Annotated in this window: 49 protein-coding genes (1 of these 49 only partly in view); 30 read left to right on the top strand and 19 right to left on the bottom strand. The window is 71.3% G+C overall.

From position 1 onward, the window contains the following. Both ACYQ1K_RS17995 and ACYQ1K_RS17990 read left to right on the top strand, forming a co-directional pair. Positions 1-361 carry the 3' portion of a DUF3017 domain-containing protein gene (locus ACYQ1K_RS17995; protein ID WP_459984672.1) on the top strand. 32 nt of this gene lie to the left of the window's left edge, so the window shows 361 of its 393 coding nt (coding positions 33-393); its start codon lies beyond the left edge, outside the window; the stop codon is at positions 359-361. A gap of 86 nt (positions 362-447) precedes the next feature. Beyond that, positions 448-1,260: an alpha/beta fold hydrolase gene (locus tag ACYQ1K_RS17990; protein WP_459984588.1), complete on the top strand. Its 813-nt coding sequence runs from the start codon at positions 448-450 to the stop codon at positions 1,258-1,260. A gap of 16 nt (positions 1,261-1,276) precedes the next feature. Here the strand turns inward: ACYQ1K_RS17990 and ACYQ1K_RS17985 are convergent, their stop codons facing one another. Further along, the gene (locus ACYQ1K_RS17985; RefSeq protein WP_459984586.1) at positions 1,277-2,257 is read right to left on the bottom strand and encodes a malate dehydrogenase; all 981 of its coding nucleotides are present in this window, start codon (positions 2,255-2,257) and stop codon (positions 1,277-1,279) included. Positions 2,258-2,322: 65 nt separating this feature from the next. Between ACYQ1K_RS17985 and ACYQ1K_RS17980 the strand changes: the two genes are divergently transcribed. Further along, positions 2,323-3,090 carry a hypothetical protein gene (locus ACYQ1K_RS17980; RefSeq protein WP_459984584.1) on the top strand — a complete coding sequence of 256 codons (768 nt, stop codon included), beginning with the start codon at positions 2,323-2,325 and terminating at the stop codon, positions 3,088-3,090. Positions 3,091-3,103: 13 nt separating this feature from the next. On the opposite strand, the gene ACYQ1K_RS17975 is transcribed toward ACYQ1K_RS17980, so the two are convergent. Next, positions 3,104-4,132, bottom strand: a complete 1,029-nt coding sequence (locus ACYQ1K_RS17975) for an MIP/aquaporin family protein (RefSeq protein WP_459984582.1) — start codon at positions 4,130-4,132, stop codon at positions 3,104-3,106. A gap of 152 nt (positions 4,133-4,284) precedes the next feature. On the opposite strand from ACYQ1K_RS17975, the gene ACYQ1K_RS17970 reads away from it, so the two are divergent. The 3 genes from ACYQ1K_RS17970 to ACYQ1K_RS17960 all read left to right on the top strand — a co-directional run bounded on the left by ACYQ1K_RS17970 (position 4,285) and on the right by ACYQ1K_RS17960 (position 10,851). Next, positions 4,285-6,483: an NADP-dependent isocitrate dehydrogenase gene (locus ACYQ1K_RS17970; RefSeq protein ID WP_459984579.1), complete on the top strand. Its 2,199-nt coding sequence runs from the start codon at positions 4,285-4,287 to the stop codon at positions 6,481-6,483. Positions 6,484-6,546: 63 nt separating this feature from the next. Continuing rightward, positions 6,547-7,248 carry a DNA alkylation repair protein gene (locus ACYQ1K_RS17965; protein WP_459984577.1) on the top strand — a complete coding sequence of 234 codons (702 nt, stop codon included), beginning with the start codon at positions 6,547-6,549 and terminating at the stop codon, positions 7,246-7,248. 63 nt (positions 7,249-7,311) lie between these two features. Further along, positions 7,312-10,851 carry an ATP-binding cassette domain-containing protein gene (locus tag ACYQ1K_RS17960; RefSeq protein WP_459984575.1) on the top strand — a complete coding sequence of 1,180 codons (3,540 nt, stop codon included), beginning with the start codon at positions 7,312-7,314 and terminating at the stop codon, positions 10,849-10,851. Between the two features lie 649 nt (positions 10,852-11,500). On the opposite strand, the gene ACYQ1K_RS17955 is transcribed toward ACYQ1K_RS17960, so the two are convergent. Both ACYQ1K_RS17955 and ACYQ1K_RS17950 read right to left on the bottom strand, forming a co-directional pair. Then, positions 11,501-12,454 carry a glycosyltransferase family 2 protein gene (locus tag ACYQ1K_RS17955; protein ID WP_459984572.1) on the bottom strand — a complete coding sequence of 318 codons (954 nt, stop codon included), beginning with the start codon at positions 12,452-12,454 and terminating at the stop codon, positions 11,501-11,503. After that, a complete protein-coding gene (locus tag ACYQ1K_RS17950) occupies positions 12,451-14,070 on the bottom strand; it encodes a glycosyltransferase family 39 protein (RefSeq protein ID WP_459984569.1) in 1,620 nt (539 codons plus the stop codon). The genes ACYQ1K_RS17955 and ACYQ1K_RS17950 overlap by 4 nt, the downstream gene beginning before the upstream one ends. 175 nt (positions 14,071-14,245) lie before the next feature. Here ACYQ1K_RS17950 and ACYQ1K_RS17945 point away from each other — a divergent pair, with 175 nt between their 5' ends. Beyond that, positions 14,246-15,472, top strand: a complete 1,227-nt coding sequence (locus tag ACYQ1K_RS17945; RefSeq protein WP_459984567.1) for an MFS transporter — start codon at positions 14,246-14,248, stop codon at positions 15,470-15,472. 7 nt (positions 15,473-15,479) lie between these two features. Here ACYQ1K_RS17945 and ACYQ1K_RS17940 read toward each other — a convergent pair whose 3' ends face one another. Next, positions 15,480-16,055 (bottom strand): GNAT family N-acetyltransferase, encoded by a 576-nt coding sequence (locus ACYQ1K_RS17940; RefSeq protein ID WP_459984564.1) that lies wholly within the window; start codon positions 16,053-16,055, stop codon positions 15,480-15,482. Between the two features lie 81 nt (positions 16,056-16,136). Between ACYQ1K_RS17940 and trpS the strand changes: the two genes are divergently transcribed. The 4 genes from trpS (at position 16,137) to ACYQ1K_RS17920 (ending at position 19,090) form a co-directional block, all read left to right on the top strand. Beyond that, positions 16,137-17,162 carry a tryptophan--tRNA ligase gene (trpS, locus tag ACYQ1K_RS17935; protein WP_459984562.1) on the top strand — a complete coding sequence of 342 codons (1,026 nt, stop codon included), beginning with the start codon at positions 16,137-16,139 and terminating at the stop codon, positions 17,160-17,162. Between the two features lie 24 nt (positions 17,163-17,186). After that, positions 17,187-17,711 (top strand): 2'-5' RNA ligase family protein, encoded by a 525-nt coding sequence (locus ACYQ1K_RS17930; protein ID WP_459984560.1) that lies wholly within the window; start codon positions 17,187-17,189, stop codon positions 17,709-17,711. 99 nt (positions 17,712-17,810) lie between these two features. Beyond that, on the top strand, positions 17,811-18,869 hold the full coding sequence (locus tag ACYQ1K_RS17925) for a YihY/virulence factor BrkB family protein (RefSeq protein ID WP_459984558.1): 1,059 nt from the start codon (positions 17,811-17,813) through the stop codon (positions 18,867-18,869). Beyond that, entirely contained in the window at positions 18,866-19,090 is a 225-nt protein-coding gene (locus ACYQ1K_RS17920) for an SCO4848 family membrane protein (RefSeq protein ID WP_459984556.1), read from the top strand. Before ACYQ1K_RS17925 ends, ACYQ1K_RS17920 begins: the two co-directional genes overlap by 4 nt. 84 nt (positions 19,091-19,174) lie before the next feature. On the opposite strand, the gene ACYQ1K_RS17915 is transcribed toward ACYQ1K_RS17920, so the two are convergent. The 4 genes from ACYQ1K_RS17915 to ACYQ1K_RS17900 all read right to left on the bottom strand — a co-directional run bounded on the left by ACYQ1K_RS17915 (position 19,175) and on the right by ACYQ1K_RS17900 (position 23,808). Next, positions 19,175-19,918: a succinate dehydrogenase/fumarate reductase iron-sulfur subunit gene (locus tag ACYQ1K_RS17915; protein ID WP_459984554.1), complete on the bottom strand. Its 744-nt coding sequence runs from the start codon at positions 19,916-19,918 to the stop codon at positions 19,175-19,177. Continuing rightward, positions 19,918-21,972 carry a fumarate reductase/succinate dehydrogenase flavoprotein subunit gene (locus ACYQ1K_RS17910; protein WP_459984552.1) on the bottom strand — a complete coding sequence of 685 codons (2,055 nt, stop codon included), beginning with the start codon at positions 21,970-21,972 and terminating at the stop codon, positions 19,918-19,920. Before ACYQ1K_RS17910 ends, ACYQ1K_RS17915 begins: the two co-directional genes overlap by 1 nt. A gap of 12 nt (positions 21,973-21,984) precedes the next feature. Further along, entirely contained in the window at positions 21,985-22,686 is a 702-nt protein-coding gene (locus ACYQ1K_RS17905) for a succinate dehydrogenase cytochrome b subunit (protein ID WP_459984551.1), read from the bottom strand. Between the two features lie 75 nt (positions 22,687-22,761). Next, on the bottom strand, positions 22,762-23,808 hold the full coding sequence (locus ACYQ1K_RS17900; RefSeq protein WP_459984549.1) for a glycosyltransferase: 1,047 nt from the start codon (positions 23,806-23,808) through the stop codon (positions 22,762-22,764). 145 nt (positions 23,809-23,953) lie between these two features. On the opposite strand from ACYQ1K_RS17900, the gene ACYQ1K_RS17895 reads away from it, so the two are divergent. From ACYQ1K_RS17895 to ACYQ1K_RS17835, 13 genes are all read left to right on the top strand, one after another. Further along, the gene (locus ACYQ1K_RS17895) at positions 23,954-24,685 is read left to right on the top strand and encodes an HAD family hydrolase (protein WP_459984547.1); all 732 of its coding nucleotides are present in this window, start codon (positions 23,954-23,956) and stop codon (positions 24,683-24,685) included. 100 nt (positions 24,686-24,785) lie between these two features. Next, a complete protein-coding gene (locus ACYQ1K_RS17890; RefSeq protein ID WP_459984545.1) occupies positions 24,786-26,540 on the top strand; it encodes a methylmalonyl-CoA mutase family protein in 1,755 nt (584 codons plus the stop codon). Then, positions 26,537-28,744: a methylmalonyl-CoA mutase gene (scpA, locus tag ACYQ1K_RS17885; protein ID WP_459984542.1), complete on the top strand. Its 2,208-nt coding sequence runs from the start codon at positions 26,537-26,539 to the stop codon at positions 28,742-28,744. Before ACYQ1K_RS17890 ends, scpA begins: the two co-directional genes overlap by 4 nt. Positions 28,745-28,868: 124 nt before the next feature. After that, complete coding sequence (gene meaB / locus ACYQ1K_RS17880) at positions 28,869-29,837, top strand: methylmalonyl Co-A mutase-associated GTPase MeaB (RefSeq protein WP_459984539.1); 969 nt, start codon at positions 28,869-28,871, stop codon at positions 29,835-29,837. Further along, positions 29,827-31,038: an amidohydrolase gene (locus ACYQ1K_RS17875; RefSeq protein ID WP_459984536.1), complete on the top strand. Its 1,212-nt coding sequence runs from the start codon at positions 29,827-29,829 to the stop codon at positions 31,036-31,038. The genes meaB and ACYQ1K_RS17875 overlap by 11 nt, the downstream gene beginning before the upstream one ends. Before the next feature lie 106 nt (positions 31,039-31,144). Beyond that, on the top strand, positions 31,145-32,206 hold the full coding sequence (locus ACYQ1K_RS17870; RefSeq protein ID WP_459984533.1) for a BMP family lipoprotein: 1,062 nt from the start codon (positions 31,145-31,147) through the stop codon (positions 32,204-32,206). A gap of 111 nt (positions 32,207-32,317) precedes the next feature. After that, on the top strand, positions 32,318-33,844 hold the full coding sequence (locus ACYQ1K_RS17865; protein WP_459984530.1) for an ABC transporter ATP-binding protein: 1,527 nt from the start codon (positions 32,318-32,320) through the stop codon (positions 33,842-33,844). Then, a complete protein-coding gene (locus ACYQ1K_RS17860) occupies positions 33,841-34,938 on the top strand; it encodes an ABC transporter permease (protein WP_459984528.1) in 1,098 nt (365 codons plus the stop codon). The genes ACYQ1K_RS17865 and ACYQ1K_RS17860 overlap by 4 nt, the downstream gene beginning before the upstream one ends. Further along, positions 34,935-36,191 (top strand): ABC transporter permease, encoded by a 1,257-nt coding sequence (locus ACYQ1K_RS17855; protein ID WP_459984526.1) that lies wholly within the window; start codon positions 34,935-34,937, stop codon positions 36,189-36,191. Before ACYQ1K_RS17860 ends, ACYQ1K_RS17855 begins: the two co-directional genes overlap by 4 nt. Next, positions 36,191-36,592 (top strand): cytidine deaminase, encoded by a 402-nt coding sequence (locus ACYQ1K_RS17850; protein WP_459984523.1) that lies wholly within the window; start codon positions 36,191-36,193, stop codon positions 36,590-36,592. Before ACYQ1K_RS17855 ends, ACYQ1K_RS17850 begins: the two co-directional genes overlap by 1 nt. Then, the gene (locus tag ACYQ1K_RS17845) at positions 36,564-37,751 is read left to right on the top strand and encodes a cytochrome P450 (RefSeq protein WP_459984521.1); all 1,188 of its coding nucleotides are present in this window, start codon (positions 36,564-36,566) and stop codon (positions 37,749-37,751) included. Before ACYQ1K_RS17850 ends, ACYQ1K_RS17845 begins: the two co-directional genes overlap by 29 nt. Beyond that, on the top strand, positions 37,748-39,031 hold the full coding sequence (locus tag ACYQ1K_RS17840; protein WP_459984519.1) for a thymidine phosphorylase: 1,284 nt from the start codon (positions 37,748-37,750) through the stop codon (positions 39,029-39,031). The genes ACYQ1K_RS17845 and ACYQ1K_RS17840 overlap by 4 nt, the downstream gene beginning before the upstream one ends. Next, the gene (locus ACYQ1K_RS17835; protein ID WP_459984518.1) at positions 39,031-40,101 is read left to right on the top strand and encodes an adenosine deaminase; all 1,071 of its coding nucleotides are present in this window, start codon (positions 39,031-39,033) and stop codon (positions 40,099-40,101) included. The genes ACYQ1K_RS17840 and ACYQ1K_RS17835 overlap by 1 nt, the downstream gene beginning before the upstream one ends. Positions 40,102-40,711: 610 nt before the next feature. Here the strand turns inward: ACYQ1K_RS17835 and ACYQ1K_RS17830 are convergent. Genes ACYQ1K_RS17830 through deoC form a run of 3 tightly spaced genes read right to left on the bottom strand, consistent with a single transcriptional unit; the run spans position 40,712 to position 42,520 of the window. After that, entirely contained in the window at positions 40,712-41,239 is a 528-nt protein-coding gene (locus ACYQ1K_RS17830; RefSeq protein WP_459984515.1) for a hypothetical protein, read from the bottom strand. Position 41,240: 1 nt separating this feature from the next. Next, complete coding sequence (locus tag ACYQ1K_RS17825) at positions 41,241-41,843, bottom strand: ATP-binding protein (protein ID WP_459984513.1); 603 nt, start codon at positions 41,841-41,843, stop codon at positions 41,241-41,243. A gap of 41 nt (positions 41,844-41,884) precedes the next feature. Next, on the bottom strand, positions 41,885-42,520 hold the full coding sequence (gene deoC, locus ACYQ1K_RS17820) for a deoxyribose-phosphate aldolase (protein WP_459984671.1): 636 nt from the start codon (positions 42,518-42,520) through the stop codon (positions 41,885-41,887). A 67-nt stretch (positions 42,521-42,587) separates the two neighbouring features. Here deoC and ACYQ1K_RS17815 point away from each other — a divergent pair, with 67 nt between their 5' ends. Further along, positions 42,588-43,154, top strand: a complete 567-nt coding sequence (locus tag ACYQ1K_RS17815) for a hypothetical protein (RefSeq protein WP_459984511.1) — start codon at positions 42,588-42,590, stop codon at positions 43,152-43,154. 5 nt (positions 43,155-43,159) lie between these two features. Here the strand turns inward: ACYQ1K_RS17815 and ACYQ1K_RS17810 are convergent, their stop codons facing one another. Further along, positions 43,160-44,836, bottom strand: a complete 1,677-nt coding sequence (locus tag ACYQ1K_RS17810) for a phospho-sugar mutase (RefSeq protein WP_459984508.1) — start codon at positions 44,834-44,836, stop codon at positions 43,160-43,162. 127 nt (positions 44,837-44,963) lie between these two features. On the opposite strand from ACYQ1K_RS17810, the gene ACYQ1K_RS17805 reads away from it, so the two are divergent. Next, positions 44,964-45,386 (top strand): SRPBCC family protein, encoded by a 423-nt coding sequence (locus ACYQ1K_RS17805; protein ID WP_459984506.1) that lies wholly within the window; start codon positions 44,964-44,966, stop codon positions 45,384-45,386. A 43-nt stretch (positions 45,387-45,429) separates the two neighbouring features. Here ACYQ1K_RS17805 and ACYQ1K_RS17800 read toward each other — a convergent pair whose 3' ends face one another. The 3 genes from ACYQ1K_RS17800 to ACYQ1K_RS17790 form a co-directional block, all read right to left on the bottom strand. Continuing rightward, complete coding sequence (locus ACYQ1K_RS17800; protein WP_459984504.1) at positions 45,430-45,831, bottom strand: MerR family transcriptional regulator; 402 nt, start codon at positions 45,829-45,831, stop codon at positions 45,430-45,432. 75 nt (positions 45,832-45,906) lie between these two features. After that, entirely contained in the window at positions 45,907-46,731 is an 825-nt protein-coding gene (locus ACYQ1K_RS17795) for a purine-nucleoside phosphorylase (RefSeq protein WP_459984502.1), read from the bottom strand. A gap of 34 nt (positions 46,732-46,765) precedes the next feature. After that, positions 46,766-47,218 (bottom strand): gamma-glutamylcyclotransferase family protein, encoded by a 453-nt coding sequence (locus ACYQ1K_RS17790; RefSeq protein ID WP_459984501.1) that lies wholly within the window; start codon positions 47,216-47,218, stop codon positions 46,766-46,768. A 71-nt stretch (positions 47,219-47,289) separates the two neighbouring features. On the opposite strand from ACYQ1K_RS17790, the gene lpdA reads away from it, so the two are divergent. Next, positions 47,290-48,690, top strand: a complete 1,401-nt coding sequence (gene lpdA / locus ACYQ1K_RS17785; protein WP_459984499.1) for a dihydrolipoyl dehydrogenase — start codon at positions 47,290-47,292, stop codon at positions 48,688-48,690. 64 nt (positions 48,691-48,754) lie between these two features. On the opposite strand, the gene ACYQ1K_RS17780 is transcribed toward lpdA, so the two are convergent. Further along, positions 48,755-49,108, bottom strand: coding sequence for a hypothetical protein (locus tag ACYQ1K_RS17780; protein ID WP_459984498.1), 354 nt, complete (start codon positions 49,106-49,108; stop codon positions 48,755-48,757). Positions 49,109-49,239: 131 nt separating this feature from the next. Between ACYQ1K_RS17780 and ACYQ1K_RS17775 the strand changes: the two genes are divergently transcribed. Together ACYQ1K_RS17775 and ACYQ1K_RS17770 are read left to right on the top strand one after the other, a co-directional pair. Beyond that, entirely contained in the window at positions 49,240-50,673 is a 1,434-nt protein-coding gene (locus tag ACYQ1K_RS17775; RefSeq protein ID WP_459984670.1) for an NAD(P)H-quinone dehydrogenase, read from the top strand. A gap of 97 nt (positions 50,674-50,770) precedes the next feature. Then, a complete protein-coding gene (locus ACYQ1K_RS17770) occupies positions 50,771-51,988 on the top strand; it encodes a SpoIID/LytB domain-containing protein (RefSeq protein ID WP_459984496.1) in 1,218 nt (405 codons plus the stop codon). A 96-nt stretch (positions 51,989-52,084) separates the two neighbouring features. Here ACYQ1K_RS17770 and ACYQ1K_RS17765 read toward each other — a convergent pair whose 3' ends face one another. Next, positions 52,085-55,486: a pyruvate carboxylase gene (locus ACYQ1K_RS17765; protein WP_459984494.1), complete on the bottom strand. Its 3,402-nt coding sequence runs from the start codon at positions 55,484-55,486 to the stop codon at positions 52,085-52,087. Positions 55,487-55,564: 78 nt separating this feature from the next. Next, positions 55,565-56,605: a DNA polymerase IV gene (locus tag ACYQ1K_RS17760; RefSeq protein WP_459984493.1), complete on the bottom strand. Its 1,041-nt coding sequence runs from the start codon at positions 56,603-56,605 to the stop codon at positions 55,565-55,567. Positions 56,606-56,635: 30 nt separating this feature from the next. Between ACYQ1K_RS17760 and ACYQ1K_RS17755 the strand changes: the two genes are divergently transcribed. Further along, positions 56,636-57,175 (top strand): hypothetical protein, encoded by a 540-nt coding sequence (locus tag ACYQ1K_RS17755; RefSeq protein ID WP_459984492.1) that lies wholly within the window; start codon positions 56,636-56,638, stop codon positions 57,173-57,175. Positions 57,176-57,237: the final 62 nt, after the last annotated feature.

Below are 57,237 nucleotides of genomic sequence, written 5' to 3'. Positions count from 1 at the left end.
GGGTGGCGTCCCCTCCCCGGAGGAGGTCGAGGCCGAGCTCGTCGCTGCCGGTGTGCAGGAGCCGTCGGGCACCGCGGGAGCCGAGCGTCGCTACCCCTCGACCATCGGCGGGGCCTGCTACCTGGCGGTGCTGGCGGTCGTCGTGCTCGGCCTGGTCGTCACGGCGACCGGTCACTGGCGCGGCGGGGTGCACCTCATCGCGGGGGCGCTCGTCGCCGCAGCGGCGTTCCGGCTGGTGCTGCCCTCGCGCGACGCAGGGATGCTCGCCGTCCGAAGCCGCGCGCTGGACTGCGTGTTGCTGGCGGTCATGGGGATCGCTCTCTGGATCCTCGCGGGCACGATCCCCGATCAGCCATCCTGACACGGGTCCTGCTGCCGCCAAAGTGTCTGTGACGCCGTGTACCGTGTAAATCAGGCCGTCTCGAGGTCTGGGTCCAGGAGGACGACATGGTGCTGGCATACGAGCGGACCGGCAGCGGAGAGCCGCTGGTCCTCATCCACGGGATCGGCCACCGCCGTCAGGCGTGGTATCCGGTCCTCGACCGGCTGGCGGAGGAGTACGACGTCGTCGCGCTCGATCTGCCGGGCCACGGCGAGAGCCGCGACGAGCTCGACCCGTCCCTCCCGGTCCGTGACGCGCTGAGCCAGTCCCTCGAGGAGACCTTCGCCGAGCTCCGCATCGAGCAGCCGCACGTCGTCGGCAACTCACTCGGTGGCCTGATCGCGCTGGAGGCGGGACAGGACGGGCTTGCCCGGAGCGTCACCGCGCTCTCGCCAGCCGGCTTCTGGGGCGGGCCGGTCGACTTCCTCTACGTCCGCGCGCTCTTCGGCGCCGTGCTCACCACCGCTCGCGTCACCGAGCCCGCCGCCCGCCGGCTCCTGGCGACGCGGGCCGGGCGCACGCTGATGTTCGGCTGGCTTCACACGCGGCCATGGGCCGTCGATCCCGAGCTCGCCAGCGGGGACTTCGCGAACATGCTGGCGGCGGCGCCCACGATCGCACGGCTCTTCGCCGCCGCCTATCCGTACGCCGTCTCCGAGGACGCCGTCAACGTGCCGACGACCATCGCGTGGAGCGAGCGCGACCTGGTGCTGCTGCCCTACCAGGCTCGACGGGCGCGGCAGCTGCTGCCGCACGCGCAGCACCTCACGTTGCACGGTGTCGGGCATGTGCCCATGCCCGACGATCCGGCCCTCGTCGTCAGGACCATCCAGCAGGGCACTCAGGCGGCCGAGTCGGTGCTGCGCTCCATCGCCTGAGTGCCTCGCCGCTTTGTCAGATCAGGCCGAGCGACCGGACGGCGTCGGCCTCCTCCTGGAGCTCGCCGACGGAGGCGTCGATGCGGCTGCGGGAGAAGTCGCCGATCTCGAGGTCGGGGACGATCCGCCAGCTGCCGCTCTCGGCCGTCACGGGGAAGGACGAGACCAGCCCCTCCGGGACGCCGTAGGAGCCGTCGGAGACGACCGCCATGGACTGCCAGTCGTCGGCGGGCGTGCCGAACAGCCAGCTGCGTGCCGAGTCGATCGTCGCCGAGGCCGCCGAGGCGGCCGAGGAGAGCCCGCGAGCCTCGATGATGGCCGTGCCGCGCTTGGCCACGGTCGGGATGAAGTCGTTCTCGATCCACTCCTGGTCGACGAGCTCGGAGGCGGGCCGGCCGTCCACCAGGGCGTGGAAGAGGTCGGGATACTGCGTCGCGGAGTGGTTGCCCCAGATGGTCATCCGGCTGATGTCGTGGGGCGCCGCGCCCGTCTTGCGGGCGAGCTGGGCGATCGCGCGGTTGTGGTCCAGACGGGTCAGGGCGGCGAAGCGGTCGCGCGGGATGTCGGGTGCGTTCGCGGCGGTGATGAGGGCGTTGGTGTTCGCCGGGTTGCCGGTGACCTGGATGCGGACGTTGTCGGCGGCCGACTCGTTCAGCGCGCGACCCTGCGCGGTGAAGATCGCGCCGTTGGCCTCGAGCAGGTCCTTGCGCTCCATCCCGGCGCTGCGCGGACGCGCGCCGACGAGGAGCGCGAGCTCGACACCGTCGAAGACCTGCTTGGGGTCGTCGCCGATCTCGATGCCCGCCAAGTGGGGGAAGGCGCAGTCGTCGAGCTCCATGACGACGCCTTCGAGGGCCTTGAGCGCGGGAGTGATCTCGAGGAGCCGCAGCTCGATCTCGCGATCACCGCCCAGCGCCCCTGCGGCGATGCGGAAGAGCAGGCTGTAGCCGATCTGACCGGCGGCACCGGTGACCGCCACCTTGAGAGGAGTGCTCACGCCCTGCACCGTAGCGGAGGAGTGAGCCACGCAACAGGGAGCCGCGCACAGGGCATGCTTACGGCGTGCTCGTACGTCGGACGCTGACCGCCCTCCTGCTCGCGACGGGGCTGGCGACACTGGCCGGCGGTTGCGGGACGTTCGCGCAGTCGTACGCGCCCGCAGGCGTCGACGAGCTGACGATCCCCACGCCGAGCCCGGACCCCGCGGACTTCGTCAGCCGCGTCGACAACCCGTGGCTCGCCTTCTCGTCCGGCGAGACCCGCACCTATGACGTGACCGGCGTCGGGTCGCTCGGGGCGATCAGGACCGTCGTGGTCCTGCCCGGGCACGTCGCCGTCGCCGGCGTGGCGACGACCGCCGTCCGGACGACCCTGACCGGCATGCCTCCCGGGAGCCTGGCCGGGCAGGCCGCCACGCCGGCCCCCACCCCGACCCCGGCCCCGACGCCGGCCCCGACGCAGGCCTCCACGCCGGCCCCCACGTCGGCGCAGGCGTGGACCGACTACTACGCGCAGGACGCCGACGGCAACGTCTGGTGGTTCGGTCACGAGGCGGCGACCGGGAGCTGGCGTGCCGGTATGGGCGGCGCTGAGGCCGGCCTGGCGATGGCGGCGCGCCCGCGGACCGCGGACGGCTACCGGACGGCGTACCTCCCCGGGGTCGTCGAGGACGTCGCCACGGTCGTGCAGGCTGACCGCAACACGGTGCAGGCCGATGTGACCTCCCGGCTGGAGCCCGGTGGCGTGGTGCGCGAGATCTTCCAGCGCGGCTCCGGGCTGGTCACCCGGATCGACGCGGTGACCGGCGAGCTCGACCGGCTACGACACTGACTCGGGAGCCGAGTCAGGACTGGGGGTCGCCGGGGTGTGGCTCCTGCAGGGGCTTCCACTGCTGGGCGGCGTAGTCCCACTCCCAGCCGTCCTGGATGATCCGCGGCTGCGCGGCCGGGTCGGCGATCATGGTCTGCTCGGCGGCCGTCGGCTCCTCGGCGGCCGCGGACTGTGGGGGGATCGCCGCGCTGGTCGCATCGAGATCCTCCTGGTTCCACTGCTGCTGGAACGAGTCGGGGGCGCCATAGCCGGGGACGGCGCCGGGCGCGACCTCCGGGGTCCCCTGCACGGGGCCGGGCACCGGAGTGGCCGCCCGGGCCCCGAACCGCCATCCGGAGCCCAGCACCGGCTCGGTGGCGTGACCGAAGAGCAGCGGGTAGACCACGCCCGCCGCGGCGCCACCCACGAGCGGCGCGAGGATGAAGAGCCAGAGCTGCACGACGTTGGCGCCGCCGGCGAACAGCGCCGGGCCGATCGAGCGGGCCGGGTTGACCGACGTGCCGGTCAGCGGGATGGCGACGAAGTGGATCGCAGCGAGCGTGAAGCCGATCGCGAGAGGGGCGAGCGCCGGGTGCTCGTTGCGCTCGTCGGTGACGCCCAGGATGATCGTGACGAAGATGGCGGTGATGATGAGCTCGACCAGGAACGCCGCCCACCAGTGCAGGTGGACCGCGGAGTAGTCGCCGTACCCGTTCTGCCCCATGTGGTGGCTCGTGTCATAGCCCGGCACGCCCTGCACGATGATGAACAGCACGAGCGCCGCAACGATCGCCGCCGCGACCTGGGTGATCACGTAGGCCGGGACCTGCTTCCAGGCGAAGCGGCCGCCGACGGCCGCGCCGACGGTCACGGCGGGGTTGAAGTGGCCACCGGAGATGCGCCCGAACGCATAGACCCCGATCACGACGGTGATGCCGAAGGTGAAACCGGTGGCGACGACGTCGGCGTTGGTGGCGATCGCCGCCCCGCAGCCGAGCATCACGAGGATGAAGGTGCCGAGGGCCTCGGCAGCGAGCTTCTGAACCTGCTCCGACTTCTGCATGCTCGGGACTCTAGTCCCAGACGGTCACTTTCCGTGGGAGCCGTGCAGTGCGAAGGTGAGCGTGGGGACGACGTCAGGTATCTTGACGTCAAGCGATCTTCGCAACGTTGTCAGAGTCCCACCGCCCACCAGGCTCAGGAGTGACGCCGCACATGGCTGGAAACGCACGGATCATCTACACCCACACCGACGAGGCGCCCCTGCTGGCGACGTACTCGTTCCTGCCGATCGTGCAGGCGTACGCCGCGAAGGCCGGCGTGGAGGTGGAGACCCGCGACATCTCGGTGGCTGCGCGTATCCTCAGCGCCTTCGGCCTCGCCGACGACGCGCTGACCGAGCTGGGCGAGCTGGCCAAGACGCCGGACGCCAACATCATCAAGCTCCCCAACATCTCCGCCTCCATCCCGCAGCTCAAGGCCGCGATCAAGGAGCTCCAGGCCCAGGGGCACGCGGTCCCGGACTACCCGGACGACCCGCAGACGGCCGAGGAGAGGGAGATCCGGGCGAAGTTCGACAAGGTCAAGGGCTCGGCCGTCAACCCGGTCCTGCGCGAGGGCAACTCCGACCGCCGCGCACCGCTGTCGGTGAAGAACTACGCCAAGGCGCACCCGCACCGCAACAAGCCCTTCGCCGACGGCTCGAAGACGGCCGTCGCCACCATGGGCGAGCATGACTTCCGGTCCAACGAGAAGTCGGTCACCGTCGCGGCCGACGACACGCTGTCGATCGTCCTCGAGACGGCCGGTGGCGACACCATCGTCCTCAAGGACGGCCTCGAGGTGCTGGCCGGTGAGATCGTCGACGCCACCAAGATGGACGTCGCCCACCTCCAGGCCTTCCTCCGCAACGCCCTCGCCACGGCCAAGGCCGAGGACGTGCTCTTCTCGGTCCACCTCAAGGCGACGATGATGAAGGTCTCCGACCCGATCATCTTCGGGCACGTGGTCAAGGCCTACTTCCACGACGTCTTCGAGAAGTACGGCGCCGACCTGGCCGCCGCCGGCCTCTCCGCCAACGACGGGCTCGGCGCGATCCTGGCCGGTCTGTCGTCCCTGCCCAACGGGGACGAGATCAAGGCCGCCTTCGACGCCGCGCTGGCCGACGGCCCGCGGCTCTCCTACGTCAACTCCGACAAGGGCATCACCAACCTGCACGTGCCCTCCGACGTGATCGTCGACGCCTCGATGCCGGCCCTCGTGCGCAACGGCGGTCGGCTCTGGGGCGCGGACGGCGGCGAGGACGACACCCTCGCCGTCATCCCGGACTCCTCCTACGCCGGCGTCTACCAGACGGTCATCGAGGACACCATCGAGCACGGCCCGCTCGACCCGGCCACGATCGGCACCGTCCCCAACGTCGGCCTCATGGCGCAGGCGGCCGAGGAGTACGGCTCGCACGACAAGACCTTCGAGATCCAGGCCGCCGGCACCGTCCGGGTCCTGGCCTCCAACGGTGACGTCCTCCTCGAGCACGACGTCGAGGCCGGCGACATCTGGCGCGCCTGCCAGACCAAGGACGTGCCGGTCCGCGACTGGGTGAAGCTGGCCGTGAGCCGCGCCCGTGCCTCGCAGACGCCCGCCGTCTTCTGGCTGGACGAGACCCGCGCGCACGACGCCCAGCTGATCAAGAAGGTCGCCGCCTACCTGCCCGAGCACGACACCGAGGGCCTCGAGATCAAGATCCTCGCGCCCACCCTCGCGACGGCGTACTCGCTGGAGCGCATGCGCCGCGGCGAGGACACCATCTCGGTGACCGGCAACGTGCTGCGCGACTACAACACCGACCTCTTCCCGATCCTCGAGGTCGGCACGTCGGCCAAGATGCTCTCGATCGTCCCGCTGATCGCCGGCGGCGGCCTCTTCGAGACGGGAGCGGGCGGCTCGGCCCCCAAGCATGTGCAGCAGCTGGTCGAGGAGAACTACCTGCGCTGGGACAGCCTCGGCGAGTTCTTCGCGCTCGCACCGTCGCTGGAGCTCTACGCCGACCAGGCCGACGCTCCCGCAGCCAAGGTGCTCGCCGCGACCCTCGACCGGGCGACCGGCACGTTCCTGGAGAACGACCGCTCCCCGGGTCGCAAGATCGGCACCATCGACAACCGCGGCTCGCACTTCTACCTCGCGCTCTACTGGGCGCAGGAGCTGGCCGCCCAGACCGAGGACGCCGACCTGGCCGCGGCGTTCAAGCCGCTCGCGGAGAAGCTCGCCGCCGAGGAGAAGACGATCGTCGAGGAGCTGATCGCGGTCCAGGGCAAGCCCGCCGACATCGGCGGCTACTACTTCCCCGACCCCGAGAAGACCGCCGCCGTCATGCGCCCGAGCGCGACGCTGAACGGGGCGATCGCCTCGTTCTGACGCCGTGCCTCGTTGGTCGAGGAGGCCGCGAGGAACGAGCGGGCGTATCGAGACCGTGGTTTCATGAGCGCCGACGCCGACGCCGACGCCGACGACCTGGTGGCCGCGGTCCGCAGCACGCTGCGGGCCGCGGCTGACCCGTCTCGGGCGCCGGGTCAGCAGGCGTACATGAAGTCGACGATGCCCTTCCTCGGTGTGCGCGTGCCCGAGGTGCGCCGACTTGTTCGTCGCGAGGTGGCCGAGCGGGCCGAGAAGCGGCCCGAGATGCTGTTGGGCGCGGCCGAGCGCCTCTGGGAGGAGGCCGAGCATCGCGAGGAGCGGTACGCCGCCCTCGCGCTGCTGGCGCTGCCGCCGCTGCGCGGGGACTGGTCGCTCGTGCCCTTTCTCGAGCGCGTCGCGCGGACGGGGGCGTGGTGGGACTACGTCGACGAGGCCGCCCATCGGGTGGCCGACCTGCACGACGCCCATCCAGTGGGGACGGCTGCCATCGTGCGAGCCTGGTCGCGTGACGACTTCCTGTGGGTGCGTCGGCTTGCCATCCTGAGCCAGCTCGGGCGGCGCGGCCGCATCGACGTCGATCTCCTGGCCGAGGTCGTCGAGCCCAACCGCGCCGACACCTCGTTCTTCATCCGGAAGGCCATCGGCTGGGCGCTGCGGGAGGCCTCGTCGGTCGACCCCGACTGGGTGCGCGCCTACGTCGAGGACCATCCGCTCAGCGGCCTCAGCCGGCGGGAGGCGTTGAAGCGTCTGGGCCGCCGCCGCTGAGCGTCGGCGGAGGTGGAAAACCAGGAGAGAACTGTCGGTCCGGACACGTAGCGTCGGTCCTTGATGACCGACACCCTCACCCCGTCCTCCTCGACCGACCGGACCGCGCCGGCGGCGCTGCCGGATGACCCGTCCCGGCGGGTCGACTGGCGCCGCCTGCGGGGACCGGTGACGGTCGCCGCGCTCACGGCAGCCGCTGTGGCGGCCGTGAGCGCGACGCTGGGCACGGTGGTCGCCGGTCGGCTCGCCGAGGACCCGAGCCGTCACCTCGTCGCGCTGCTTGCGCTCTGTGCGATCGGCGCTGCGGTTGTGGACACGGCCGGCAAGGTGACGTGGGTCGGCGTCTCGGACCGCGTCGAGGGCAGGCTTCGCGAGGACGTCCTCCGCGCGGCGATGCGCCAGCCGCTCGCGGCACTCAACGAGCAGGCGGTCGGCGAGATCCTCGACCGGGTCGACGACGACTCGCACGAGGTCGGCAACCTGATGCGCTGGCAGCTGTGGATGCTCTTCCGCGCCCTGTTCGCGACGCTCCCCATGTGGATCGTCGCGGGGGTCACCTGGTGGCCCGCCTTCGTCCTGTTCCCCGTCCTCGGCGCGGTGACGTGGCTCGCGATCCGTCGGCTGCTCCAGGAGATCGCCAGGCGCAAGGTCGTCGAGGAGATGGCGTGGACCGACCACGCCGCCGTGCTCGAGGAGGGGATCGCCGGGCGCGACGACCTGCGGACCAGCCTCGGTCAAGCACACGTCGTCGGCCGGGTCGCCGCCCTGTCGGCCACCGTGCACGCGAGGTTCCGTGCCGTCGTCGACATCGAGGCCAAGGTGGCCAGGCGCGCCGGTGTGCTCCTCCACGCATTGCTGGCCGGGGTCGGGCTCGCCGGTGTCGCCCTCGCCATGGACGACCAGCTCTCGGTCGCGCGGCTGGTGACCCTGTTCCTCGTCACCTCGACCTTCGTCGGCCAGATCGCGATGCTCGCCAACCACCTCCCGGACCTCCAGGCCGGGCTGGGCGCGGTCATCCGGCTGCGCCAGATGCTCGCCGTCGAGCCGGAGCCGGAGGGCGGCCGGGCGGTGCCTCCCGGCTCGGCCGTGGGGATCGCCGTTCGCGACCTCGACTTCTCCTACGCCGAAGGCCCGTTCGCCCTGCAGGGCGTCGACCTGACGGTCCCCGCGGGGCAGACGATGGCCCTCGTGGGGCGGACCGGCTCGGGCAAGTCGACCCTGGCCTCGCTGGTCTCGCGAGCGGTCGAGCCGCCCCGCGGCGCCGTCTTCGTCGGTGGCGTCGACGTGCGGGAGCTCGACCTGCAGCGGCTGCGTGCGGCGGTCGGGGTCGTCACCCAGCGCACCGAGATCCTCGCCGGCACCCTCGCCGAGAACATCGCCCTCTTCGACGACGACCTGCCCCGCGACGCCATCGAGTCGGCCGTCGCCACGCTCGGGCTCGCCGGATGGGTCGCCGGCCTGCCGGACGGCCTCGACACCCTGCTCGGCCCCGGCGGCACCTCGCTGTCGGCGGGGGAGGAGCAGCTGGTCGCCTTCGCGCGTCTGTTGGTCCGAGACGTGCGCATCGTCATCCTGGACGAGGCCACCGCCCGGATGGATCCGCTCACCGAGCGGCGTGTCGTCGCGGCCGCCGACCGGTTGCTCGCAGGGCGCACGGGTGTGCTGATCGCCCACCGGCTGACGACGATCGAGCGTGCACCGCTGGTCGCCGTGCTCGACCACGGTCGAGTCGTCCAGCAGGGACCGCGCATCGAGCTCGCTGCCGTCCCCGGACCCTTCCGGGACCTGCTCGAGGCGAGCCGGGACCGCCAGGAGCTGGCGGTCGACGTGTCGCCGGCCGCTCACCCGAGCCTCGACGACGTGGCCGGGGTCGGCGGTCGGCGGAGGTCGGGCCCGGCACCCACGCCGCCCGACGTCGGTGCCGGACCGTCTCTGGCCCGCGGCATCGCTCACGCGCTGCTGCTGCGGCCCGAGTGGGGCGTGGCTGGCGCGGTGCTGTTCCTCCTGGCCTCGTTGAGCGGCGCTCAGGGCGCCTTCACCGGCCTCATCTGGGGCCACGTCGTCGAGTCGCTCGAGCAGGGCGGGTCGCCCCGCTGGCTTATGCTCGCCCTCGTTGTCAGCCTCATCGCGGCGCCCCTCATGCTGGCCGATGCCTTCTGGCGCTACCCGCGCTGGTGGGTCGAGGTCATGCTCCGCGCTCGCATGGCGGTGCTGTTCGGGCAGACCCAACAGCACCGGCTCGTGCGCACGCCGGCGGGCGAGGTGGTCGCCCGGTCGATGGACGCGGACCGGTACGCACGGTACGCCGACCGCTGGGTCGACTTCGTCAACGGACTGCTGATCGCCGGCGTCACCGCACTGATCGGCGGCACGTGGCTGGCGGGCGCTGTCCTCCTCGCGGTCATGGTCAGCTCCGCGCTCGCCTCCAGCTTGGGGCGTCCCATCGCCGGTCGCTCGGCAGCGGCCTCCTCCGCGGCGCGAGCCCGGTTCGGACGGGCCCTGGTCTCGGCGCTGGAGTCCGCTCGCACCGTGAAGCTGGCGGCTGCGACGCCGCAGGTGCACGCCCACCTCCGCAGGGTCGACGCCGGGCGCGTCTCGGCTGCCGTCAAGGAGCACCGCGTCCAGGCGGTGCTCGACGGTGTGCCGATCGTGATGGTGCAGTGCGGCGTCGTGACCGCCTGGGCCGTCTACGTCTGGGGCGGCTGGCCGCTCGCCACAGCGCTGCTCGTCGCCAACGCGGTGGCCGGATTCGACTGGTTCGGCCGCGTGGCGGGGATGGTCGTCACCGAGGCGCCCGGCACGAGGGCGTGGCAGAAGGAGACGAGTAGGTTCGCTGGCGGTGTCGACCTGATGGACCTGCCACCCGGCGTCGACCTGGTCTCCGGGTCGGCGCCTGAGCCGCTCGTCGTCGAGCGGGTGCCGCTGCGGACCCTCGAGCTGACAGGCTTCTCGGCGATCCACGAGGACGGCACCATCGGCGCCTCCGGCGTCGATCTCGACGTCGCGGCGGGCGAGCTCGTGCTGCTCGTCGGCCAGGTCGGTGCGGGCAAGTCGAGTCTGCTCTCGGCGCTGGCGGGCCTCATCGATCACCGTGGCACCATCCGGTGGAACGACCGCGTCGTCGACGATGCCGAGGTCTTCCTCCGTCCCGGTCAGGTCGCCCACGTCGCGCAGGTCCCGCGGGTGCTCTCCGGCACGTTCGCCGACAACGTGCGACTCGGTCACCAGCGCTCGTTCGACGGCCCCGTCGCCGACGCGCGTCTCGAGCCCGACATCGTCGAGGCCGGCGGCAAGGAGGCGCTCGTCGGACACCGTGGCGTGCGGCTGTCCGGTGGTCAGGTCCAGCGTCTGGCGCTGGCCCGAGCGCTGGCGACCGACGCCGAGCTGTTGCTCGCCGATGACGTCTCCAGCGCGTTGGACGCCGCGACCGAGATCGAGCTGTGGCGAGCGCTCCGGCACCGGCGAGCGACCGTCATCGGTGCGACGTCGAAGCGCGCCGCCCTCGCGCAGGCGGACCGGGTCGTCGTCCTCGTCGACGGTGAGGTCGCCGCCTCCGGGCCATGGAGCGACCTGGCTGAGGAGTGGGGACACCTCGCCGGCTGATCCCCCGAGCGGGCGCAGATGGTCGGTTGATCCGCCGTGAGTGGGCGCAGATGGTCGCCTGATGCTCGGCGAGCGGTCGCAGATGGTCGCCTGATGCTCGGCGAGCGGTCGCAGATGGTCGCCTGATGCTCGGCGAGCGGTCGCAGATGGTCGGTTGAGTTGTCCGCACATGGTGGGCCGATCCCCTGCGAACGGTCGCAGATGGTCGCGGGAGGTGGCCCGCCGATCGCCGGCGAGCAGTCGCAGATGGCCGTATGACGGGTGCGAGCGGTCGATGGTGCGCGGGCCGCTGAAGGGGCGCTGCCACATTGTGAAGAGATTCACGAGGTGGCAGCGTCCTTTCAGTCGCTCTGCGCTACGCCGGTTGCGCAGCGTCGTACGGCCGCCCCGCCGCTTCGCCCAGCGCGTTGGGCGAGTCGTCTCCCTTGGCCGACGCACGCGGGCGCCGCCTGAGCATCGAGGAAGGGCGCCCGCGTCTGGTCACCGCGGAAGGCGCGGGCATCTGCGTCCGGTGGCAGCGTCGGATGCGGCCATCTGCGTCCGCTCGCCGGGGGAGGTGCGGGCATCTGCGTCTGGTCACCGCGGAAGGCGCGGGCATCTGCGTCTGCTCGCGGGTGGGAGGTGCGGGCATCTCCGTCCGCTCGCGGAGTCAGATCTCGTGCTCGACGATGAACCGCGGCCGCCGCTTGGTCTCGGAGTAGATCTTGCCGACGTACTCCCCGACGACGCCTAGCGCAAGCATCTGCACACCGCCGATGAACCAGACCGAGACGACGGTGAACGTCCAGCCGGCGACGGCGTGACCGGTCACCTTGGCGAGGATCGCGTAGACCATCACGAGCAGCGCGATCGTCGACACGGCGGCGCCGAGCACGCCGACCGCGCGCAGGGGCCGCGTGCTGAAGGAGGTGATGCCGTCGATGGCGAAGCCGAGCATCTTGCGCAGGGGATACTTCGACTGGCCGGCGAGCCGGCTCGAGCGCTCGTAGTGCACCGTCGCCGTGCGGAAGCCGAGCAGCGGGACGAGCCCGCGGAGGAAGAGGTTGACCTCCTCGAAGCCGGCCAGCTCCCGAAGGGCGCGGCTGCTCATCAGCCGGTAGTCGGCGTGGTGCTCGACCGTGTGCGCACCGAGCTGCGTCATCAGCGCGTAGAAGCCGTGGGCCGTGCGCCGCTTGAACGCGGTGTCGCTGGAGCGGTCGTCGCGGACGCCGTACACGATCTCGGCACCCTCGCGGTGGGCCGCCAGCATCCGATCGATGGCGTGGACGTCGTCCTGCAGGTCGGCGTCGAGCGTGATCGTCACGTCCACTCGGTCGCGCAGGGTCATCAAGCCGGCGAGGAGAGCGTTCTGGTGGCCCCGGTTGCGGGAGAGCTTGATGCCGCCGAGATGAGGGTTCGCGGCGTGGAGCTTCTCGATGACCTCCCAGGTGGCGTCGGTGGACCCGTCGTCGACGAAGACGACGCGGCTGCGTCCGTCGACCTGGCCGCCGTCGACGAGGAAGGCGAGCTTGTCGGCGAGCACCTGTGCGGTGCTGGGCAGCACCTCCTCCTCGTTGTAGCAGGGGACGACGACAGCGAGCAGCGGTGGGGCGAGGTCCGTCACGCTGGTTGGTCCTTCCCGACGAGGCTCCCGGGTGCGCGTCTCGTGGTCCAGGCCGCACTCACGGCCGCGCGCAGCTGGCACGCTCCTCCGGTCATGAGGACCAGGAGGACCGGCACGTAGAGGTAAAGGTAGCGGGCCCGCGTCTCGAACAGCATGTGGAAGGCCACGAGCATGATGATCGACAGTGCGATGGGCCCGAAGAGGTCGACCCGCTCCAGCCAGCCCCGGCGCAGGATGAGCGGCACGCACACGAGCAGCAGACCGGCGAGCCAGATCGCGTCCCACATGTCGAGGGCGATGCCGTGGCGGGAGCCGTCACCGTCGTAGAAGGAGCGTGCGAAGCGGCTGATCCCGTCGCTGTTGAGCGGCGGCTTGGTCATGTGCCCCTCACCCCACTGCCCGAAGGTCCCGTATCCGACGGTCCACACCAGCTTGGAGTCGAGGAGATGCGCGTATCCGGCGGGCCCCAGCTCCGAGACGCGCTGCCGCCACAGCCGCAGGCCGAGCGCGAAGCGCTGGTCGGGCGGCGTGTTCTCCATGCGCCCGACGTCGGCGGCGTTGTAGGCCCCGACGCCGGTGGTGCCCATGGCGAGGAAGTGAGTGATCGGGAACTTCTGTGCGGGGTCGGCCTGCTCCACCGGGGTCACGCCGCCATGGTCGACGGCGTGGGGCAGCAGCGTGTGCACCGCCAGGAACGCGACCGCAGCCGCAGCAAGCGCCGTGACGTGCCGGCGACCCTGGCGCGGGCGCAGCAGGAGCGGAACGGCCACGACGGCGACGAGCGCGAACACCACGGTCGGCTTCACGGCCATGCCCACCGCGCCCACCAGCCCGATGGCCGCCCACAGGGCGATGCGCCCCCGACGGCCTGCGGTCCGGGCGAACGACGCCAGCGTCAGCAGCGCGATCGGGAAGGCCATGCCGGCGGTATCGGAGTAGAGGATGTGCAGCCAGGGGGAGAAGAAGAGGAACACGACGACGAGACCGGAGCAGAACACGGCGGCGGTGGCTCCGAGCTCGCGGCGGACCAGGACGACGGTCAGCACGGCGGGGACCGTCAGCACGATCGCGTTCACCAGCGGGAGGGCGATCGCGTACTGGTGGTCGCCGCCTCCGGCCGCATGGACCGTCGACAAGATGGCGTAGTAGACGTCCGCCAGCAACCCGTTGTTGGGGTAGATCGAGAAGTACCTGACGAAGAACTGCCCACCGTTCACGCCGAGCACCTGGTCGCGGGCCGCCGCGAAGAGGGCCCCGGGGTCGGAGGCCGGCAGCCGCGCCGTCGCGTAGGCGAGACGCAGCTCGAGGGCGACGTACAGCAGACCTGCGAACCCGACGAGAGCCAGGCGGGTGCGAGACGGCAGTCGACCGAGGAGGGCCGCGATCCGGGCGGAGACGAACAGCCAGCCGGCGAGCGCGACCACACCCACGAGGAGCAGGACGGCGGGGGAGAGGAGGTACGCCGGCCTCAGTGCGGTCTCGGCCGCGCCCTGCTGCTCGGACCGCGGGATGACACCGGGCACGAGCCGACCCGCCAGCGCGTTCACCGCGATCAGCCCGACGACGATGAACGGGACCCACCACAGCCACGACGGTCGCCGCCCGGTCTCACGCACGCGCCGCTCACCCCCATGATCGATCGGCTCGCGAAGTGTACGTGCGTCGGCATCGCTGAGCCTCATCTGCCACACACCTCCCTTCCGACGTCCGGTCGGCGGCCCGTCGGCGGGAATACCGGTGGCGCGCAGGTGGTTGCTCGCACCGTCCCCTCGGATCGACCGAAAGCGACGGATGACCGCCACCACCGAGCTCGCCCCGGCCGAGCGGACCTCCCCGTATGCCTCCCAGCATGCCGTGCTCGCCATCCTGGCGCTGGCCGTCGGCGGCTTTGCGATCGGCACCACCGAGTTCGTCACCATGGGGGTGCTGCCCCAGATCGCCGACGGCCTCGACATCTCGGTGCCGACCGCGGGACACGTCATCTCGGCGTACGCGCTCGGTGTGGTGGTCGGCGTGCCGATCCTCTCCCTCTTCGTGGCCCACCTGCCGCGCAAGGGGCTCCTGCTCGCGTTCATGGGCACGTATGCCGCCTTCAACATCCTCTCCGCGCTGGCTCCCAGCTACCCCGTCCTGATGGTGGCGCGCTTCCTCGCCGGCCTCCCGCACGGGGCCTACTTCGGCGTCGCCTCACTCGTCGCGGCGGGGCTGGTGCCGCCCGCCCGGCGCGGCCGCGCGGTGGCCAGCGTGATGCTCGGCCTCTCGGTCGCCAACGTCCTCGGCGTTCCCGCCGCGACGTGGCTCGGTCAGCACGCCGGCTGGAGGGCGACCTACCTCGCCGCCTCGGCGCTCGCGGTGCTGACCGTCGCCCTCGTCGCCGCAGCCGTCCCGCGCTCACCCGGCAACCCGGCGGCCACCGGTCGCTCGGAGGCACGCGGCTTCTTCACCAACAAGCAGGTGTGGCTGACGATGGTCGCCGGTGCGATCGGCTTCGGCGGGCTGTTCGCGATCTACTCCTACATCGGCAAGATCGCCCCCGACGTGGCCGGCCTCTCCGCGGACACGGTCCCGATCTTCGTGCTGGCCCTCGGGCTCGGCATGGTCGTCGGCACGATGCTCGCCGGGGAGCTGGCCCGCTGGTCGGTCTTCAAGAGCCTGCTGATCGGCACGATCTCCTCGGTCGCCGCCCTGCTCGTGCTGTGGCTCGTCGCACCGCACGGGTGGCTGCTGCTGCCGGCGGTCTTCCTCGTCACCACGACGGGCTCGGTCGTGGCGGTCAACATGCAGATCCGGCTGATGGACGTCTCCGGGGACTCGGTGACGCTCGGCGCCGCGATGAACCACGCCGCGCTCAACGTCGCGAACGCCCTCGGCGCCTACCTCGGCGGTCTGGCGATCGCGTGGGGCTACGGCTACCGCTCGACGGCCGTCGTCGGGGCCGGCCTGGGCGTGCTCGGCCTGGCCATCCTGCTGGTCAGCGCCCGCCTCCACCGGCGCGACGCCGTCGGCGTCTTCGACTGACCAGGTCTCAGCGCGCCGAGGCCGCGGACCACTCCTCGCGCGGCTGAAGGGGCTCGCCGGCGAGCAAGGTGCCGACCCAGGCGTCGGTGAGCTCGCCCCGGTGCTCGAGCCAGGCCCGCACGCAGCCGTCGTAGGAGAACCCCACCTTCCACGCCAGGCGGCGCGAGGCCCAGTTGCCCTCGTTGGCCAGCCAGATCACCGTGTGCAGGTCGCGGGCGGCGAACCCCCAGCCGAGCAGCATCCGGACGGCCCGCTCCATCGCGCCCGTCCCGCGCACGTCGGGGTGGGCGCCGTAGGCGACCTCGGCGCGCCGCGGCCCCCGGTTGCGCAGGGAGACCGTCCCCCCGAAGCGCCCGTCGACCTCCACGGCCAGCGCCCACTCGCTGTCGTCGAGCCACGCCCGCGCCCGCGAGCCGATGAACTCGTGGGCGTCCTCCAGCGAGTACGGCGTGGGCACCGTCGTCCACCTCACCGACTCGGCGTCCACCGACTGCTCGACGCACCGTAGGGCATCGCTCGGCCGGTGCGCCCGCAGCACCACGGAGCCGTCGGTCAGGGTCGGGATCTCGCCGGGGAAGGTCACCCCGCCACCCTGCCAGGTGACGCCCGCTCGAGGTGAGGGCCGGTTGGGGCGAGGGCCGGTCCATCGGTGACAATGGCTCTCATGCCCGACACCACTTCTGAGGTCCGGCCCCGGGTGCTCTCCGGCATCCAGCCGACCGCCGACAGCTACCACCTCGGCAACTACCTCGGTGCGGTGCGTCAGTGGGAGGCCCTGCAGGCCGACTACGAGCCGTTCTTCTTCATCGCCGACCAGCATGCGATCACGGTCGAGCAGGACCCCAAGGTGCTGCGGCGGCGGACCCTGGTCGCCGCCGCGCAGCTGCTCGCCGCGGGCGTCGACCCGGACCGGAGCGCGATCTTCATCCAGTCGCACCTGCCCGAGCACGCCCAGCTCGCCTGGGTGCTGGAGTGCCTGACCGGCTTCGGGGAGGCCCGGCGGATGACGCAGTTCAAGGACAAGTCGGCCAAGGGCGGCGAGGGCGCCTCGAGCGTCGGCCTCTTCGCCTACCCGATGCTGATGGCGGCGGACATCCTGCTCTACCGGCCGGCGTACGTCCCCGTCGGCGAGGACCAGCGCCAGCACCTCGAGCTGACCCGCGACCTCGCCCAGCGGTTCAACAGCCGCTACAAGAAGACCTTCCGCCTCCCCGAGCCCTACATCCTCAAGGAGACGGCGAAGATCTACGACCTCCAGGACCCGACCAGCAAGATGTCGAAGTCCGCGTCCAGCCCCGGCGGCATCATCGAGATGCTCGACGACCCCCAGGTGAGTGCGAAGAAGATCCGCAGCGCGGTCACCGACTCCGGCTCCGAGGTCCGCTTCGACGAGGCGGAGAAGCCGGGCGTCTCCAACCTCCTGCGCATCTACTCGGCGCTCACCGGCGCCGGGATCGACAAGCTCGAGGACGAGTACGCCGGCCGCGGCTACGGCGACCTGAAGAAGGACCTGGCCGAGGTCGTCGTCGACTTCGTGACGCCCTTCCGGACCGCGACGTCGGAGCTGCTGGAGGACCAGACCCATCTGATGTCGGTGCTCGAGAAGGGTGCGGCCCAGGCCCGCGAGGTCGCGTCGCGCACGCTCGCCGACGTCTACGAGCGGGTCGGCTTCGTGCCGCCGGCCCGCTAGCCACCCGCGGTAATGTCCTCCAGCGTGCGGACCATCGGTGTAGCCGTCGCCATTCCGGAGCCCTGGGCCAGTGAGCTGCAGGACTACCGGACGCGGCTGGGCGACGAGACCGCGACGATGATCCCCACGCACATCACGCTGGTGCCGCCGACCGCGGTCTCGCCTGAGATGGTCGGCCGGATCGAGGACCACCTGGAGTCGGTCGCGACCACCGTGGACGCCTTCTCGGTCCACCTCCGTGGCACCGGCACGTTCCGACCGGTCTCGCCGGTGGTGTTCGTGGCGGTCGTGGAGGGCATCTCCTCGTGCGAGCAGCTCGCCTCCGCTGTCCGGCGCGGACCGCTCGAGGTCGACCTGTCCTTCCCCTACCACCCCCACGTGACAGTGGCGCACGACCTGGACGACGAGTCCCTCGACCGCGCCTTCACCGAGCTCGCCGAGTTCGAGTGCACCTTCGAGGTCGACGACTTCCACCTCTATGTCCACGACGAGCAGGACGGCTGGCGGCCGACCCGCGACTTCGCCCTGCGCTCGAGGGCGCGGCGCTGATCTGAGTCTCTGGCTCGGGTCTCTGGCCGGCGTCTGGCCGGCGTCTGGCCGGGGTCTGGCCGGACCCCTGAGCGATTGCTGGCGGGGTAGGGTCCCGCCATGACGGGACCCCAGCAGCGGCTCGACGCGCTGCGCGCCCGGTGGCCCGTGGTCGACCACGCGGTGCGCACGCAGGAGCACTACGACACGGTCGAGGCCGGTCAGCAGGCCGGGGCGGTGACCTACTTCGGCTTCCTCTCGGTCTTCCCGATCCTGGCGCTGGCCGTTTTCGCCGTGAGCTGGCTGGCACGCATCTACGACAACGCCCAGGAGGCGCTGACCAGCGCCATCAACCAGGTCCTCCCCGGGCTGGTGGGCCCGGGGGAGGGGCAGATCTCCGTGGAGGACGTGCAGCGCTTCACAGGTCTCGCAGGTCTGCTCGGCCTGATCGGCGTGCTGTACGCCGGCCTCGGCTGGCTGCGGGCGACGAGACGCTCGCTCCAGGTCGTGTTCGGCATCCCGCCTGCGGACCGTCCGGGATTCCTCACGGCGAACCTGCGCGACCTCCTCGCCCTCGTCGCCATCGGGTCGACGCTGTTCCTCAGCGTGATCGTCGCGAGCGCCATCACGGGCTTCTCCTCCGACCTCGTCGACTACCTGGGCCTCGGCGGAGGGACCGCCTGGGCGCTCGATGCGCTCACGCGGGTGATCAGCTGGGCGATCGACACGGTGCTGTTCTTCCTGCTGTTCCGCCTCGTCGGTCGGCCGCACGTGCCGGACCGGTCGCTGTGGGCGGCGGCCGTCCTGGGTGGGGCCGCGTTCGAGGTGCTCAAGGCGATCTCGTTCGTCCTGTTGCACTTCGTGCAGGGCAGCCCGGCGTTCACGGCGTTCGGCTCTGCCCTGATCCTGCTGGTCTGGATCAACTACTTCGCCAAGGTGGTCCTCTATGCCGCCTCCTGGGCACACACGTCGCCGGCGGCCCGTGCGGAACGGGCGAGGACCGCGACGGCGCCACCGGTGCAGGGTCCACGGACGCCGTCCCTCGCGCTGGTCGACGGCCACGGTGTGGCGCACGCCTCGCCGGCCGGCCGGCGTACCGTCCCGGTGGGGCCCTTCCTGGCAGGCGCTGCGACCATGGTGGGTGCCCTGGGACTGCTCAAGAAGGTGGGACGCAAGTGAGGTTCACGAGGAAGCACGCATGGCTGCTGATCGGTGTCGCGATCTGGAACTTCTTCATCTGGATCACGTTCGCGAAGAACCTCTCCGCGGCGCACTCACGAGGTGAGGACCACCCGACCGGCTACTGGGTGGCGCACACGATCCTCATCATCGTCGACCTGATCATCGGCGCGGTGCTCGGCCTGATCGGTCTGAAGGCCTTGAGGGCCAACCGGCGGTGAACGGTCGCAGATGACCGCGGGGCGGGCGCAGAGTTGAGAACTCTGAGCCCGCCCCGCGGTCATCTGCGACCGTTCACCGCATGGTCAGTAGCCGCTCTTGAGAGCGGTCCGCAGGTCCTTGTTGAGCTGCGAGATCACGTCGAGCGGGATCTCCTTGGGGCACGCCGCGGCGCACTCGCCGATGTTGGTGCAGCCGCCGAAGCCCTCGTGGTCGTGCTGGGCGACCATGGACGCGACACGCGAGTAGCGCTCCGGCTGGCCCTGGGGCAGCTCGCCGAGGTGGGTGATCTTCGCCCCGAGGAACAGGGACGCGGAGCCGTTCGGGCAGGCCGCTACACATGCGCCGCAGCCGATGCAGGTGGCCACGTTGAAGGCCCGCATCGCCTTGTCGCGCGGCGCCGGCACCGAGTTGGCCTCGGGCGCTGAGCCGGTGTTGGCGGAGATGTAGCCGCCGTTCTGGATGATCCGGTCGAACGCGGAGCGATCCACCACGAGGTCCTTGACGACCGGGAAGGACGAGGCACGCCACGGCTCGATGGTGATCGTCTCGCCGTCGGTGAACGAGCGCATGTGCAGCTGGCAGGTCGTCGTGACCTCCGGGCCGTGCGCCTGACCGTTGATCATCAGGGAGCACATGCCGCAGATGCCCTCGCGGCAGTCGGAGTCGAACGCGACCGGCTCCTCGCCCGAGGTGACGAGCTGCTCGTTGAGCAGGTCGAGCATCTCGAGGAACGACATGTCGGAGGAGACGCCGTCGAGCTCGTAGGTGTGCATCGCCCCGTCGGCCGACGCGCTGGCCTGCCGCCAGATCTTGAGGGTGAGCTTCATTACTTGTACGACCTCTGCTTCATCTCGATCGCCGTGTAGATCAGGTCCTCCTTGTGCAGGACCGGTGCACCGTCCTCGCCGCCGAACTCCCAGGCCGCCACGTAGGCGAACTCCTCGTCGTGGCGCAGCGCCTCGCCGTCCTCGGTCTGCGACTCCGCACGGAAGTGGCCGCCGCAGGACTCGCGCCGGTTGAGCGCGTCGATGCACATCAGCTCGCCGAGCTCGATGAAGTCGGCCACGCGGCCGGCCTTCTCGAGGTCCTGGTTGAGCGAGTCGGCGGAGCCCAGGACCTTGACGTTGGCCCAGAACTCCTTCTTCAGGTCGCGGATCAGGCCGATGGCCTTGATGAGGCCCTCCTTGGTCCGCTCCATGCCGCAGTACTCCCACATGATCTGGCCGAGCTGCTTGTGGAAGGAGTCGACGGACCGGCGGCCGTTGATCGTCAGGAAGCGGGTGATCCGCTCCTGCACGGCCTGCTGGGCCTCGACCACGGCGGGGTGGGACTCGTCGATGGGCGCGAACGGCCCGTCGGCGAGGTACTCCCGGATGGTGTTCGGCAGCACGAAGTAGCCGTCCGAGAGCCCCTGCATCAGCGCGGAGGCGCCGAGGCGGTTGGCGCCGTGGTCGGAGAAGTTGGCCTCGCCGGCGCAGAACAGACCGGTGATGTTGGTCTGCAGCTCGTAGTCGACCCACAGGCCGCCCATGACGTAGTGCACGGCGGGGTAGATGCGCATCGGCACCTCGTACGGGTTCTCGCCCGTGATCCGCTCGTACATGTCGAGGAGGTTGTCGTACTTCTCCTCGACCTTCTCCTTGCCCATCCGGCGGATGGCGTCGGTCAGGTCGAGGTACACGCCGCGGCGCACCAGCCTCTTCTCGCCGTCGGGGCCGGTCTCCTCGATCTGGGGCCCGACTCCGCGGCCCTCGTCACACATGTACTTCGCGGCTCGCGAGGCGATGTCGCGGGGCACCAGGTTGCCGAACGACGGGTAGATCCGCTCCAGGAAGTAGTCGCGGTCGGCCTCGGGGATGTCGCGCGGGTCCTTCTCGCAGTCCGCCGCGTTCTTCGGCACCCAGACGCGGCCGTCGTTGCGCAGCGACTCCGACATGAGGGTCAGCTTCGACTGGTGCGCGCCGGTCACCGGGATGCAGGTCGGGTGGATCTGCGTGTAGCAGGGGTTGGCCATGTAGGCGCCCTTGCGGTGCGCACGCCACGCGGCGGTGACGTTGGACCCCATCGCGTTGGTGGAGAGGAAGTAGACGTTGCCGTAGCCGCCGGTCGCGAGCACGACGGCGTCGGCCAGGTGCGTCTCGATCTCGCCCGTGACCATGTTGCGCGCGATGATGCCGCGGGCGCGGCCGTCGGCGACGATGACGTCGAGCATCTCGTGCCGGGTGAACTGCTCCACTGTGCCGGCGGCGACCTGCCGCTCCATGGCCTGGTAGGCGCCGAGCAGCAGCTGCTGGCCCGTCTGGCCGCGGGCGTAGAACGTGCGGGAGACCTGCACGCCGCCGAAGGAGCGGTTGTCGAGGAGGCCGCCGTACTCACGGGCGAACGGGACGCCCTGAGCGACACACTGGTCGATGATGTTCGCGCTGACCTCGGCGAGGCGGTAGACGTTCGACTCCCGCGAGCGGTAGTCGCCGCCCTTCACGGTGTCGTAGAAGAGGCGGTAGGTCGAGTCGCCGTCCTCCTTGTAGTTCTTCGCCGCGTTGATGCCGCCCTGGGCGGCGATCGAGTGGGCGCGGCGCGGTGAGTCCTGGTAGCAGAAGGACTTCACGTTGTAGCCGGCCTCGCCGAGCGTGGCCGCGGCGGCGCCGCCGGCCAGGCCGGTGCCGACGATGATCACCGACAGCTTGCGACGGTTGGCCGGGTTGACCAGGCGGTTCTCGAACTTGCGGGTCGTCCAGCGCTCCGCGATCGGGCCGGTGGGCGTCTTCTCGTCGACCAGCTTGTCGCCGAGGACGTAGAAGCCCTCCGCGTCGTCGGAGGTCTGGACCGAGGGTTCGTTGGTCGCCGTGAGGCCGGCGAGGTAGTGGGTAGCGTCAGCCATGTCTCGTGAGCCTTACTTCTCGATGACGCCGAACAGGACGAACAGGGGCACCAGGGAGAAGCCTCCCGCGATCACGATCGCGACGACCCAGCCGAGGATGCGGGCGCGGGTGCGGGAGGCGACGGTGTTGGTGAGGCCGAGCGTCTGGCTGGCGCTGAAGGTGCCGTGGTGCAGGTGGAACCCGAGCGCGACCATGGCGATGAGGTAGATCACCGTCATCCACCAGGTGTCGAACGTGTCGACCAGCAGGTTGTAGGGGTCGTTCGTGGCGCCACCTGAGACGTTGACCTTGCCGATCGTGAAGTTGATCAGGTGCCAGATGAGGAAGATCAGGATCGTGAGGCCGCCCCAGCGCATCGTCCGCGAGGAGAGCGACGAGGCGAGGTTGCGCTTGACCTGGTAGCCGACCGGGCGGGCGTTGTTGGCCCGCCGCCAGAGCGCTGCGGCGCTCCAGACGTGAGCGACGAGCGAGACGATCAGCACGACGCGGAGCACCCAGAGGGCGCCGGCGTAGGGCAGCATCGGCGTGCCGATGGTGCGGATGTGCTCGGCGTACTCGTTGTAGGCGTCGTGGCCCGCGAAGGCCTTGAGGTTGCCGTACATATGAACGAGTACGAACAGGATGAAGACGATGCCGCTGGAGGCCATGAGCAGCTTCAGTGCGATCGTCGAGCGCGTCGTGCGCACTCCTTTGACGAGGTCGGTGGTTGCCACGACGCAGCACGATACGCGCGGGAACAGGCGGTGTCGCACGTGGGGCCGTGTGAGATATGCCTTGTTACTCGCCGGTCACCTCAGGCTTCGGGGCACCCCCTGGTAATGGCGGCTGACCAGCTCGTCCACCGCCGTCGTCCAGTCCCGCTCGAGGGCCAGCTCGCGCGCACGTGCACCCAGATAGCGGCGTCGCGGGTCGGCGGCGAGGGAGGCGACGGCCTCCGCCAGCCGCGTCGGCGCCTCCGGCTCGTAGAGGAGCCCCGTCTCCAGGTTGCGCACCAGCTCGGGTGCGGCGCCGTCGCGGGGCGCCACCACGGGTACGCCGGCAGCGCCGGCCTCGCGCAACGCATGACAGCACGTCTGCGACCGGCCGGGGTGCACGACGACGTCGAGACTGGCCAGCGCGATCGCGAGGTCGCCGGTGCCGAGCGGGCCGAGCAACCTGGCTCCGGGCAGCCGGTCGGCGAGCCAGCCGCGTTGGCCGCCGTCGCCGATCAGGACGACACGGATCCCCGCGACCCCGGAGAGCTGCGCCAGGTCGCGGACGTCGTGGCGGCGGGCGAGCGCGCCGGCGTACCCGACGACCACGCGACCCTCGTGGCTCCACTTCCGGTGCAGCCACGGGTCGCGCAGCGCCGGCGTGAACGCCTGCCCGTCGACGCCGGGCCGCCACAGCGAGGCGCGGACGCCGATCGCACCGAGCGCCCGCTGCACCCACCCCGCCGTCACCACCAGGTCGTCGGCGCGTTCGGCGACCCGTGAGACCCAGAGGTCCTGGGTCGCCCGCGGCACCGGTGCCTGCTGGATGACGAGCGTGCGCAGCTCCATCCGCTCTGCCTGCTTGAGCGCGCGCCGACCGATGCGGCCGGGGTCGGTGACGTGCACGAGGTCGGGGTCGAACTCGGCGAGCGCGTCGCGCACCTGCGTGCCCGGCTTGGCCAGCGGACTGATGCGGACCACCCGCGAGCTGCGGTAGCGCGTGAGCCCGGGGCCGGGTGCGATCAGCCGCACCTCGTGGCCGAGGTCGACGAGCCTGTCGACGACGGCCTTGACGGTCGTCGTCGTGCCGTCCGAGGCGGGGTAGCGCGAGAACCAGTGCTCGGTGACGAGGGCGATCCTCATGCGCACACGATGGGCCCAGGAGATGGCGTCGCCGCTGCGTCCAGGTGTCGGTCGCGTGAACGTCCCCCATGGACGCCCCCCCGTCGCGCCGTGAGTGAGGGGCGTTCAGGTTTGCTTCATGGTCGTCGGCCTACCGTGGATCGACGTGAGGGAGAGCCAGCCGACAGCCCCGCAGACGAGGCCGACGAGGTCCCGGCAGCCGGCGATGCCGGGGACGTCGAGGGGCCTGCGTGCCGCGGTCGCGGCCACGACGCTCGCCGTGGTCGCGACCCTCACGGCCTGCACGACCACGCCGGCGATGCACGTCTCGCACGTCTCGCACGACGCGGACGACTCGGCACGGCAGGTCGCGAACGAGCTCATGCCTGTCGCGCCGGCCAGCGAGGCCGCCTGGCTCCGCGCGGTCGACCGGATCTACGACCATGCCGACCGCGGTCGCCGCGCGGAGGAGTGGCTGCGCCGTCGGATGGCGACGCGGCGCCCCGGCCAACGGCTGGCGGTGGTGCTGGGGGTCGACGACGTGATGCTGGCCACGCACTTCGGTGGACTGCACACGCTGGTCGCGCGGTCGGTGCGGTTCGCGCGGGTCGCGCACGAGCTGGGCTACGCGGTCTTCTATGTGACGGGCCGCTCCGCCACCAGCGGGCTCGGTGACGTCGAGTCCGTCCTGAGGCAGTCCGGGGTGCCGGCCGACGCCGTCTACGGCAGGCCGGTGGGCTCTCCTGACATCGAGACGGGCAAGGCCCAGGTGCGCGCCTCCCTCACGGCGCAGGGCTACACCCTCGCGATGGAGGTCGCCGCGAGCGAGGCGAGCTTCGACGGCGCGCCCAGCGCGGAGAAGGAGGTTCGTCTGCCGGACTTCGCGATCGAGGGCTGAGGGGCGGTGCCATCCGTGGCTAGCCTGGTGTGCAACGGGCACTGGTTGGAAACCTCACACTCTGTGGCGAGTGCCACTGCCCGCTCCTAAGGTGCGCGACATGACCGACGACTCGATGCCCACGGCTGCCCATCTGCAGCTGGCGCAGCCCGAGGACGACCACGGTTCGGCTGCGTGGGAGGCCGCCGCGGCGGCGGTGCTGCGCAAGTCCCGCCGTCTCGGCGACGACGACGCCGACTCCCGTGTCTGGGAGAAGCTGGCGCGCACGACGCTCGACGGCATCTCCGTCACCCCCCTGGGCACCCCGGCGGACCTCGACGGGCTCAGCACGGCAGGCCGGCCGACGCGCCTCGGCGCGTGGGACGTGCGCGCGCTCGTCGCAGACCCGGACGTGAAGGCGGCCAACGAGGCTGCGCTGGCGGACCTCGACGGCGGCGTGACCAGCCTGTGGGTCCACGCCGACGCCGAGGCCGACCTCGCAGCCCTGCTCGACGGCGTGCTGCTCGACCTGGCTCCTGTGGTCCTCGACGCTCCGACCGCCCCCGTGCAGGCCGCGCGGGGTCTGCTCGCCGTCATCGCCGGCCGGGACGAGGCACCGCACCCCGCCACCAACCTCGGCGTCGACCCGATCGGCGCGGTCCACCGCGGACTGCGAGCCGAGGACGACTGGGCCGACGACCTGGTCGCGGTCGCCAGGCTGGCCGAGGCGTCCGGCGTCCTGGGTGTCGTCGTCGACGCGACGGCGGCCCACGATCTCGGTGCGAGCGACGGGCAGGAGCTCGGCTACGCGCTCGCCGTCGGCGCGGCGTACCTCCGTGCGCTCGCCGCTGCCGGCTTCGGCGTCTCCGACGCGGCGCGTCTGATCGAGTTCCGCTTCGCCGCGACCGACGACCAGTTCGCGTCCATCGCCAAGCTGCGCGCGGCGCGACGCCTCTGGGCACGGGTGCTCGAGCTGAGCGGCGCCGACGCACCGATGCGCCTGCATGCGGTCACGAGCCGGCCGATGCTGAGCAAGTACGACCCCTACGTGAACATGCTCCGCGTCACGGTCGCCGCCTTCGCCGCCGGCGTCGGCGGCGCCGACGCGGTCACGGTGCTGCCGTTCGACAGCGCGAACGGCCGGCCGGAGGCCTTCGGGCGCCGCATCGCCCGCAACGTCAACCACCTGCTCATCGACGAGAGCCACGTCGCGAAGGTCACCGACCCGGCGGGCGGTGCCTACGCCGTCGAGCGGCTCACCGACGACCTGGCCGCGGCCGGCTGGGCCGAGCTGGGGGAGATCGAGACCTCCGGGTTCGACACCTTCCGCGGGCGCATCGAGACCATCGTGGAGCGCCGCGAGGCCGAGATCGCCCGTCGCAAGCGCCCGATCACCGGGCTGAGCGAGTTCCCGGACCTCACGGAGGTCCTGCCCGAGCGTCAGGCCGACCCGCTGAGCGACGCCGTACGGCGCTACGGCGCGAGCTTCGAGGCGCTGCGCGACGACCCGCCACCGCAGCGGGTCTTCCTCGCCACCCTGGGTCCGGTCGCCCAGCACACCGCGCGGGCGACGTTCGCGAGCAACCTGCTCGCCGCCGGCGGCATCGCGGTCGACGTCGCGGGGGCGACGGCGGACGTCGACGAGCTCCTCGCGGCGTACGGCGGCCAGAGCGTCGTCTGCCTCGCCGGCGCCGACTCGGTCTACGAGCAGTGGGGTGCCGAGGCGGCCACCGCGCTGCGCGAGGCCGGGGCTCGGCACGTGATCATCGCCGGCAAGCCGGCCGGGCCGGGAGACTGGCCGAGCTGCGACGACTCCGCTGCCATGGGCGTCGACGCGCTCGACTTCCTGCATCGCACGAGAGAGGCTCTCGCATGAGCATCCCGGAGACATTCGCGGGCCTGCCGCTGGCGGGCGAGTCGCGGTCTACCCAGGGAAGTCCGGAACTTCTCAGGGGCCATGGCGGCCGGGAAGTTCCGGAGTACCCGGTGAACCGGGGACTCCGCCCCGAGCCCTGGCACAGCCCCGAGGGCATCGAGGTCAAGCCGCTCTACACGGCCGATGACCTCGACGGGCTCGACGCGCTGGCGACGTACCCGGGCCTGAGCCCGTTCCTGCGCGGGCCCTACCCGACGATGTACACGACCCAGCCGTGGACCATCCGGCAGTACGCCGGCTTCTCCACCGCTGAGGAGTCGAACGCGTTCTACCGGCGCAACCTCGCGGCGGGGCAGAAGGGGCTCAGCGTCGCCTTCGACCTGGCCACGCACCGCGGCTACGACTCCGACCACCCGCGGGTGCGGGGCGACGTCGGCATGGCGGGCGTCGCGATCGACTCGATCTACGACACCCGCACGCTCTTCCACGGCATCCCGCTGGACGAGATGTCGGTCTCGATGACGATGAACGGCGCCGTGCTGCCGGTCATGGCGCTCTACATCGCGGCGGCCGAGGAGCAGGGGGTGAAGCCGGAGCAGCTGGCAGGGACCATCCAGAACGACATCCTCAAGGAGTTCATGGTCCGCAACACCTACATCTACCCGCCGGCAGCGTCGATGCGGATCATCTCCGACATCTTCAGCTACACCGCCGAGCGGATGCCGCGCTTCAACTCGATCTCTATCTCCGGCTACCACATGCAGGAGGCCGGGGCGACCGCCGACCTGGAGCTCGCCTACACGCTCGCCGACGGTGTCGAGTACATCCGGGCCGGCCTGGCGGCGGGTCTCGACATCGACGCCTTCGCCCCGCGGCTGAGCTTCTTCTGGGCGATCGGCATGAACTTCTTCATGGAGGTCGCCAAGATGCGCGCCGCCCGCGCGCTGTGGAGCCGGCTGGTGCGCCAGTTCGACCCTCAGAACCCCAAGTCGCTGTCGCTGAGGACCCACTCCCAGACGAGTGGGTGGTCGCTGACCGCGCAGGACGTCTTCAACAACGTCGGGCGCACGTGCATCGAGGCGATGGCGGCCACCCAGGGCCACACGCAGTCGCTGCACACCAACGCGCTGGACGAGGCGATCGCCCTGCCGACCGACTTCTCGGCCCGCATCGCCCGCAACACCCAGCTCCTGCTGGCCCAGGAGAGCGGGACCACCGGCACGATCGACCCGTGGGGCGGGTCCTACTACGTCGAGCGGCTCACCCACGACCTCGCCGAGCGGGCCTGGGCGCACATCGCCGAGGCCGAGGCGGCCGGCGGCATGGCGAAGGCCATCGAGCAGGGCATCCCGAAGATGCGCATCGAGGAGGCCGCCGCCCGCACGCAGGCGCGGATCGACTCCGGGGCGCAGAAGGTGATCGGCGTCAACACGTTCCGCCCCGCGGCCGAGGACCGGCTCGACGTGCTGCGGGTCGACAACGACGAGGTCTACCGTCAGCAGGTCGCCAAGCTGGAGCGGCTTCGCGCGGAGCGCAACGCCGAGGACGTCGAGCGCGCGCTGGCCGCACTCACCCGCTCCGCCGAGAGCGGCCAGGGCAACCTGCTCGACCTGGCGGTCGACGCCGCACGCGCGAAGGCGACGGTGGGGGAGATCTCCGACGCGGTCGAGAAGGTCTGGGGCCGGCACCAGGCGGTCATCCGTACCATCTCCGGCGTGTACAGGGATGAGGCCACCTCCGCCGGCGACGCCTCCGTGCAGGAGGTCCTCGAGGCCACCGCCGACTTCGAGGAGGCCGAGGGCCGGCGCCCGCGCATCCTGGTCGCCAAGATGGGGCAGGACGGTCACGACCGCGGTCAGAAGGTCGTCGTCACCGCGTTCGCGGACCTCGGCTTCGACGTGGACGTGGGCCCGCTGTTCTCGACCCCGGAGGAGGTCGCCCAGCAGGCGGTCGACGCTGACGTGCACATCGTCGGCGTCTCCTCCCTGGCGGCCGGGCACCTGACGCTCCTGCCCGCGCTGAAGCAGGCGTTGGCCGAACAGGGTCGACCGGACATCATGATCGTCATCGGCGGCGTCATCCCGCCCGACGACGTGCCGACGCTGAAGGAGATGGGCGCCGCCGAGGTGTTCCTCCCCGGCACGGTCATCGCTGACTCCGCGCTCGACCTGCTCCGGCGGCTGCGGGAGCAGCTGGACGGGTGACGGCGCCGCGTGGCGGTTCATCGAGGTATGCAGCCGAGTGCGCACTTCCCTCGCGGAGTTCCGCACGGGGAGTGAGGGCTCGTCTGCATACCTCGACGAGCATGCGCCGGGACCGGGAGATCAGATGGACGTAGCCGATCTCCTCGACGGCATCGCCACGGGTCGGCGCGCGTCGGTCAGCCGGGCGATCACGCTCGTGGAGTCGACCAAGCCGGCGCACCGCGAGCGGGCTCGCCAGCTGCTCACGGCGCTGGCGGCGGTCGAGCGGGCGCCCGCCGTGCGCGTCGGCATCTCCGGCGTCCCCGGCGTCGGCAAGTCGACGTTCATCGAGGCTCTGGGCTCACGGCTGACGGCGGCAGGACACCGGGTCGGCGTGCTGGCGGTCGACCCGTCGAGCGTGCGCACCGGCGGCTCCGTGCTGGGCGACAAGACGCGGATGCCGCGCCTCGCCGTGGACCCGAACGCCTACATCCGGCCCAGCCCGAGCGCGGGCACGCTGGGTGGGGTCGCTCGGGCGACCGTGCAGGCGATGGCGGTGCTCGAGGCCGCCGGGTACGACGTCGTGCTGGTCGAGACGGTCGGCGTCGGCCAGTCCGAGGTGACCGTGGCGGGCATGGTCGACACCTTCCTGTTCCTCACCATCGCCCGCACCGGCGACCAGCTGCAGGGCATCAAGAAGGGCATCCTCGAGATCGCCGACGTGGTCGCCGTCAACAAGGCCGACGGCGATCGTGAGGGTGAGGCGCGCGCTGCGGCCCGGGAGCTGGCCGGCGCACTGCGGCTCGTGCGGGGCAAGGGCGAGTGGGCTCCCCCGGTCGTCACCGCGAGCGGCCTTCACGACGTGGGGGTGGACGGGGTCTGGGACCAGGTCCTGCGTCACCGCGACCACCTCGGCGCCGACGGCCTGCACGACAAGCGAGCGGGCCAGCAGCTGGACTTCGCCTGGGCGCTCGTGCGCGACGAGCTCGAGCAGCGCCTACGGCACAGTGCTGCGGTGCGCGCCATCCGGGACGAGGTCCAGGCCGAGGTGCTGTCGGGGGAGCTGCCGGCCACGGTCGCCGCCGACCGCATCCTCCAGGCCTATGACGGATAACCTGAGCAAGATGGACACCGCTGCGCTGATCACCCAGGTCGTCGACGACAACGCCGATGAGCTGGTGCTGCTGCGCCGGGACCTGCACGCGCATCCGGAGCGCTCCTGGGAGGAGCAGCGGACGACCCGGATCGGCGCTCACCATCTCGACCGGCTCGGCTGGGAGGTCACGCCGATGCCCCGCTCCGGCCTCGTCGCCGAGCTCGGGCCGGAGTCCGAGCGGACCATCGCCCTGCGCGCCGACATGGATGCGCTGCCCATCCGCGACGAGACCGCCGACCCCTGGGCCAGCACCGTCGACGGCGTGGCGCACGCGTGTGGCCACGACCTGCACGTCACCTGCCTCCTCGGCGCCGCGCGGGCGATCACCGAGCTGCACCGCAACGGCATGCTCGTGGGCCGGGTCCGGCTGCTGCTGCAGCCGGCGGAGGAGCAGATGCCGGGCGGCGCGCTGCACATGATGAACCAAGGTGCGCTCGACGGTGTCGAGCGCATCTTCGCGCTGCATGCCGACCCGACCGTCGACGTCGGACAGGTGGGGCTGCGCGCCGGCCCCATCACGAGTGCCTCCGACAACCTCACCGTCCGCGTCAGCGGGCCCGGGGGGCACACGAGCCGTCCGCACCGCAGCGCCGACGTGACGTTCGCCCTGGCCACGCTGGCCACGCAGCTGCCGGCGGTCCTCTCGCGGCGGCTCGACCCCCGTGCCGGCGCGAGCGTGGTGTGGGGCATGATCCGCGCCGGTTCCGCCTCCAACGTGATCCCGCAGGAGGGCGTGCTCAGCGGCACGCTGCGCATCCTGGATGCCGTGTCGTGGTCCGAGGCCGAGCCGATCCTGCGCGCGGCGGTCGCCGACATCGTCCGTCCCTACGCCGTCGAGGCGGTCGTCGACTACCAGCGCGGCGTGCCGCCGGTCGTCAACGACGACGCGTGCCACCAGCTGCTCGTGCGGGCGGTGATCGACGTCCTCGGACCCGGCGGCCAGGTCGCCACCCACCAGAGCCTCGGGGGAGAGGACTTCGGGTGGTATCTCGACCGGGTCCACGGGGCCATGTTCCGCCTCGGCACGCGCACGCCCGGCGGACCGACGTACGACCTGCACCAGGGGAACCTGCGCGTCGACGACCGAGCGGTCGCAGTCGGCGCCAAGGTCCTCGCCGCGGTGGCGGCAGAGGCCCTGCTGGCCCCCGCGCGCCACTAGATAACAACTTGATTGCAGCCGTTCGCAGCGCTGAGGAATCGCCCTAGGGTTCGACCATGCGTCCCCGGCTCACGGAGACGTCCAGGAGGATCTCAGAGGAGGCGTCTTGCGACGCAGCACGAAGTTCGCGGCAGTGCTGACTGCCGGCATCCTGTCCGTCGCGCTCAGCGCGTGTGGCGGCAGTGACAGCGGGAGCAGCTCGAGCAGCAAGTCGAGCGGCTCGGCCTCGGGCACGTCGAAGGTCCAGGTCGGCATGGCCTACGACATCGGCGGCCGCGGCGACCAGTCGTTCAACGACATGGCGGCTGCGGGCCTCGACAGGGCGAAGTCGGAGTTCGGCATCAAGGCCTCGGAGTCCGAGGCGACGCCCGACGAGGCCGAGTCCGCCAAGGAGGACCGGCTCATCCAGCTCGCCGACGCCGGCTACAACCCGGTGATCGCGGTCGGCTTCGTCTACTCCCAGGCCGTCGGCAAGATCGCGAAGCAGTATCCCAAGACGAAGTTCGCGATCATCGACGACAGTGCCAACAAGGACGCCAACGTCACCAACCTGGTCTTCGCGGAGGAGCAGGGGTCCTTCCTGGTCGGCGCGGCGGCGGCGCTCAAGTCCAAGACGGGTCACATCGGCTTCATCGGCGGCGTCAACACGCCGCTGATCAACAAGTTCGAGGCGGGCTACGACGCGGGCGCGAAGGCGGTCAACCCGAAGATCAAGATCGAGTCGGCCTACCTCACCCAGCCGCCGGACTTCACCGGGTTCAACGACCCGGGCAAGGGCAAGACCGCGGCCGGCGGTGAGTTCGACGCCGGTGCGGACGTCGTCTACCACGCGGCCGGCGGCTCGGGCCTCGGCGTCTTCCAGGCCGCGAAGGCCGCCAAGGGTCTCGCCATCGGCGTCGACTCCGACCAGTACAAGACGGCCTCGCCCGACCTGCAGCCCGTCATCCTGACCTCGATGATCAAGCACGTCGACGTCGCGGTCTACAGCTTCATCAAGTCGATCGTGGACGGGAAGCCGCTGACCGGCACGCAGACGTTCGACCTCAAGGTCGGCGGCGTCGACTACGCCACCAGCGGCGGCCAGGTCGACGACATCAAGTCCAAGCTCGACGACTACAAGAAGAAGATCATCGACGGCACCATCGTGGTCCCGACGACGGTCAAGTAACACTCCCTCTGCCTGATCCCGGGCCCGGGCCGGACGCGGTAGCGTTCGACCCGGGCCCGGGCCCTCTCTGCAGGGCTGCGCAGATCCGACCAGCTTCGACGAGGAGGGTTCGTGAGCGACACCAGCGAGCCAGGGGCCATCGCGGTCCGGCTCACCGACATCGGCAAGCGGTTCCCCGGCGTCATCGCGAACGACCAGGTCAACCTGACCGTCCGCCGCGGGACCGTCCACGCGCTCGTCGGCGAGAACGGCGCCGGCAAGTCGACCCTGATGAAGATCCTGTACGGCGTGCAGAAGCCCGACTCCGGCAGCATCGAGATCGACGGCCGGCAGGTCTCCTTCTCCTCGCCGGCGGACGCGATCGCGGCCGGCATCGGCATGGTCTTCCAACACTTCATGCTCGCGGACAACCTGACGGTGCTGGAGAACGTCGTCCTCGGCGCCGAGAAGCTCTACGGCAGCGGCGACCGAGCCCGCCGCCGGATCCGCGAGATCGCCTCGTCGTACGGCTTCGACCTCGACCCCGACCGCCTCGTCGAGGACCTCGGCGTCGGCGACCGCCAGCGCGTCGAGATCCTCAAGGTCCTCTACCGCGGTGCTCGCACGATCATCCTCGACGAGCCGACCGCGGTGCTCGTGCCGCAGGAGGTCGATGAGCTCTTCGAGAACCTCCGCGGCCTCAAGGCGGAGGGCCTGACGGTCCTGTTCATCTCCCACAAGCTCGACGAGGTGCTCGCCGTCGCCGACGACGTCACCGTGATCCGGCGCGGTCGCACGGTGACCACGGTGGACCCCAAGCAGACCACCGCTCGCCAGCTCGCCGAGCTGATGGTCGGCTCCGAGCTCCCGTCTCCCAGCACCGAGGCATCGACGGTCACCGACGTGGTGCAGCTGTCCGTGCGGGACCTCGCTCTGAGCGACCCCCACGGTGGCCGTGACCTGCTGACCGACGTCTCCTTCGACATCCACCGCGGCGAGGTCGTCGGGATCGCAGGAGTCGAGGGCAACGGCCAAGCCGAGCTCGTCGAGGCGATCATGGGCATGCGCAAGGCCCGCGGACGGCTGCTGCTCGGTGGCGAGGACATCACGACATGGTCGACCGCTCGGCGTCGTGAGGCCGGCATCGGCTACATCCCCGAGGACCGCCAGCGCCACGGCCTGCTGCTCGACGCGCCGCTGTGGGAGAACCGCATGCTCGGCCACCAGACGCGCGAGCCGAACCGCAAGGGCCCCTTCATCGACCGTGGCGGCGCTCGCAGCGACACCGAGCGGATCGTCTCGGCCTACGACGTCCGCACGCCCTCCATCGACACGACCGCCCGGGCGCTCTCGGGTGGCAATCAGCAGAAGCTGATCGTCGGCCGGGAGATGTCGGGCGACCCGGTGGTCCTGATCGCCTCCCACCCGACCCGCGGCGTCGACGTCGGAGCCCAGGCGGCGATCTGGGACTACATCAAGACCGCGCGACGAGAGGGCCTGGCCGTGCTCCTGATCTCCGCCGACCTCGACGAGCTGATCGGGCTCTCCGACACCATCCACGTCATGCTGCGCGGTCGCCTCGTCGGCACCGTCGACCCCCAGGTCGTGACACCCCAGCAGCTCGGATCTGCGATGACCGGAGCGGAGGTCACGGCATGAGGTTCGACGTACGCCGGACGGCGCTCATGCTCGCCGCGCCGGTCCTCGCGATCATCTTCGCGGTCCTCGTCACCAGCCTGGTGCTCGCGGTCGCGGGCGACCCGGTGGGCACCGTCTGGTCGACCATCTTCAGCAAGCCGAAGCCGCGCAACGTGGTCAACATCATCAACCAGGGCTCCGTGATCTACCTCTCCGCGCTGGCGGTCGCGGTGGGCTTCCGGATGAACCTGTTCAACATCGGCGTCGACGGCCAGTACCGGCTGGCGGCGTTCGTCGCGGCGTACGTCGCGGGGGAGGCGTGGCTGCCCGGCAAGCTCAACGTGCTGTTCAGCGTGCTGGTGGCCATCGCGGTCGGCGCCCTGTGGGCCGGGATCGCGGGCCTGCTCAAGGTGACCCGCGGCGTCAGCGAGGTCATCTCGACGATCATGCTCAACTCGATCGCGACCTACCTGGTGGCCTACTTCCTGCGCCAGGTCGCGACCAAGGGGACCAACGACATCCACACCCACGACATCCCCGCCAGCAGCCAGCTCGCGGGCTTCAACCTGATCCCGAACGCGCCGATCAATGTCTACACCCTCTCCCTCCTGGCGGTGCTCGCCGCGATCGGCTACTGGCTGCTGCTCAACCGGACGGTCTTCGGCTTCAACCTGCGCGCGACCGGTCGGTCCGAGACGGCCGCCGTGGCGAGCGGCGTCAACGTCAAGAAGATGGTCCTCGTCTCGATGCTGATCAGCGGTGGCATCGCGGGCCTGATCGGCATGCCGCTCCTGTTCGGCGACGCCCACAACTACGGGTTGACGTTCCAGACCGGTCTCGGGTTCACCGGCATCACGGTCGCCCTGCTGGGTCGCAACAACCCGGTCGGCATCGCCTTCGCCGCGCTGCTGTTCGCGTTCCTCAACGAGCAGTCCAACGCCCTCGAGCTCAAGGCGGGCGTGTCCAACGACATCGTCAAGATCATGCAGGGTGTCATCGTGCTCTGCGTCGTCGTCGCCTACGAGGTCGTCCGCCGCTACAACAACGCCGCCGAGCAGAGACGTGTCGCCGCACAGCTCGCGACGACCCGCCGGCCCGAGGAGGTGGCGGCGTGAGCACCGCAGCCGGGGGAGTGCTGGACAAGGCGACCACGAGCTTGCGCAAGGTCCGCCCGACCTGGCCGATCGTGCTGCTCGGCATCGCGGCGGCGATCCTGCTGCTCTCGCTGCTGCGCGTCATCACCGGCGCTGACGATGTCGCGTCCGCCGGCACGGTGCGCGCGGCCGTCCGGGCGGCGATGCCGATCGCCCTGGCGGGCCTGGGCGGCCTCTGGGCGGAGCGGTCCGGCGTGGTCAACATCGGCCTCGAGGGCATGATGATCATGGGCACCTTCGGCGCCGGCTGGGCGGGCTACCAGTGGGGCATGTGGGCCGGGATCGGCTTCGCGATCCTCTTCGGCGCCCTCGCCGGTGGCCTCCACGCCATCGCGACCGTCGGCTTCGGCGTCGACCACATCGTCTCCGGTGTCGCGATCAACGTCATCGCGCTCGGCGCGGCGCAGTATCTGGCCGGTCTGGCCTTCACCGGCCACCCCGGCGGAGGTCCGACCCAGTCGCCCCCCGTCAAGCCGCTCTCCACGTTCGACATCCCAGTCATCTCGAACGTGGCTGAGAGGATCGCCGTCAAGCACTGGTTCTTCGTCTCCGACCTGGCCGCGGTCGTGGCCGGCGTGACGAGCCAGCTGACGGTGCTCATCCTCGGTGGGCTGCTGCTCTTCGTGCTGACCTGGTTCGTCCTGTGGCGCACCACCTTCGGTCTGCGCGTCCGCTCGTGTGGTGAGAGCCCCGAGGCGGCGGAGTCGCTCGGCGTCAACGTCTACCTCTACAAGACCATCGCCGTCATCGTCTCCGGCGCGATGGCCGGCCTGGCCGGGGCCTTCCTCGTCCAGGACGCCACCGTCTACCGCGAGGGCCAGACCGGTGGACGCGGCTACATCGGTCTCGCCGCGATGATCTTCGGCAACTGGCGCCCCGGTGGGCTGCTGGCCGGATCGACCCTCTTCGGCTACACCGATGCCCTCCGTCTGCGCTCCGGCGGCCAGTCGGTGCATGCGCTGGTGCTGCTGCTGGCGGTCCTGCTGATGTTCTACGCGATCTACCTCCTCCGCACCCGCCGCAACCAGGCCGTGGCGACCATCGCGCTCGGCGTCGGCCTCCTGGCGATCTTCCTCTTCACCAACGAGATCCCCGGCGACTTCACCGGCATGACGCCCTACGTCACCACGCTGCTCGTGCTCGCGCTCTTCTCCCAGCGACTGCGAATGCCTCAGGCGGATGGTCAGATCTATCGCAAGGGCAGTGCCGGGTAGTGGCCGCGCCGATCACCGAGTTCGACTGGGAGGGCCTGCGCGCGCAGGCGGTCGAGGCCGCGACGCACGCCTATGCGCCGTACTCGCGATTCCCCGTGGGCGTGGCGGCAGTCGCCGACGACGGTCGACTGCTCCAAGGGTGCAACGTCGAGAACGCGGCGTACGGCGTGGGACTGTGTGCCGAGTGCGGACTCGTCTCCCAGCTGCACCTGACCGGCGGCGGTCGCTTGACGCACGTGGTGTGCGTCAACGGCAAGGGCGAGGTGATCATGCCGTGCGGACGGTGTCGCCAGCTCCTGTGGGAGAACGGCGGCCCGACGATGCTGCTGTGGACGGTCTCGGGTGTGAAGCCGATGAGTGAGGTGCTGCCGGATGCCTTCGGTCCCGACGACCTCGCTTGAGCTGCGTGCCGCCGACTTCGCCACTGACCCCTACCCCTACTTCGCCGAGGAGCGGCTGCGGCACTCGATCGCCTGGTCCTGCTCGGCCGGGATGTGGCTGACCTTCACGCATGGTGCCGCCTCGGCGGTGCTGCGCGACCGGCGGCTTCAGCGGCTCTGGCGCGACCGTCGGCCCACCGACTACCTCGAGCCGTTCAACCTGCTCCACCGCAACCAGATGATGGAGAACGAGCCGCCGGTGCACACCCGGCTGCGGCGTCCCGTCGCGGCGGCGTTCAACCGCGGTCACGTCGAGCGGCTTCGTCCGCGGGTGCGGGCGCTGGCGACGCAGCTGCTCGACCAGGTCGACCCGACCGGCTTCGACGTCATCGGCTCGTACGCCGAGCCGCTGCCCGTCCTCGTCATCGCCGAGCTGCTGGGCGTGCCCACCTCCTACGCGCCGCAGCTGCGGGACTGGTCGCAGGCCATCGTCCGGATGTATGAGGTCTCCCCGTCCCAGGAGGTCGTCGACGCGGCGGTGGCAGCGGCGGTTGAGTTCGCCGGGCTGGTGGGCGAGCTGGTCGCCGATCGACGGGCCCACCCGGCCGAGGACCTGATCTCCGACCTGGTCGCGCTGAGCGCGACCGAGGAGGGGCGGCTGACCGAGGACGAGGTCGTCGCCTCCGTCGTCCTCCTCCTCAACGCCGGCCACGAGGCGTCGGTGAACGTCTTCGGCAACGGGCTGGTCTCCATGCTGCGGGCCGGCGCACGACCGTCCTCGCCGGCGTCCGCGGAGAGCGTCGCGCTGACCGTCGAGGAGATGCTGCGCTACGACTCCGCCCTGCAGCTGTTCGAGCGGACCGCGGCCGAGCCGGTCGTGATCGACGGCGTCACCATCGAGCCCGGCCAGAAGGTGGCTGCTCTGCTCGGGGCCGCCAACCGCGATCCGGAGATCTTCGACGCGCCGGAGGAGTTCCGGCCCGATCGCGACCCCAACCCGCACCTCGCGTTCAGCGCCGGGATCCACTTCTGCCTGGGCGCCCCGCTCGCGCGGATGGAGCTGACCGAGTCACTGGCGATCCTGACCGACCGCTTCCCGCGGCTGTCGCTGTCGGCGCCGCCGGTGTCACGCGGGACGTTCGTGCTCAAGGGCTACCGAGAAGTGGAGGTGTCGGCATGACGCACGACGCGGTCGAGGTGATCGTCGCCAAGCGTGACGGCGGGGAGCTCAGCGACAGCCAGATCGACTGGGTGATCCGCGGCTACACCGACGGCGCGGTGGCCGACGAGCAGATGGCGGCGCTCAACATGGCGATCCTGCTCAACGGCATGAGTCGTCGCGAGATCGCCCGGTGGACCGCCGCGATGATCGCGACCGGCGAGCGGATGTCGTTCGCGTCGCTGTCGCGTCCGACCGCCGACAAGCACTCGACCGGTGGCGTGGGCGACAAGATCACCCTGCCGCTGGCGCCGCTCGTCGCGGCGTGCGGCGTGGCGGTCCCGCAGCTCTCGGGGCGCGGGCTCGGCCACACGGGAGGGACGCTCGACAAGCTCGAGGCGATCCCGGGCTGGCGCGCGGCCCTCTCCAACGAGGAGATGCTGCGCCAGCTCGAGGACGTCGGCGCGGTCATCTGTGCCGCCGGCTCGGGCCTGGCGCCCGCCGACCGCAAGCTCTATGCGCTGCGCGACGTGACCGGCACCGTGGAGTCGATCCCGCTGATCGCCTCCTCGATCATGTCGAAGAAGATCGCCGAGGGCACCGGCGCGCTGGTCCTCGACGTCAAGGTCGGCACCGGCGCCTTCATGAAGGACCTCGCGTCCGCGCAGGAGCTGGCCCGGACGATGGTCGACCTCGGCAGGGACGCCGGCGTCCACACCGTCGCCCTGCTCACCGAGATGTCCACGCCGCTGGGCCACACCGCGGGCAACGGCCTGGAGGTCGCGGAGTCGGTCGAGGTCCTGGCCGGAGGCGGCCCCGCCGACGTGGTCGAGCTGACCGTCGCCCTGGCCCGGGAGATGCTGGCGGGGGCCGGAGTCACCGACGTCGACCCGGCCGACAAGCTCGCCGACGGCTCGGCCATGGACGCCTGGCGCGCGATGATCCGGGCGCAGGACGGCGACCCGGACGCGGCGTTGCCGGTCGCTGCCGAGCAGCACGTCGTCACGGCACCTGCCTCGGGAGTGCTGACCCGGCTCGATGCCATGGCCGTCGGGCTCGCCGCGTGGCGCCTGGGCGCCGGCCGGGAGCGGAAGGAGGACCCGGTCTCGGCCGGTGCCGGGGTCGTCTGGCATGCGCGGCCGGGGGACACGGTCAGCGAGGGTGCTCCGCTGCTCACCCTGCACGCGGACGACCCGTCGCGGTTCTCCCGGGCCCTGGAGTCGCTCGAGGGCGCCTTCGACGTCGCGCCCGAGGGCACACCTTTCACCCCGTCGCCGCTGCTGATCGAGCGGGTGTCCTGATGGCTCCCGCTGCTCTCTCCTGGGACCGGGTCCGGGCGGCGCCCAAGGTGGTCCTGCACGACCACCTGGACGGCGGCCTGCGACCGTCGACGGTCTTCGAGCTGGCGACGCAGATCGGTCACGAGCTGCCCGCTGCGGATCCCGAGTCGCTCGGGCAGTGGTTCCGCGACAGTGCGACGTCCGGCTCGCTGGAGCGCTACCTCGAGACGTTCGTGCACACGATCGCGGTGATGCAGTCCTCGGAGAACCTGACGCGCGTCGCCCGCGAGTTCGCGGAGGATCTCGTTGCTGACGGGGTGGTCTACGCGGAGGTGCGCTGGGCACCCGAGAACCACCTCGCCGGCGGGCTCACCCTCGACGAGGCAGTCGCAGCCGTGGCCTCCGGGTTCGGGCAGGTCGAGGCGGGTGGCCGGATCGTCGTACGCCAGCTGCTCACCGCCATGCGCCAGTTCGCCCGCGCCCGGGAGATCGCGGAGCTGGCCGTCTTCTGGCGCGACAAGGGCGTCGCAGGCTTCGACATCGCGGGACCGGAGGCCGGCTACCCGCCCACCCGCTACCTCGACGCCTTCGCCTACCTCGCCGACGAGAACCTGCGCTTCACCATCCACGCCGGTGAGGCCTTCGGGCTGCCGTCGATCTGGGAGGCCGTCCACCCCTGTGGGGCGGACCGGCTGGGGCATGGGGTGCGGATCGTGGACGACATCTCCCTCGCGGGCGACGGGTCGGCCACCCTCGGTCGGCTCGCGTCCTACATCCGCGACCGCCGCATCCCGCTCGAGCTGTGCCCGACGTCCAACGTGCAGACCGGCGCCGTGGGCTCGATCGGCGAGCATCCCTTCGGGCTGCTGGCCTCGCTCGGGTTCCGGGTCACCATCAACACCGACAACCGGCTCATGAGCGACACCTCGATGACGCGGGAGACCTTCCTGCTCGCCGAGGCGTTCGGCTACGGCTGGGTGGAACTGGAGCGGTTCGCGGTCAACGCGATGAAGTCGGCCTTCCTGCCCTACGACCAGCGCGTGGAGCTGATCCACCTCGTCAAGGACGGGTACGCCGGGCTGCGGGGCTGAGCGTGTCGCTGCCCGGGGGCTGAGCGCGTCCGCTGCGCGGGGGTGGGGGCTCGGGGGTGGTGCTCCGGGCCGCGAGGTGGGGCTGAGGGGCTCGGCGCGCTGGTGCGGGCCGAGAGGAGTGGCCGGCGCGGTGGCCGGGGCCGCGAGGAGTGGCCGGCCGCGCAAGCGGCGTGGTTCGGCGCGCGGTGGGCCGGATCTCCCCATCGTCAGCCTCGCTCTCGTCCGGGTCGTGCGGGGACTGAGGTGCCTGACGGGGGAGCGGTCGCTGGGTGGTTCTGACCAATTCCAGGTCACAGCCGATTGACTGTGACCTGGAATTGCTGGCGGTCTGGCCGGCCGGAAAGGCTGCCAAGGGAAGGACCCAGAGACCGTTGATCCTCGAGGGCCCGAGCGTGCCGACCGCAGCCTCGCACCCGCGGCCCCGGACCCGCGGCCCCGGACCCGCAGCCCCCGGACCCGCAGCCCGGCCCGCACCCCGCAGCCCCGCAGCGCGCCCGCAGCGCGCCCGCAGCGCGGCTCCGGACCCGAGGCCCCGCAGCGCGGCTCCGGCCCCGAGGCCCCGCAGCGCGGCTCCGGCCCCGAGGCCCCCACGCGCCCGCGGCCGCCTGCATCAGCCAGCCCGCACCACGAACCACGGCACGTCCCACCCGGCCACGTGCAGCGACGCGCCGTCGAACGCGGCCTGGGACACGGTGACGAGACCGCCGGAGGCAGGGTCGTAGACCGAGAGTCCGTCAGCGCCGGCGGACACCGCCAGGGTGACGTGGCGCGGGAGCGTAGTGGAGCCGATGTAGAGCGCCACCGGGTGAGTGGCGACGGCGGTGACGGCGGCCGCGAAGGCGGACGACCGCGACCAGCGGGCGACCCGGGTTCCATAGCGCACGCCCTCGACCGCTCCGAGGGCCCTGGCCACCGCCCACGGAGGCGTCCCGAGACCCGGAGGCCAGGGCACCTGCGCGTGGCCGCGCTCGTCGGAGGCCGCGACGAGCTGACGGTGGGTGTCGAGCACCTCGCGCGAGAACGAGGCCGCCGTGGGGGCCGCGTCCGGCGACTGCAGCATCCGCGCGACGACCACGCAGGCGGCGCCGCACGAGGTCTGGTCGGGCTGACGCAGCGTGGGACCGAACGGCAGGGTCATGTCATTCAGTGTGGAGCAGGGTCTGCACGGCGGCGTACCCCCGATCCGGGCTCACCACGACGCAGCCCTTCGCCACGGCGTCGTCGACGACCTGCGACTGCCCCCGCATCAGTGCCCATCCGCGCCGGACCAGGACGGCGGGCGGCTTGCGGCGCTCGCGCAGATCGCGGAGCAGGCGGCGCCAGAAGGTGACGATCGGGGGCTGGGTGACGCAGTACGCCGCTGCGAGGATGCCGGCGTCGCGACAGGCACCGACGATGTCCTGGGCGAAGATGCCCTCGGCGACGAAGAGCGACCGACCGTCGAGCTCGAGCACCTGGTGCCCGGTGCGGCCGTCACGGGCGATGTCGTAGACCGGCACGTCCGCACGTCCACTCACGCAGAGCGCCCGCAGCGCCACCATCGCGTCGTCCGGCAGCCACGAGTCGGGATGGTCCCAGTCGGTCAGACCGGCGTTGGGACCGTGCTGGATGCGCGGGAGCGTGGGGTCGCTGCCGTTCTTGTAGAAGTCATCGAGCCGCAGCACGGGCAGCCCGAGCCGTCGCGCCAGCCGCGACTTGCCGGCGCCTGACGGGCCGGCCAGGACGATGACGCGGGCGGGCACTGTGGAAGCGGACGGGCAGTGGACGTGCAGTGGACCGGCGCTCAGTAGCCGGTGGACGACTCGCCCGCGAGCAGCGCCCGGGAGCCGGAGACACCGAGACGCGTCGCGCCGGCGGCGATCATCGCCTGCGCCTGCTCGAGCGTGCGGATCCCACCCGATGCCTTCACCTGCAGCGCCGGGACGGTCTCGTGCATGAGACGCACGGCGTGCTCGGTGGCGCCACCGGCCGGGTGGAAGCCCGTGGAGGTCTTCACGAAGTCGGCCTCGGCCGCCTCGGCCGCCCGGCAGACACCGATGATCTCCTCGTCGGTCAACGCGGCCGACTCGATGATGACCTTGAGCACGACGGGCTTCGGAGCGGCGGCTCGGACGGCGAGGATGTCGGCGGTGACGGCGTCGTACCGATGCTCCTTGGCCGCGCCGATGTCGATCACCATGTCGATCTCGTCGGCGCCGAGCCGCGCGGCCTCGACCGCCTCGGCGGCCTTGACCGCCGGCACGTGCTTGCCGCTCGGGAAGCCGCAGACCGCAGCCACCTTGAGCCCCTCGGGCACCTCGACGGGCAGCATGGAGGGGGAGATGCAGATCGAGTAGGTGCCGAGGTCGGCGGCCTCGGCGATCAGCGCCTCCACGTCGGCGCGCGTCGCCTCCGGCTTGAGCAGGGTGTGGTCGATCATCCGGGCGACGTCGGCGGCGGAGGCAGTCACGCGTCGGATTCTAGTGCGGCCTCTAGGCTGTCTTCTGATGAGCAGCGACCAGCAGAGTGCAGGGGTGACGTGGTTCGACGTCACCAGTGGTCGCGTCACGGGCGTGCTGGGACTGGTCGCTGCGGCCATCGTCGTGGTGGTCGGCGTGGTGGACGCGCACGTGCCCGGTGTCATCGCCGGTCTGATCGTCGCCGTGCTGACCTGGCTGGTCCTGCTCAGGCCGCGCGTGGGGATGTCGGAGACCGACCTGCTGCTGCGGGGCATCGTGACGACGGTGGTCATCCCGCTCGCCTCGGTCGAGAGCGTCGCGGTCCGGCAGGTGCTGGCCGTCTGGGCGGACGGCCGCCGCTACGTCAACGCTGCGATCGGGCGCACGTTCCGCGAGATCAACCGCCAGCGCCGGGGCGCGGGCACCGTCGAGGACGTCCCGAGCCGCGAGCTCAAGTACGCCGACCACGTGACCACCATGATCACCGACCGCTCCCGCACGGCCCGCCGTGACGGCGCGCCGATGGGACCGGTGCGGCGGGAGTGGGCGTGGCTCGAGCTCGCTCTGCTGGTCGCGCTCGTGGTCGCCGAGATCGCCGCCCTCCTCCTGATCTAGCCACCTCAGATCCCGGCCGCTGCCTTGATGTCGACGCGGATCGCGTCGAGCCGTCCGACGGCGGCGATCCGTGCGGCGTCGACGGCGGTGGATCCTGAGCCTGTCGACGGATCCTCCGTCTCGACGGGCACGACGACCTCGAGATAGCACTTCAGCTTGGGCTCGGTGCCGCTGGGGCGTACGACGACCCGGGCGCCGCCCTCGAGGCGGTAGCGGAGTCCCTCGGTGGGGGGCAGGTCGGCCGACCCGAGGGCGAGGTCGTCGACGCCCTCGACCGCGAGGCCCCCGATCGTCGTGGGAGGCGCCGAGCGCAGTCGTGCCATCGCGGTGGCGATCTCGTCGAGGTCGGTGACGCGGACCGAGAGCTGGTCGGTGGCGTGCAGGCCGTGCGCCTCGGCGATCTCGTCGAGCAGGTCGACCAGGGTGCGGCCCTCGGCCTTGAGTGCCGCCGCCAGCTCGCACAGCAGCAGCAGGGCCGAGATGCCGTCCTTGTCCCGGACATGGTCGGGGTCGACGCAGTAGCCCAGGGCCTCCTCGTAGCCGAACACCAGCCCCGGGACCCGACTGATCCACTTGAAGCCGGTCAGCGTCTCGGCGTACGGCTGACCGGCAGCGGCAGCGAGCTTGCCCAGCAGCGTGGAGGAGACGATGGAAGCGGCGTAGGTGCCCTTGATGCCGCGGGTCAGGATTGCAGCGCCGAGGAGCGCGCCCACCTCGTCGCCGCGCAGCATCCGCCAGCCCTGCGGCCCGTGGCCCAGGAAGGGCACGGCGGCCGCGCACCGGTCGGCGTCCGGGTCGTTGGCCACGACGAGGTCGGCGCCGGTCTGCGAGGCCAGCGCCATCGCGAGATCCATCGCACCGGGCTCCTCCGGGTTGGGGAAGGCCACGGTGGGGAAGTCGGGATCCGGCTCGGCCTGGGCGGCGACCACGCGAGGAGTCGGGAACCCGGCCGCCTCGAGGACCTGGATGGTCAGGTCGCCGCCGACGCCGTGCAGGGGGGTGTAGACGATGGCGAGGTCGCGGGGACCGTCGCCGGCGAGCCGGACGACCGAGCTGAGGTAGCGGGTGAGGATCGACTCGTCGAGCACGCGGCCGCCGTCACCTCGGGCGACGTCGCTCATCGGCCCGACGGCGGCGATCCGTGCCGCGATGTCGGCATCGGCCGGCGGCACGATCTGAGAGCCGTCGCCGAGGTAGACCTTGTAGCCGTTGTCCTGGGGCGGGTTGTGACTGGCGGTCACCATCACGCCCGCGGAGCAGCCCAGCGCCCGGATCGCGAAGGCGAGCACGGGAGTCGGCAACGGTCGCGGCAGGACGAGCGCGCCGAAGCCGGCCCCGGTCATGACCTCGGCGGTATCACGGGCGAAGACGTCGGAGTTGTGCCGAGCGTCGTACCCGATGACGACGGGGCCGGTGGCGCCGGCCTCGCGCAGGTACGCCGCCAGGCCGGCCGCCGCGCGGGTCACGACGACCCGGTTCATCCGGTTCGGGCCGGCCCCGAGCGCGCCGCGCAGCCCGGCGGTGCCGAACTCCAGCGGCCCGGAGAACCGGTCCTCGAGGTCGGCGACGCTTGCGGCATCGCCGGCCTCAGCCGCCTCGACCAGAGCCGCCAGCTCCGCGCGGGTCTGCGCGTCGGGGTCGTCGGCGAGCCAGTCCCGGGCCTTGGCGAGCACGTCGGTCATGCTCGAACGCTAGCGACCCGGCCACGAAGTCGCACCGCAGTCGCGGCGGAGGGCTGGTGAGGTGCGGCGGAGGCGCCACGTGCGGCAGGGACGTCGGTCCGGGGGGGCCGTCAAGCATCATGGAGCCGTGTTCTCGTTCCGACAGCACGCGTGGGTGCCGGCCGCGCCAGGAGCCGTGCGCGACGTGCTGGTCGACCTCGAGCACTACCCGCAGTGGTGGCCGCAGGTGGTCGCAGTCGCCTCACTCGGCCCCGACGACGCACGGGTGCTGTGCCGCTCGACGCTGCCCTACACCCTCGACCTGGTCATGCACGCCGTCAGCCGCGAGCTGCCGGTGCTGGAGGTCGCGCTCGCGGGCCACCTGCGCGGCTGGGTGCGCTGGCGCCTCGCCGCCAGCGACGGCGGGACGAGTCTCGACCTGGCCCAGGAGGTCACCGTGCACGGCGTCCTCGCGCCGTTCGCCGGTGCGCTCAGCCCTCTCGCGCGCTGGAACCACCGGCGGATGATGGCCAGCGGCCTCGCCGGTCTGAGGGCCCGAGTCACGCAGTGAGCTCGAGACACGCAGTGGGCCCGGGTCTCGCAGTGAGCCCCGGTCACGCAGTGAGCTCGGCGGCCGGCTCCTCGAGGGCGGCACGCGCGGTGTAGGCGATGTAGAGGTCGATCTTGTGGTCGATCGCGACGAGATGCGCGGTGACCTCCGCCAGGTCCGCGAGCACCCGCTCGCGATGTGCCTGCAGCAGCGCCAGTCGAGCGGCCTCGTTGCCGTCGCCGGCACGCACCAGGGCGGCGTAGCGCCGGATGTCGCGGATCGGCATGCCGGTGGCCCGCAGCCGGGTCACCATCTCGATCCAGCCCAGGTCGTCGTCGGTGTAGCGGCGGTGACCGCTGGCTGAGCGTCCGACGGGGCGCACCAGCAGGCCGTCGCGCTCGTAGTAGCGCAGCGTGTCGGCGGAGAGGCCGCTGGCCTGGGCGGCCTCGGCGATGCTCAGGCTCACCCGATCGACTCTACGCGGCACCCGGAGCGGTTCCAGGAGCGGTTCCAGGAGCGGCGCCAGGAGCGGCGCCTGCCCTCACAGCCGCGGCACGAGCCGGCTCAGCAGGTCGCCCATCCGGGTGGCCGCTGCCCGGCCCGCCTCGAGGACCTCCTCGTGGTTGAGCGGCTGGTCGCTGATGCCGGCGGCCGCGTTGGTGACCAGGCTGATGCCGAGCACCTCCATGCCGGCCTCGCGGGCGGCGATCGCCTCGAGCGTGGTGCTCATGCCGACCAGGTCGCCGCCGATGATCCCGGCCATCCGCACCTCGGCCGGCGTCTCGTAGTGAGGGCCGGGGAACTGCACGTAGACGCCCTCGTCGAGGCTGGGGTCGAGGTCGCGGGCGATGGCCCGCAACCGGGTGCTGTAGAGGTCGGTGAGGTCGACGAAGTTCGCCCCGACCAGCGGCGAGGCGCCGGTGAGGTTGATGTGGTCCTTGATGAGCACCGGCGTGCCCGGCGCCCACGCCGGGTCGAGCCCGCCGCAGCCGTTGGTGAGCACCAGCGTGCGGCAGCCGGCCGCAGCCGCCGTCCGGACGCCGTGCACGACGGCCGCGACGCCCTTCCCCTCGTAGAAGTGCGTCCGGGAGAGGAAGACCAGCACCCTGCGCTCGCCGACGCGGATGCTGCGGATCCTGCTCGAGTGACCGGCGACCGCCGCGGCTGAGAAGCCCGGCAGGTCGGTCGTCGCGATCTCCACGACGTTGCTCGCGTCCCCGCCGGCGAGCATCTCAGCGGCCGGCAGCCAGCCCGAGCCGAGGACCAGGGCGAGGTCGTGCCGCTCGACGCCGGTCGCGTCCGCGAGCGCAGCGGCCGCCTGCTCGGCCAGGGCGTAGGGAGACGGGTCGTGCGAGGTCGCGGTCACCCGCGTCAGCCTAGTGTCCCCGATGTCTCGGAACTCAGAGTCCGGTGGAGCGGCACGGCCGGCGACGCAGCTCCGACACGTAGTCCTCCGGCGCGTCGGCCGCCTCGGCCGCAGTCGCGATGGTGCCCAGCAGATGGGCGGACGGCAGACCACCCTCGTAGGCGTCGAGGACGTAGGTCCAGGCGACGACGTCGCCGGTCAGCGTGTTCACCCGCACCTTGGTCTTGCGGTAGAGGCCGGTGTCGGCGGACTCCCACTCGTCGAGGCTGTGCTCGTCGGGCTCGGTGACGTCGTAGATCGCGACGAACACCTGGCCGAACGGGTCCTGCACGAGCGTCGGGAGCGCGCCGTCCCAGCCGTGCTCCTCGCCGCCGAAGGTGAGCCGCCAGCCGATCAGCCAGCCGGTCGTCTGCAGCGGCGAGTGCGGGCACCGCTCACTCATGAGGGCCGGGTCGAGGTTGGTCCCGTAGGCGGCGTACGACGTCACGCGCGTGAGGCTACGCCAGAGTGCTCAAGGCGACATCCGGAGCCGCGCCGGCGCGGTCTAGGCTGACCTCTGTGACCCACTTCGATGTCCTCGTCCTCGGCGCCGGCCCCGGTGGCTACGTCGCCGCCATCCGTGCCGCTCAGCTCGGCAAGTCCGTCGCCGTCGTGGAAGACAAGTACTGGGGCGGTGTGTGCCTCAACGTCGGCTGCATCCCCTCCAAGGCGCTGCTGCGCAACGCCGAGCTGGCTCACGTGCTGACGCACGAGAAGGACAAGTTCGGCATCGAGGGCGACGCGTCGATGTCGTTCGGCCCGACGCATGCGCGATCGCGTCAGGTGAGCGCCAACATCGTCAAGGGCGTGCACTACCTGATGAAGAAGAACAAGATCACCGAGATCGACGGCTGGGGCACCCTGACCGGCCCGAAGGGGATCGACGTCAAGGGCAAGGACGGCGCCACGTCGTCGTACTCCTTCGACAACCTCATCATCGCCACGGGCGCCACCGTGCGAAGCGTGCCCGGCGTCGTGCCCAACGGGCAGAACATCGTCACCTACGAGGAGCAGATCCTCACCGATCAGCTGCCGAGGTCGATCATCATCGGCGGCTCGGGCGCGATCGGCGTCGAGTTCGCCTATGTGCTGAAGAACTTCGGTGTGGACGTGACCATCATCGAGTTCCTCGACCGGATGGTGCCGACCGAGGACGCGGACGTCTCCAAGGAGCTGCTGCGCCATTACAAGAAGCTCGGCGTGAAGGTCCTTCTCTCGACCGCGGTGAAGGGCGCCGAGGACACCGGGTCCGGGGTCCGCGTGACGGTCGCTCCGGCACAAGGCGGGGACGAGCAGGTGCTCGAGGCCGACAAGTTCCTGGCCGCCTTCGGGTTCGCTCCGCGGGTGGAGGGCTACGGCCTGGAGAACCTCGGCGTGGAGCTGACCGAGCGCAAGGCGGTTGCGATCGACGAGCGCGGTCGCACCAACGTCGAGAACGTCTACGCGATCGGTGACTGCACCGGGAAGTTCATGCTCGCCCACGTGGCCGAGGCGATGGGCATCGTCGCGGCGGAGACGATCGCCGGCGCGGAGACGCAGGAGATCAACTTCGACATGGTCCCGCGGGCGACCTACTGCCAGCCGCAGATCGGCTCGTTCGGCTACAGCGAGCAGCAGGCCCGCGACTTGGGCTACGACGTCAAGACCGCGACGTTCCCGTTCTCGGCCAACGGCAAGGCCCAGGGCCTGGGCGAGGCGGTCGGCTTCGTCAAGGTCGTCGCCGACGCCCAGCACAACGAGATCCTCGGCGCCCACATGATCGGCCCCGACGTCACCGAGCAGCTGCCGGTGCTCACGCTGGCCCAGCAGTGGGACCTGACCGCCGACGAGGTCTCGCGCAACATCTTCGCGCACCCGACCCTGTCCGAGGCCGTCAAGGAGGCCATCCACGGCATCGCAGGCCACATGATCAACCTCTGAGGCAAGGCGTCACGGAGACGACCCAGCGGCGCCCCCACCGCAACCGCGGTGGGGGCGCTTGCCGTCATCGGCCGGGGGGCCGCCGGCGACGCAGGTTCCGGGGGAACCCGGACTGGGAGAACGCCCGGCGGATCAGCTCGTCCTCGATCCCGGTCAGCTGCTTGTCATAGTCGACGAGGTCGGTGCCGACGTCGTCTCCCGCGACGGCCCGGTCGGCGCACTCGCTGAGGGTCCGCCTCGTCTCCTGCATCGCGGTCAGCAGCTCCAGGTCGGACATGACCGCCCAGACGGCCGGGGCGGTGCCATCGATATCGTGCTCGTGACGCGGCGCGACGGGATGGAGCTCGCCCTCGCAGACGATGCCGAGGGCGACCCCGTCCTCGTCCGTCAGCACGATCGGCTGGTCGCCGTGGCTCATCTGTGACCCTCCTTGCACCTCGCCATGGATGCCATTGAGGGGCAGGGAGGGCGGCGGTGGTCGGCGGAGCGCACACGATCCCTCGCGTTGGGTAGGCGCCCCCATGCGTCGGGGTGGGCGGTCGAGGCCGCCTGCGTGCTCGCTGCAAGAATGAGCGCATGCCTAGCGTGGTGATCATCGGTGGCGGTCCGGGCGGCTACGAGGCGGCGCTGGTCGCCAAGCAGCTCGGCGCCGACGTGACCGTGATCGACCGGGACGGGCTCGGCGGGAGCGCGGTGCTGACTGACTGCGTGCCGAGCAAGACGCTCATCGCGACCGCCGAGGTGATGACCGACATGGCGTCGGCCTCCGAGCTCGGCATCAACTTCCACGACGCGGCGGGCGACGCGGCGACGAGCATCCGAGTCGACCTCGCGAAGGTCAACGGCCGCGTCAAGGCGCTCGCGGCCGCCCAGTCCGGCGACATCGAGGACCGCTTGGTCCGTCGCGGCATCCGCATCGTCAAGGGTGTCGGCAGGCTCGGCAAGGGCGCGGGACGCGGCGGCGGGGAGGTCGTGGCGGCGCACGTGGACGGGACGGAGGAGTCGGTCCAGGCCGACGCGGTCCTCATCTCGACCGGCGCACACCCTCGTGTCTTGCCCACCGCGCAGCCGGACGGCGAGCGGATCCTCACCTGGGAGCAGGTCTACGACCTCACCGAGACCCCGACGCACGTGATCGTGGTCGGCTCCGGCGTCACCGGCGCCGAGTTCGCCAGCGCCTACCTCGCCCTCGGCATCCCGGTCACTCTGGTCAGCTCACGCGACCGCGTGCTGCCGGGGGAGGACGCTGACGCCGCCACGGTGCTCGAGGACGTCCTCGAGCGCCGGGGGATGACCATTCTGGGTCGCTCGCGCATGCAGTCGGTCACACGCGACGGCGACACCGTGACCGTCACGCTGACCGACGGCCGCACGGTCACCGGGTCGCACTGCATCCTCGCGCTCGGCTCGATCCCCAACTCCGAGGGCCTCGGCCTCGAAGAGGCGGGCGTCCAGCTCGACGAGGGCGGCAACGTCGTCATCGACAAGGTCAGCCGCACGACGGCTCCGGGGGTGTACGCCGCCGGCGACGTCACCGGCGGCTTCATGCTGGCCTCGACCGCGGCGATGGCCGGCCGGATCGCCATGCGGCACTTCCTCGGCGACGCCGTCCAGCCGATGGACCTCAAGCAGATCGCGTCCAACGTCTTCACCTCGCCGGAGATCGCGACGGTCGGGTGGTCGCAGGCGTCGGTCGACAGTGGCGAGATCCAGGCGGACGTCGTCAAGCTCGACCTCAAGGGCAACCCGCGGGCCAAGATGCAGGGCATCCGCGACGGCTTCGTGAAGCTGATCGCGCGCCCCGGCACCGGCGTCGTCATCGGCGGCGTGGTGGTCGGCCCCCGGGCGAGCGAGCTGATCCACCCGCTCAGCCTGGCGGTGGCGGCGAACCTCACGGTCGACCAGGTGGCCAACACCTTCACCGTCTACCCGTCGCTCAGCGGCTCGGTCGCCGAGGCGGCCCGGCGGCTGCACCAGGTCTGAGTGACGCGCAGCGGGGCATGATCGCCTGAAACCTGGACATGCGCACGGCGACACGCCGTAGACTCCCGGGAGTTCTCAACTTTCCCTGGAGTCACACATGTCACGCAGCTGGGCCGCCGGGCCTCTTGCGGCGGCGATCACCACCGTCGCCGCGATCACCGCGCCCGCGGCGGGAGCCGCACCGGTGCCGGCGGCCGAGCCCGCGGTCGTCGTACCGGCTGGTGGGTCCCTCTCGCTGACAGGCCACGGCTTCGGCCACGGCCGGGGGATGTCGCAGTACGGCGCCGAGGGCGCCGCTCGCCAAGGGCTGTCGTCGTCACAGATCCTCGGGTTCTACTACCCGAGCACGAGCCTCGCTCGCGTCGGCGGCGCCATCAGCGTCCGCATCTCGGCGGACACGACAGCCGACACGGTGGTGGCCGCGAGCAGCGGCCTCGGCGTGCGCGTGGTGGGTCAGCCCTCGCAGACGTGGTCGGTCTCGGCCCTGCAGCGTGCCGCGACCCGCTGGCGGCTCAAGCCGATCTCCGCGACGCGCACCGCGTTGGCGTCCCTCGTGCCCGGTCACGGGTGGACGCGCGCCAAGGTGCTCACCGGCACCACGGAGTTCTTCGCAGGGGCGGCGCCGATCACGCTCTATGTCCCGGGAGGGTCAGCCGTCTACCGGGGCGCGGTGCGCAACGCACCCGGGCCTGGGGGAGGACTGGATCGCGACACGGTCAACGTGCTCGGGCTCGAGGACTACGTGCGGGGCGTGGTCGCGCGCGAGATGCCGTCGAGCTGGAGCGCCGCTGCGCTCCAGGCGCAGGCTGTCGCGGCCCGCACCTACGCGGCCTACGAGCGGGCACACGCGCCCACAGGCCGGCCCTACCAGACCTGCGACAGCACCGCCTGCCAGGTCTACGGCGGTGTCGGTGCGCAGACGCGGGCGACGGACGCGGCGGTCGCGGCCACGGCCGGCCAGACGCTGACGTACGCCGGCAAGCCGGCCTTCACCCAGTTCAGCTCCTCCGATGGCGGATGGACCGTGCGCGGATCGATCGCCTACCAGGCGGCGAAGGCCGACCCGTACGACGCGTGGGCGGGCAACCACGTCCATGACTGGACGGTGAAGGTCGCCGCGACCAAGATCCAGGCGGCGTGGCCGGCCATCGGCACGCTGACCGGCGTGCAGGTGCTCTCGCGCGACGGCAACGGCGACTGGGGCGGCCGGATCAACACTCTCCGGCTCACGGGCAGCAAGGGCAGCATGACGGTGGACGGGACCGACTTCCGGATGAGGCTCGGCCTGCGCTCGACCTGGTTCAAGATCGGCTGAGGCACCGACCGCGGCCGGACGTCATGCGAGCTGGCTGTCTGAGCAGCCAGCTCGCATGACGTCTCTGCCGAGGTCAGCCGACGACAGTCGCCGCACTCAGCGCAGCACGAGCAGGAGGTCGCCTCCGTCGACGGCTTGGGTGTTGGCGAGGGCGAGTCGTTCGACGGTGCCGTCGAGGGGGGCGGTGATGGCGGCCTCCATCTTCATGGCCTCGATGGTGGCGAGGACATCGCCGGCGTGGACCTTGTCGCCGACGGCGACGGTGATGGTGACGACCCCTTGGAAGGGTGCGGCGATCTGGCCGGGGACGGCTGGGTCGGCCTTCTCGGCGGCAGCGGCTTCGGCCTCGACGGAGCGGTCGCGCACGGCGATGGGCCGCATCTGGCCGTTGATGGTGCACATGACCGTGCGATAGCCGCGTTCGTCGGGCTCGCTGATGGCCTCCACGCCGAGGTAGAGCTTCTTGCCCTCCTCGATCGCCACGGCGTGCTCCTCGCCGAACCGGAGGCCGTAGAGGTATTCCAGGGTGGGCAGCACGGACACGTCGCCCCACTTGGAGCGGGCCTCGGTGAACTCGCGGGTCGGGCCGGGGAAGAGCAGCCGGTTGAGTGTGCCTCTGCGGTCCTCCTTGAGGCCGGCCTCGTCCTCGGGGGAGAGCTCCTCGGCCGGCGGGGTCCAGGAGCGGCCCTGGATGGCCTTGGTGCGGAAGGGCTCGGGCCAGCCGCCGGGCGGGTCGCCGAGCTCGCCGTGCAGGAACCCGATCACGCTGGCGGGGATGTCGTAGGAGGTCGGGTCGGCGGCGAAGGCCTCGGGGTCGGCGCCGGCCGCGACCAGGGCCAGGGCGAGGTCGCCGATCACCTTCGAGGAGGGAGTCACCTTGGGGATGCGGCCGAGGATGTCGTTCGCGGCGGCGTACATGTCCTCGATCTGCTCGAACTTCTCCCCGAGCCCCAGCGCGATGGCCTGCTGGCGCAGGTTGGAGAGCTGGCCGCCGGGGATCTCGTGGCGGTAGACCCGACCGGTCGGGGCGGGAAGCCCCGACTCGAAGGGGGCGTAGACGCGGCGGGTGGCCTCCCAGTAGGGCTCCAGCGCGTTCACGTTCGCCAAGGACAGGCCGGTCTCGCGCCCGCCGTTGACGCTGGAGTGGTCGGTGGCCGCCACCAGGGAGGACAGCGGCGGCTGGCTGGTGGTGCCGGCCATCGCCGAGCAGGCCGCGTCGACGGCGTCGACACCGGCCGCGATGGCGGCGGTCAGGGTGGCAAGCTGCCCGCCGGGGGTGTCGTGGGTGTGCAGGTGGACGGGCAGGTCGAACCGGTCCCGCAGCGCGGTGACGAGCGTGTGCGCGGCCGGGGCACGCAGGAGGCCGGCCATGTCCTTGATGGCCAGCACGTGGGCGCCGGCCTCGACGATCTGCTCGGCCAGGCGCAGGTAGTAGTCGAGGGTGTAGAGCTTCTCCTCCGGGCTGGACAGATCGCCTGTGTAGGACATGGCGACCTCGGCGATCGCGGTGCCGGTCTCGCGGACCGCGGCGATGGCGGGCGCCATCTGGTTGACGTCGTTGAGGGCGTCGAAGATGCGGAAGACATCGATGCCGGTGGCGGTGGCCTCTTCCACGAACGCGCGGGTCACGGACGTCGGGTACGGGGTGTAGCCGACGGTGTTGCGGCCGCGCAGCAGCATCTGCAGGCAGATGTTGGGCACCGCCTCACGCAGCTGGGCGAGCCGCTCCCAGGGGTCCTCGGAGAGGAACCGCAGGGCGACGTCGTAGGTCGCGCCGCCCCAGCACTCCAGCGACCACAGCTGCGGGGTCAGCCTCGCGACGTGCCCGGCGACCTGCAGGAGGTCGCGGGTGCGGACCCGGGTGGCCAGCAGCGACTGGTGGGCGTCGCGGAAGGTGGTGTCGGTGACCGCCACGTTCTTCTGGGCGCGCAGCTCGGCCGCGAACGCCTCGGGCCCGACCGCGAGCAGCCGCTGCCGGGTCCCGTCGGGTGCCGGCGTCTCCAGCGACAGGGGCGGGAGCTTGGTGGCGGGGTCGAGGGTGACCGGCGCCGGACCGTGGGGCTGGTTGACGGTCACGTCGGCCAGGTAGGTCAGAAGCCGGGTGCCACGGTCGCCCGAGGAGCGGGCGGTGAGCAGGCCGGGGTGGGTCTCGATGAAGCTGGTGGTGATCCGCCCCGACTCGAAGTCGGGGTCGTCGAGCAGGGCCTGGAGGAAGGCGATGTTGGTGGCCACGCCGCGGATGCGGAACTCGGCCACGGCGCGGCGGGCGCGGCGTACCGCGTCGGCGAAGGTGCGGCCCCGGCAGGTCAGCTTGGCCAGCATCGAGTCGAAGTGGGCGTTGATCTCGGCACCGGAGTAGGTGGTCCCGCCATCGACGCGGACCCCGGCCCCGCCCGGGGAGCGGTAGGTGGTGATCACACCGGTGTCGGGGCGGAAGTTGTTGGCCGGGTCCTCGGTGGTGATCCGGCACTGCAACGCCGCACCGCGCAGCTTCACGCTCTCCTGGGACAGGCCCAGGTCGGCCAGGGTCTCACCAGAGGCGATCCGCATCTGGGCCTGGACCAGGTCGACGTCGGTGACCTCCTCGGTCACGGTGTGCTCGACCTGGATGCGGGGGTTCATCTCGATGAAGACGTAGTTGCCGGCAGGGTCGAGCAGGAACTCCACCGTGCCCGCACACGAGTAGCCGATCTCGGTGGCGAACCGCACCGCGTCGGCGCACATCCGCTCCCGCAGCTCCTCGGGCAGGTTGGGAGCCGGGGCGATCTCGACGACCTTCTGGTGGCGCCGCTGGACCGAGCAGTCCCGCTCGAACAGGTGCATCACGTTCCCGGCGCCATCAGCCAGGATCTGGACCTCGATGTGGCGCGGCTCGACCACGGCCTGCTCGATGAACACCGTCGGGTCGCCGAAGGCGCCCTCGGCCTCCCGCATGCAGGTCTCGACCGCCTCGCGCAGGGTCGCGGAGTCGGGGCCGGGCTCGTCCACGCGGCGCATGCCGCGACCGCCACCACCGGCGACAGCCTTCACGAACAACGGGTAGCGCAGACCCTCCGAGGCCGTCACCAGCTCCTCGACATCGGTCGAGGGCGGGATCGAGGCCAGCGTCGGCACCCCGGCGGCCTTCGCGGCCGCGATCGCCCGGGCTTTGTTGCCGGTCAGGGTCAACACCTCGGCCGACGGGCCGATGAAGGTGATCCCGGCATTCGCGCACGCCTCCGCCAGGGCCGGGTTCTCCGAGAGGAACCCGTAACCGGGATAGACCGCGTCCGCGCCCGCCTGCAGCGCGGCCTGCACGATCGCCTCCGGATCCAGGTAGGCACGCACGGGATGGCCATGCTCCCCGATCTCATAGGCCTCATCGGCCTTCAACCTGTGCTCCGAGCCACGATCCTCATAGGGATAGACCGCCACTGTCTTCGCACCGAGCTCATAGGCCGCGCGGAAAGCTCGGATCGCGATCTCTCCACGGTTGGCCACCAGGACCTTCTTGAACATGGGCGACACGCTATCGGCGCGGGAAGTTACTGGTCAGTCGGCTGTCTCATGGCGGACGATTCACGCGCTCGGGATCCGTCAGTAGCCGCCCGGCGGCGGCACCATCTCGCCCCGCACGCCGAGGAGCCGGATCGGGCGTGGGTCGCCGAGCCGGTCGAGCAGCGCGAGGGCCGTCGCGGCGATCACCTCGACGTCGTCCGTCGGCTCGGCGAGCTTGCGACTCCGGTTCGTCGTGAAGAACGGCGCGAACCGGACCTTCAGATGGACGCGCTGGCAGGGGCGTCCCTCGCCGCGCAGATCGTCGATCACCTGGGTGGCGAGAGCGTGGATCGCCGCCACGATCTCGTCGCGCTCGACGAGGTCGTGCTGAAAGGTGGTCTCGCGCCCGTGGGCCCGCGCGACCCACGGCGTGGGATCGACCGTCGTCCGGCCGCCGCCGCGGCCGAGGCGCCCGTAATGCGGGCCCATGGTCGGCCCGAACTCCTCGACGAGGGAGGGGTCGTCGGCATGGGCGAGGTCGGCGACCGTGCGGATCCCGAGGGCCTCGAGCCGCCGGGCGATGCGCGGCCCGATGCCCCAGACGGCCTGCGTGGGTCGGGGACCCATGATGCTCATCCAGGTCTCCCGCGTCAGCGCGGAGGTGCCTCGTGGCTTGCCGAACTCCGTGGCGATCTTCGCGCGCGTCGTGGTGTCGCCGATGCCGACGGAGCAGTGCAGACCGCTCGCCGCGAGCACGTCGGCCTGGATGCGACGGGCCACGCCCTCCGGGTCGTCTGTCTCGACGCCGACGAAGGCCTCGTCCCATCCGAGCACCTGGACGGTCGCGCCCGGCAGGGCGCGCAGGGTGTCCATGACGACCTCCGAGGCAGCCTCGTAGACCGGTCGATCCACGGGCAGGAAGACGGCGCCGGGACAGCGCCGGACTGCGAGCTTGAGCGGCATCCCGGACCGGATGCCGAACTCGCGGGCCTCATACGACGCCGTCGACACCACGGCCCGCTCTGTCGGGTCGCCCCGTCCCCCGACGACCACGGGCTGGCCGGCGAGCTCGGGGCGCCTGAGCACCTCGACCGCCGCGAGGAACTGGTTGAGGTCGACGTGCAGGATCCACGAGGTCACGTCACCATCCTGGCGCGGAGGTTCGGCTTGGTGGGTGAGATCGTGCGCGGCGCCTGTCTTCGCGCCCGTCTTCGTGCCCGGCGCCGAGGCACGGTCGCGGGTCGGCTCGGCGCGGTGCAGACTGGCGCCGTCGGTGCGAAGGAGGTCCCGGAGGTGGCACATCATGGCGAGCTGCGGGGCGCGCGCCCCTTCGCGCCGTGGCATCTCGTGCCGTGGCTCGTCGTCGGCACGCTCGCCGGCTTCGGCGTCCTCGCGCTGCTGACGATCGGGCCGCTGCTCCTGCTGGCCGCAGGGTTGGTCGGTGTCGGGTGCCTGCTTCTCAGGCTGGTGAACCGGTCGATGGCGGCGATCCCGATCGGCCTTGCCATCGCGATCCTCTACCTGGCGCTGATCAACAAGGACGGTCCGGGGACGGTGTGCGACGGCCACGGCAGCTGCACCGAGGAATGGTCACCCTGGCCGTTCATCGCCGCCGCCGCCCTTCTCGTCGTGGCCGCGGTCGCCATCTGGCGTCTCTCTCCGCGCATCGCCGCCGTCGTGTTCCCGCCGTCGGGCCGGGCGGACGGATAGCTGACCTGGTGGCCGCCGAGCGCCGCCCCGGGCGACCCGGTGACGACGATCGGCGGCGCGGG

This window comes from Nocardioides sp. AN3 (genome assembly GCF_054653495.1).
This window is presented reverse-complemented; position numbering and strand designations above follow the sequence as displayed.

Excerpts from the sequence above, each read along its gene's own strand:
- ACYQ1K_RS17990 (WP_459984588.1), top strand. The coding sequence starts at position 448 with ATGGTGCTGGCATACGAGCGGACCGGCAGCGGAGAGCCGCTGGTCCTC.
- ACYQ1K_RS17975 (WP_459984582.1), bottom strand. The coding sequence starts at position 4,132 with ATGCAGAAGTCGGAGCAGGTTCAGAAGCTCGCTGCCGAGGCCCTCGGC.
- ACYQ1K_RS17970 (WP_459984579.1), top strand. The coding sequence starts at position 4,285 with ATGGCTGGAAACGCACGGATCATCTACACCCACACCGACGAGGCGCCC.
- ACYQ1K_RS17965 (WP_459984577.1), top strand. The coding sequence starts at position 6,547 with ATGAGCGCCGACGCCGACGCCGACGCCGACGACCTGGTGGCCGCGGTC.
- ACYQ1K_RS17960 (WP_459984575.1), top strand. The coding sequence starts at position 7,312 with ATGACCGACACCCTCACCCCGTCCTCCTCGACCGACCGGACCGCGCCG.
- ACYQ1K_RS17945 (WP_459984567.1), top strand. The coding sequence starts at position 14,246 with ATGACCGCCACCACCGAGCTCGCCCCGGCCGAGCGGACCTCCCCGTAT.
- trpS (WP_459984562.1), top strand. The coding sequence starts at position 16,137 with ATGCCCGACACCACTTCTGAGGTCCGGCCCCGGGTGCTCTCCGGCATC.
- ACYQ1K_RS17925 (WP_459984558.1), top strand. The coding sequence starts at position 17,811 with ATGACGGGACCCCAGCAGCGGCTCGACGCGCTGCGCGCCCGGTGGCCC.
- ACYQ1K_RS17915 (WP_459984554.1), bottom strand. The coding sequence starts at position 19,918 with ATGAAGCTCACCCTCAAGATCTGGCGGCAGGCCAGCGCGTCGGCCGAC.
- ACYQ1K_RS17910 (WP_459984552.1), bottom strand. The coding sequence starts at position 21,972 with ATGGCTGACGCTACCCACTACCTCGCCGGCCTCACGGCGACCAACGAA.
- ACYQ1K_RS17900 (WP_459984549.1), bottom strand. The coding sequence starts at position 23,808 with ATGAGGATCGCCCTCGTCACCGAGCACTGGTTCTCGCGCTACCCCGCC.
- ACYQ1K_RS17890 (WP_459984545.1), top strand. The coding sequence starts at position 24,786 with ATGACCGACGACTCGATGCCCACGGCTGCCCATCTGCAGCTGGCGCAG.
- scpA (WP_459984542.1), top strand. The coding sequence starts at position 26,537 with ATGAGCATCCCGGAGACATTCGCGGGCCTGCCGCTGGCGGGCGAGTCG.
- meaB (WP_459984539.1), top strand. The coding sequence starts at position 28,869 with ATGGACGTAGCCGATCTCCTCGACGGCATCGCCACGGGTCGGCGCGCG.
- ACYQ1K_RS17875 (WP_459984536.1), top strand. The coding sequence starts at position 29,827 with ATGACGGATAACCTGAGCAAGATGGACACCGCTGCGCTGATCACCCAG.
- ACYQ1K_RS17860 (WP_459984528.1), top strand. The coding sequence starts at position 33,841 with ATGAGGTTCGACGTACGCCGGACGGCGCTCATGCTCGCCGCGCCGGTC.
- ACYQ1K_RS17845 (WP_459984521.1), top strand. The coding sequence starts at position 36,564 with ATGCCTTCGGTCCCGACGACCTCGCTTGAGCTGCGTGCCGCCGACTTC.
- ACYQ1K_RS17840 (WP_459984519.1), top strand. The coding sequence starts at position 37,748 with ATGACGCACGACGCGGTCGAGGTGATCGTCGCCAAGCGTGACGGCGGG.
- ACYQ1K_RS17835 (WP_459984518.1), top strand. The coding sequence starts at position 39,031 with ATGGCTCCCGCTGCTCTCTCCTGGGACCGGGTCCGGGCGGCGCCCAAG.
- ACYQ1K_RS17830 (WP_459984515.1), bottom strand. The coding sequence starts at position 41,239 with ATGACCCTGCCGTTCGGTCCCACGCTGCGTCAGCCCGACCAGACCTCG.
- deoC (WP_459984671.1), bottom strand. The coding sequence starts at position 42,520 with ATGATCGACCACACCCTGCTCAAGCCGGAGGCGACGCGCGCCGACGTG.
- ACYQ1K_RS17815 (WP_459984511.1), top strand. The coding sequence starts at position 42,588 with ATGAGCAGCGACCAGCAGAGTGCAGGGGTGACGTGGTTCGACGTCACC.
- ACYQ1K_RS17810 (WP_459984508.1), bottom strand. The coding sequence starts at position 44,836 with ATGACCGACGTGCTCGCCAAGGCCCGGGACTGGCTCGCCGACGACCCC.
- ACYQ1K_RS17780 (WP_459984498.1), bottom strand. The coding sequence starts at position 49,108 with ATGAGCCACGGCGACCAGCCGATCGTGCTGACGGACGAGGACGGGGTC.
- ACYQ1K_RS17770 (WP_459984496.1), top strand. The coding sequence starts at position 50,771 with ATGTCACGCAGCTGGGCCGCCGGGCCTCTTGCGGCGGCGATCACCACC.
- ACYQ1K_RS17765 (WP_459984494.1), bottom strand. The coding sequence starts at position 55,486 with ATGTTCAAGAAGGTCCTGGTGGCCAACCGTGGAGAGATCGCGATCCGA.